Source organism: Mycetohabitans endofungorum, assembly GCF_037477895.1.
Taxonomy (GTDB): domain Bacteria; phylum Pseudomonadota; class Gammaproteobacteria; order Burkholderiales; family Burkholderiaceae; genus Mycetohabitans.
The window spans coordinates 1-57,671 of record NZ_CP132744.1 but is presented as its reverse complement, the minus strand read 5'-3'; the positions used below and the strand labels follow the sequence as shown (position 1 = coordinate 57,671).

40 protein-coding genes and 2 pseudogenes (1 of these 42 running past the window's edge) are annotated in these 57,671 nt (G+C 53.4%); 29 read left to right on the top strand and 13 right to left on the bottom strand.

Going from position 1 to position 57,671, the window contains the following annotated elements; translation table 11 throughout:
• The 4 genes from RA167_RS00215 to RA167_RS00200 all read left to right on the top strand — a co-directional run.
• Nucleotides 1-28: the final stretch of a hypothetical protein gene (locus RA167_RS00215; protein WP_175972419.1), read on the top strand. The gene continues 245 nt to the left of window position 1, outside the view; the window shows 28 of its 273 coding nt (coding positions 246-273); its start codon lies beyond the left edge, outside the window; the stop codon is at nt 26-28.
• 97 nt (nt 29-125) lie between these two features.
• Entirely contained in the window at nt 126-395 is a 270-nt protein-coding gene (locus RA167_RS00210) for a helix-turn-helix domain-containing protein (RefSeq protein WP_076785809.1), read from the top strand.
• Between the two features lies 1 nt (nt 396).
• Nucleotides 397-1,746, top strand: coding sequence for a type II toxin-antitoxin system HipA family toxin (locus RA167_RS00205; protein ID WP_076785808.1), 1,350 nt, complete (start codon nt 397-399; stop codon nt 1,744-1,746).
• Nucleotides 1,747-2,125: 379 nt separating this feature from the next.
• A complete protein-coding gene (locus tag RA167_RS00200) occupies nt 2,126-8,056 on the top strand; it encodes a DUF3320 domain-containing protein (protein WP_076785807.1) in 5,931 nt (1,976 codons plus the stop codon).
• Between the two features lie 184 nt (nt 8,057-8,240).
• Here RA167_RS00200 and RA167_RS00195 read toward each other — a convergent pair whose 3' ends face one another.
• The 5 genes and pseudogenes from RA167_RS00195 to RA167_RS00175 form a co-directional block, all read right to left on the bottom strand.
• The gene (locus RA167_RS00195; protein WP_076785806.1) at nt 8,241-8,681 is read right to left on the bottom strand and encodes a CesT family type III secretion system chaperone; all 441 of its coding nucleotides are present in this window, start codon (nt 8,679-8,681) and stop codon (nt 8,241-8,243) included.
• Nucleotides 8,682-9,295: 614 nt separating this feature from the next.
• Entirely contained in the window at nt 9,296-10,903 is a 1,608-nt protein-coding gene (locus RA167_RS00190; protein ID WP_139337029.1) for a hypothetical protein, read from the bottom strand.
• Between the two features lie 218 nt (nt 10,904-11,121).
• Nucleotides 11,122-11,938: pseudogene (locus RA167_RS00185) on the bottom strand (IS5 family transposase).
• Nucleotides 11,939-12,290: 352 nt separating this feature from the next.
• Nucleotides 12,291-12,440, bottom strand: coding sequence for a hypothetical protein (locus tag RA167_RS00180; RefSeq protein ID WP_237574188.1), 150 nt, complete (start codon nt 12,438-12,440; stop codon nt 12,291-12,293).
• Between the two features lie 173 nt (nt 12,441-12,613).
• Nucleotides 12,614-12,772: pseudogene (locus tag RA167_RS00175) on the bottom strand (IS3 family transposase); the annotation flags it as partial.
• A 284-nt stretch (nt 12,773-13,056) separates the two neighbouring features.
• Here RA167_RS00175 and RA167_RS00170 point away from each other — a divergent pair.
• From RA167_RS00170 to RA167_RS00075, 20 genes are all read left to right on the top strand, one after another.
• Nucleotides 13,057-13,248, top strand: coding sequence for a type II toxin-antitoxin system VapC family toxin (locus RA167_RS00170; protein WP_139337028.1), 192 nt, complete (start codon nt 13,057-13,059; stop codon nt 13,246-13,248).
• An 80-nt stretch (nt 13,249-13,328) separates the two neighbouring features.
• Nucleotides 13,329-13,745, top strand: coding sequence for a hypothetical protein (locus RA167_RS00165; protein ID WP_076785803.1), 417 nt, complete (start codon nt 13,329-13,331; stop codon nt 13,743-13,745).
• A gap of 303 nt (nt 13,746-14,048) precedes the next feature.
• Entirely contained in the window at nt 14,049-14,522 is a 474-nt protein-coding gene (locus RA167_RS00160) for a transposase (protein ID WP_076785802.1), read from the top strand.
• Between the two features lie 326 nt (nt 14,523-14,848).
• Entirely contained in the window at nt 14,849-15,091 is a 243-nt protein-coding gene (locus RA167_RS00155; protein ID WP_083706001.1) for a hypothetical protein, read from the top strand.
• A 602-nt stretch (nt 15,092-15,693) separates the two neighbouring features.
• Nucleotides 15,694-16,143 carry a phage tail protein gene (locus RA167_RS00150; RefSeq protein ID WP_076785801.1) on the top strand — a complete coding sequence of 150 codons (450 nt, stop codon included), beginning with the start codon at nt 15,694-15,696 and terminating at the stop codon, nt 16,141-16,143.
• Nucleotides 16,144-16,197: 54 nt separating this feature from the next.
• Nucleotides 16,198-17,427, top strand: a complete 1,230-nt coding sequence (locus tag RA167_RS00145) for a phage tail sheath family protein (protein WP_076785800.1) — start codon at nt 16,198-16,200, stop codon at nt 17,425-17,427.
• A 67-nt stretch (nt 17,428-17,494) separates the two neighbouring features.
• Nucleotides 17,495-18,913, top strand: coding sequence for a phage tail sheath family protein (locus tag RA167_RS00140; protein WP_076785799.1), 1,419 nt, complete (start codon nt 17,495-17,497; stop codon nt 18,911-18,913).
• Nucleotides 18,914-18,991: 78 nt separating this feature from the next.
• Complete coding sequence (locus tag RA167_RS00135) at nt 18,992-20,368, top strand: phage tail sheath family protein (RefSeq protein WP_076785798.1); 1,377 nt, start codon at nt 18,992-18,994, stop codon at nt 20,366-20,368.
• The gene (locus RA167_RS00130; protein WP_083706000.1) at nt 20,365-20,907 is read left to right on the top strand and encodes a phage tail protein; all 543 of its coding nucleotides are present in this window, start codon (nt 20,365-20,367) and stop codon (nt 20,905-20,907) included. Before RA167_RS00135 ends, RA167_RS00130 begins: the two co-directional genes overlap by 4 nt.
• Nucleotides 20,904-21,116 (top strand): DUF5908 family protein, encoded by a 213-nt coding sequence (locus RA167_RS00125; RefSeq protein ID WP_076785797.1) that lies wholly within the window; start codon nt 20,904-20,906, stop codon nt 21,114-21,116. The genes RA167_RS00130 and RA167_RS00125 overlap by 4 nt, the downstream gene beginning before the upstream one ends.
• Nucleotides 21,113-21,874, top strand: coding sequence for a hypothetical protein (locus RA167_RS00120; RefSeq protein ID WP_076785796.1), 762 nt, complete (start codon nt 21,113-21,115; stop codon nt 21,872-21,874). Before RA167_RS00125 ends, RA167_RS00120 begins: the two co-directional genes overlap by 4 nt.
• Complete coding sequence (locus RA167_RS00115; protein ID WP_076785795.1) at nt 21,874-23,634, top strand: phage baseplate assembly protein V; 1,761 nt, start codon at nt 21,874-21,876, stop codon at nt 23,632-23,634. Before RA167_RS00120 ends, RA167_RS00115 begins: the two co-directional genes overlap by 1 nt.
• 23 nt (nt 23,635-23,657) lie before the next feature.
• Nucleotides 23,658-24,095 carry a GPW/gp25 family protein gene (locus RA167_RS00110; RefSeq protein WP_237574185.1) on the top strand — a complete coding sequence of 146 codons (438 nt, stop codon included), beginning with the start codon at nt 23,658-23,660 and terminating at the stop codon, nt 24,093-24,095.
• A gap of 145 nt (nt 24,096-24,240) precedes the next feature.
• Complete coding sequence (locus RA167_RS00105; RefSeq protein ID WP_076785793.1) at nt 24,241-29,103, top strand: hypothetical protein; 4,863 nt, start codon at nt 24,241-24,243, stop codon at nt 29,101-29,103.
• Between the two features lie 75 nt (nt 29,104-29,178).
• The gene (locus RA167_RS00100; RefSeq protein ID WP_076785792.1) at nt 29,179-32,055 is read left to right on the top strand and encodes a hypothetical protein; all 2,877 of its coding nucleotides are present in this window, start codon (nt 29,179-29,181) and stop codon (nt 32,053-32,055) included.
• Between the two features lie 52 nt (nt 32,056-32,107).
• Complete coding sequence (locus RA167_RS00095; RefSeq protein WP_076785791.1) at nt 32,108-33,796, top strand: hypothetical protein; 1,689 nt, start codon at nt 32,108-32,110, stop codon at nt 33,794-33,796.
• A complete protein-coding gene (locus tag RA167_RS00090) occupies nt 33,793-34,659 on the top strand; it encodes a hypothetical protein (RefSeq protein WP_076785790.1) in 867 nt (288 codons plus the stop codon). Before RA167_RS00095 ends, RA167_RS00090 begins: the two co-directional genes overlap by 4 nt.
• Nucleotides 34,660-34,835: 176 nt before the next feature.
• Nucleotides 34,836-36,608, top strand: a complete 1,773-nt coding sequence (locus RA167_RS00085; protein ID WP_139337026.1) for a hypothetical protein — start codon at nt 34,836-34,838, stop codon at nt 36,606-36,608.
• A gap of 89 nt (nt 36,609-36,697) precedes the next feature.
• Complete coding sequence (locus RA167_RS00080) at nt 36,698-38,437, top strand: methyltransferase regulatory domain-containing protein (protein WP_139337025.1); 1,740 nt, start codon at nt 36,698-36,700, stop codon at nt 38,435-38,437.
• A gap of 13 nt (nt 38,438-38,450) precedes the next feature.
• Entirely contained in the window at nt 38,451-40,799 is a 2,349-nt protein-coding gene (locus tag RA167_RS00075; RefSeq protein ID WP_076785786.1) for a contractile injection system tape measure protein, read from the top strand.
• A 56-nt stretch (nt 40,800-40,855) separates the two neighbouring features.
• Here RA167_RS00075 and RA167_RS00070 read toward each other — a convergent pair whose 3' ends face one another.
• The 4 genes from RA167_RS00070 to RA167_RS00055 form a co-directional block, all read right to left on the bottom strand.
• The gene (locus RA167_RS00070; RefSeq protein ID WP_286132986.1) at nt 40,856-41,560 is read right to left on the bottom strand and encodes a hypothetical protein; all 705 of its coding nucleotides are present in this window, start codon (nt 41,558-41,560) and stop codon (nt 40,856-40,858) included.
• 115 nt (nt 41,561-41,675) lie between these two features.
• On the bottom strand, nt 41,676-42,446 hold the full coding sequence (locus RA167_RS00065; RefSeq protein ID WP_076785785.1) for a hypothetical protein: 771 nt from the start codon (nt 42,444-42,446) through the stop codon (nt 41,676-41,678).
• 41 nt (nt 42,447-42,487) lie between these two features.
• On the bottom strand, nt 42,488-43,891 hold the full coding sequence (locus tag RA167_RS00060; RefSeq protein ID WP_076785784.1) for a hypothetical protein: 1,404 nt from the start codon (nt 43,889-43,891) through the stop codon (nt 42,488-42,490).
• A 124-nt stretch (nt 43,892-44,015) separates the two neighbouring features.
• Nucleotides 44,016-44,759, bottom strand: a complete 744-nt coding sequence (locus RA167_RS00055; protein WP_139337410.1) for a hypothetical protein — start codon at nt 44,757-44,759, stop codon at nt 44,016-44,018.
• 718 nt (nt 44,760-45,477) lie between these two features.
• Here RA167_RS00055 and RA167_RS00050 point away from each other — a divergent pair.
• The 4 genes from RA167_RS00050 to RA167_RS00035 all read left to right on the top strand — a co-directional run bounded on the left by RA167_RS00050 (nt 45,478) and on the right by RA167_RS00035 (nt 50,240).
• Nucleotides 45,478-45,633: a contractile injection system tape measure protein gene (locus tag RA167_RS00050; RefSeq protein WP_175972418.1), complete on the top strand. Its 156-nt coding sequence runs from the start codon at nt 45,478-45,480 to the stop codon at nt 45,631-45,633.
• The gene (locus RA167_RS00045) at nt 45,630-47,816 is read left to right on the top strand and encodes an ATP-binding protein (protein WP_255710646.1); all 2,187 of its coding nucleotides are present in this window, start codon (nt 45,630-45,632) and stop codon (nt 47,814-47,816) included. The genes RA167_RS00050 and RA167_RS00045 overlap by 4 nt, the downstream gene beginning before the upstream one ends.
• Nucleotides 47,817-47,925: 109 nt before the next feature.
• A complete protein-coding gene (locus tag RA167_RS00040) occupies nt 47,926-48,807 on the top strand; it encodes a DUF4255 domain-containing protein (protein WP_237574183.1) in 882 nt (293 codons plus the stop codon).
• 332 nt (nt 48,808-49,139) lie between these two features.
• Nucleotides 49,140-50,240 carry a hypothetical protein gene (locus tag RA167_RS00035; RefSeq protein ID WP_139337024.1) on the top strand — a complete coding sequence of 367 codons (1,101 nt, stop codon included), beginning with the start codon at nt 49,140-49,142 and terminating at the stop codon, nt 50,238-50,240.
• A 236-nt stretch (nt 50,241-50,476) separates the two neighbouring features.
• Here RA167_RS00035 and RA167_RS00025 read toward each other — a convergent pair whose 3' ends face one another.
• Nucleotides 50,477-50,740, bottom strand: a complete 264-nt coding sequence (locus RA167_RS00025; RefSeq protein WP_076785779.1) for a type II toxin-antitoxin system RelB/DinJ family antitoxin — start codon at nt 50,738-50,740, stop codon at nt 50,477-50,479.
• Between the two features lie 168 nt (nt 50,741-50,908).
• Here RA167_RS00025 and RA167_RS00020 point away from each other — a divergent pair, with 168 nt between their 5' ends.
• Nucleotides 50,909-51,835: a DUF6216 family protein gene (locus RA167_RS00020; RefSeq protein WP_139337023.1), complete on the top strand. Its 927-nt coding sequence runs from the start codon at nt 50,909-50,911 to the stop codon at nt 51,833-51,835.
• Between the two features lie 162 nt (nt 51,836-51,997).
• Here the strand turns inward: RA167_RS00020 and gyrB are convergent, their stop codons facing one another.
• From gyrB to dnaA, 3 genes are all read right to left on the bottom strand, one after another.
• A complete protein-coding gene (gene gyrB, locus RA167_RS00015) occupies nt 51,998-54,481 on the bottom strand; it encodes a DNA topoisomerase (ATP-hydrolyzing) subunit B (RefSeq protein ID WP_076785777.1) in 2,484 nt (827 codons plus the stop codon).
• Nucleotides 54,482-54,580: 99 nt separating this feature from the next.
• Complete coding sequence (dnaN, locus tag RA167_RS00010) at nt 54,581-55,687, bottom strand: DNA polymerase III subunit beta (RefSeq protein WP_076785776.1); 1,107 nt, start codon at nt 55,685-55,687, stop codon at nt 54,581-54,583.
• Nucleotides 55,688-56,078: 391 nt separating this feature from the next.
• Nucleotides 56,079-57,632 carry a chromosomal replication initiator protein DnaA gene (gene dnaA / locus RA167_RS00005; protein ID WP_217697090.1) on the bottom strand — a complete coding sequence of 518 codons (1,554 nt, stop codon included), beginning with the start codon at nt 57,630-57,632 and terminating at the stop codon, nt 56,079-56,081.
• Nucleotides 57,633-57,671: the final 39 nt, after the last annotated feature.

Here is a 57,671-nt window from a genome sequence, read left to right as displayed (position 1 = left end):
GCGTGCTGAAGGGCTCAATTTTATCTGAATTTCAGATATTTTTTAGGTTATCCGTTTTTCGGATATATTGCAAATATCCGGATTGCAGCTAAAATTAAAATAGCTGATTTTCGGGTACAAATCGTATGTCTCACACCCCGCCGTTCCAACTGCTTGTGACTGCTTTGCAGCTAGGTCAACTGCTGAAGGCGGCTCGCAAGCGTAGCAAGCTGACACAGGCCGAGGTGGCGGCCCGATTGGGGCTGAGCCAGAACCGCGTTTCCTATCTGGAACAACATCCGGACCAACTGAGTTTCAAGCAGTTGCTGGGCTGGTGCGCGGCCGTCGGCCTGGAACTGCGGCTGGGCGAGCGCGAGCGCGAGCGCCTCGAATCGACCAACAAGACGCAGTGGTGAGATGGGGCGGCGCTCGCACAGTCAAACCCTGACGCTTTGGGCCAACGGCGACTACGTAGGCCGCTGGACTATCACGGCCCGCGGCGACATGGAGCTGCAATACGATGGGGGCTGGCTTGCCTCTGCGCATGGACGGCCAATATCTTTGTCGCTGCCCTTTAACCTCAACAACGAGCCGTTGAAAGGCGAGCGCGTTGCCCATTACTTCGAAGGCCTGCTGCCTGATAGCGATGCCATCCGCAAGCGCGTTGCAGCCCGCTTCAAGACGGGGTCTACCGAAGCCTTCAACCTGTTGGCCGCCATCGGACGCGATTGCGTAGGCGCACTACAACTCCTGCCGGAAGGCGAGACACCTTCTGGTGTTGACCGTATCGACGGCGTTGTCGTGGACGACGAAGCCATCGAACGCCATCTGCTCGAAGTCGTAACCCCGGACCGCTTCGCCGGTGCGAGGGACCCTGACGACGACTTCCGGTTCTCGCTAGCCGGCGCTCAGGAGAAGGATGCTTTCCTGTGGTGGGATGACAAGTGGATGAAGCCGCGCGGCGCAACGCCCACCACGCACATCTTTAAGCTGCCGCTTGGCCTGGTCGGTGGTCGGCAGGCCGACTTCAGCACCTCCGTGGACAACGAGTGGCTGTGTCTTCGCTTGTTCAAGGCGTATGGCCTATCCACGGCAAAAGCTCACATCGCCACATTCGGCAAGCGGCGGGTACTCGTTGTCGAGCGATTCGACCGCGTGGTGTCGTCCGACGGCACGCGGTTGTTCCGGCTCATACAGGAAGATTTTTGCCAAGCCACTGGAACATCGCCGCTCGTAAAGTACGAGAACGAAGGCGGGCCAGGCCTCAAGCAACTGTTCCCCCTCGTGCAGCAGTCGCTGGATGCCGAGCGTGACCTGCGCGCCCTCATGGCTTCGCAAATCCTGTTCTGGATGCTGCGCGCGCCGGACGGGCATGCCAAGAACTTCAGCATCCAACTACAGGCCGGGACAGCTGGACGGTTCCGGCTCACGCCGATGTATGACGTGATGTCTGCGTATCCGGTCATCGGCGAAGGACCGAACCAGTGGGCCGAGCAGGACCTTAAGCTTGCTATGGCGCTGCTAGGCAAGAACCGGCACTATCGTATGCACGCCATCCAGCGCCGGCACTTCAATAGCACGGCCCAAAAGCTCGGCTATGGAGGAAACGCCGAGCCATTGCTTCAGGAACTGGTCGCTCGGACGCCAGAGGTAGTCGCGCAAGTGCAAGCGGAGCTGCCGCAAGGCTTTTCGCAGCAAGTGGCCGACAAGGTACTGGGCGGGCTATTGGATGCCGCCCGGGCGCTCGAAGGGATGCCGCCAGTGTGACGCCCGCGGCAGTCGTAGCAACGGGTAAGGACAGGCGACAACCACGCGAATTACCTTGTCGTGAAAGCTCCTTACGCCACCGGCCGCACTTCTGCCGCGAGACGAAAGAAGCGATGCCGCCAACGCTGGTCTCAGCACTTGCAAGCCCGCCGGAACAATGATGCGAAACTGACTATGATCGCCATGTTCATCCGTACGGTGACGCATGTCGCTTCCAGGTTGCCGTTCTTGATCAAGGGGACAAATTTCCGCGCACCCGGCATTGGCGAGGAGAGAATAAAATCTTTGCGAAAGACTCGCAGGTTATCGCGCAATCAAGGTCCAATCTAGCGCCTGCAATAATGAGAACTCGGTTGAACACAGTAGGGGGAACGGGGTGATGATGCAGGAACAGGCAGACAATGCTAAGGATCTGACGACCGATACCGATGTGAAGCTACCTGACGTTCAGGTGATTGCCAACCTGACGATAGGGTATGCGGCGATTCAAAACAATGTTCCGGTCATCCGTGAAATTCGGGTCACAAATGAGGGTGAAACAACGCTCTCTGATATTGAACTAATGGTCAAATGTGTGCCGGCTTTTGCTGAAAGTGCCCGTTTCCGTTTCGACGCATTGATGCCTGGAGAGAGCCGTCGCCTTGCACCGGTCGACCTACGCCCTGATCATCAGTATTTCAGCCAGCTCGACGAATCTGAGCGAGCGGTCATCACAGCAACGCTGCATGCTCGGAAAACGGCACTCGTAACGGCAACGCACAACATTGATGTGCTCGCCTACGACCAGTGGGCCGGCACACGGTCGCTACCCGAACTGCTTGCCGCGTTTTGCATGCCGAACTCGCGGGTCGTAGACAAGCTTCTCGCACGAGTATCCGGGTTGTTGCGCCAGACGTCGGCCGACCTGTCCATGGACGGATACCAGTCCAAGAATCGTGAGAAGGTCTGGAAACAGGTGTCGGCTATCTACAGCACGATAGTTGCTGAGGATATCCAATATTCCAACCCGCCGGCGTCGTTCGGCAATGACGGTCAGAAAATCCGGACGCCGGAACGCATTCTGGATGGCAAGCTCGCGACGTGCCTAGACCTCGCCATGCTGTTTGCGTCTTGCTTGGAGCAGGCGGGCCTGCATCCCGTTGTGCTGTTCAAGGAAGGTCACGCCTGGATCGGTGTCTGGCTGATAGAGACCAGTTTCCCGACCGCATTGGTAGACGACGTTCAGGCTGTTCGCAAGCGGGTGAAATCCGGCGAGTTCATGGTTTTTGAGACCACCAGCGTAGCAGGCGGACATAAACCGTCCCTTCGCTGGGCCTGCGCTCGTGGTCAGGAACACCTGAATGATGAGGACGAGTTCGTGTATGCAGTAGATATTCGGCGCGCACGTGAAGTCCAGCTTCGTCCCCTGCCATCGCGCTCATCGCAGGTCGATGCGTCTGCTGTCCCGATTGGCAAGACCGAAACGCCCATCATCGAGGACATGCCGCAATTGCCGCCGCTGGACCCGGTCGTCGTTCCACTGCACGATAATGTTACATTCGATACACCCGAAGGCCGACTGGCGAAATGGAAGAGCAAGCTGCTCGACCTGACGCTCCGAAACAAGCTTCTGAATTTCAAGCCGACCAAGTCGACGCTGCGCGTCATCTGCCCTAACCTGGGTGCGCTAGAAGACCGGCTGGCAGGCGGAAACGCATTCCGCGTTCGTGCGAAACCGAAGATGATGTCCGGTTCGGATGGTCGCGATGCCGATGTGTACACCGGGCGGAACGGTACGGCTGCAATGGATGACCTAGCGACCGACGCGCTTGGTCGCAACGAAATCGTCACAGACATCGACGAGGAAGCGCTGGAAAGCAGGCTTCTCGAGATATTTCGAACGGCCAGCACGGGCATGGAAGAAGGCGGGGCCAATACGCTGTTTCTGGCTTTTGGAATGTTGGAGTGGCAAGAGAGCCAGGATGCCGAATCCAGCCACCTAGCTCCTATTTTGCTCATCCCGGTCACGTTGTTCCGCCAATCCGTCCGGAGTGGTTTCCGCCTGGCCCGTCACGACGACGACGCGCTCGTGAATCCGACGCTGCTACAAAAGTTGCGGCAAGATTTCAGCCTGAGTCTGCCGTCATTCGACGTTTTACTGACTGATGATCGTGGTATCGACGTCAACCGGATTCTGCAGATCTTCCGGCTGCATGTGGGCGAAATGAAGGGATGGGAAGTCAAGGAGCAGGTGCATCTAGGTATCTTTTCGTTCACGAAGTATCTGATGTGGAAGGACCTCCAGGACCGCCAAAAGCAGCTTCAGAAAAACAGCGTTGTCGCTCATTTAATTAACCATCCCGGCAAGGCATTTGCTGACAGTGCGACTGGATTCGAGCCCAGTACCCTGGATGAGAAGTTCCGACCTCAAGACCTATTTACGCCGTTGCTATCGGATTCGTCGCAGTTGCGTGCCGTTTGCGTCGCTGCCGAAGGCAAGAATCTTGTCATCGAGGGTCCGCCAGGTACGGGTAAGAGCCAGACCATCTCGAACCTGATTGCGCACTTGTTGGCGACTGGGAAGACCGTGCTGTTTGTCTCGGAGAAGATGGCCGCGCTGGAGGTAGTACATCGTCGGCTCAGCAGCCTCGGTTTGGGGCCATTTTGTCTTGAGCTGCATTCGTCCAAGGCTAAAAAAGGGGAGGTTCTGAAGCAGCTTGGCGTCGCGCTTGATGCTGCCAGCACACGTACGGTGAAGGATTGGGAGCGGGAGTCAGAACGGCTTCTAACGCTTCGTGCAGACCTCAATGGTGTCGCGCGTGCACTACATCACATCCATCCGAACGACCTGGCCATTTACGAGGCCATCGGAACCAGCCTGCAGTATGCGCAGTGGCGGCCTGGCGCAATGCCGTGGGCGGATGCAGATGTACATGATCGTGTCCGGCTCGAGGCACTGCGTGAGAGCTGTCGCCAGATGGGCGCTCTGGCTGGCCAGCTGACCGGTTTGCAGAACCATCCTCTGGCAGCCGTCCACAAAACCGAATGGATGGCGTCCTGGCAGCAAGAGTTTCTCGACGCGGTTTCGGCGTTTGAAGCCCAAATCAAGAAGCTGGATGAGGCTGCATCGAACCTGCTGGATCAATTGGGCCTTCCTAAAATTGCTTTTTCCCTGAATGGGCTGGGCCAATTGGATGTACTGGCCGACGTGCTCTCTGCCGCGCCCACCGTTCCTATCGAGGTTGCCCGGTCGGCGCATGACGAATCCACGCGCAACCGACTTGCCAACCTGCGGCGCCATGGCCTCGCGCGCAATCAGGCATGGGAGCCGCTGAGCAAACACTACGTGGAAGACGTTGCCACCCTAAATGCGTCGGAGCTGAAACTGCAGTGGGCGGCGGCGACCCATACCTGGTGGCCGAAACGCCTATTTGCCCGGCGTGCGGTTACCGGACGATTGCGACTGTATCGACAGGACCAGCGTCGCCCACCAGGTGGCGATGTTCCGTCCATCATTACGGCATTGACCGCTGTCAATGCCGAGGACAAGATCATCGAGTCTATGTCTCATGACGCGTTGCAATTGCTGCATGAAGCGTTCGCTGCGTCGAAGACGGACTGGAACGCCGTCGAGTCGGCCGAGCGGTGGGCGACGTCATTTGCGGACGCGGTAGCGGCAATCGCGGACAACGACATCGAGCTGGCCCAGACGCTCCGCGCAAAGCTGCAGCCGTTTGTTTCCGACAACCGGGGCATGCTGAAGGCAGGCATGCCTCTCGGCTCCAGTTTGTTGGCGTACCGCGATTGCTATCGGGACGTCATGACTAAACTCCGCCAGGTCATTGAGCTTGGACACTGTCAGGCTGACTTCGGACTCGATCCAACTGCCGCCAGTGTGATTCCTCGGCTGTTGAACTTGCTTCAAAGATGGCAATCTGCTTCGCGGCAACTGCAGCCGTGGTGCCTGTGGCGGAAATCCCGCGCCAATGCAATCAACAGCGGGTTGCAGGGTATTGTGGATGCACTGGAGGCTGGCGAGGTGCCATTGTCCGCTGTGGCGACGTTCTTCGAATACAGCTACCAGAGCTGGTGGCTGCGCAAAGCGATTGACCGCGAGCCGGTGCTCTGCAACTTCTCGAGTGCCGAGCATAACCGCAAGATTGCTGAGTTCAACGAGGCTGACGAGCGGTTTCAGAAGCTGACCCAGCAATATATTGTGGCCAAACTTGCGGGCCAGATTCCGGCGAGCCTCGAGGTTGTGCCCGGTGCTGATTCTGAACTGGGGAAGCTACGGCGCGAATTACAGAAGCAGCGCAAGCACATGCCGATTCGGCAGCTGGTGCAAAACCTGCCGACTCTGATGACCCGGCTGAAGCCATGCCTGCTGATGTCACCCTTGTCAGTCGCCCAGTATCTGGACGCGTCGCACGCTCAGTTTGATGTGGTCATCTTCGACGAGGCCTCTCAGATTCCGGTGTGGGACGCCGTCGGTGCAATGGCGCGCGGCAAGCAGCTCGTCTGCGTCGGCGACCCGAAGCAACTGCCGCCGACCCGCTTCTTCTGCCGGTCAGATGACTCGGAAGTCGGGGCGGATAGCGACGATGTTCAGGACCTTGAGAGCATCTTGGACGAGTGTCTCAGTATCGGCCTGCCTGAACTGCGGTTGAAATGGCACTACCGAAGCAAGCATGAAGGGCTGATTACCTTCAGCAATGTCACGTACTACAATAACGAATTGGTCACGTTCCCGTCGCCGATGACAAATGACCAGAGCGTGCGCTTTGAACGCGTACTGGGTGTCTATGATCGCGGCGGTTCGCGAACTAATCGGGCGGAAGCCGATGCCATCGTCAGGGCAATTGAGCGGCACTATCTGGACTCGGCAAAGCGGCATCTGACGCTCGGCGTAGTGACCTTCAATCAGGCACAGCAAAGCCTGATTGAGCGGATGCTGGAGGAGCGCCGTCGAGCGTCTCAGCAACTAGACCAGGCTATTGCACAGGCGGCGCAGGAGCCGCTGTTCATCAAGAACCTGGAAAACGTCCAAGGTGATGAGCGGGACATCATCTTCTTCTCCATTACCTACGGCCCCGATGCATCGGGCAAGATCAGCCTCAACTTTGGGCCGTTGAATCTAGAGAGCGGCCATCGGCGTCTCAACGTGGCCGTATCACGTGCTCGTGTCGGTGTTGTGATTTTTAGCACATTGCTTCCCGAGCAGATTGACCTGTCGCGTGTCCGGGCTGCCGGCGTACGAGACCTGAAGAACTACCTGGAGTTCGCCATTCGAGGCCCACGCGCCCTGGTGGAGCAAAATGTGCCGACTGGACGGGAGCCCGATAGCCCGTTCGAGCAGCAGGTGATTTCCGCACTTCGTGAGAAAGGTTGGACTGTCCACCCGCAGGTCGGCGTGTCCGGATACCGGGTTGATATTGGCGTGGTCGACCCGCGTGCGCCGGGACGCTATCTGCTGGGCGTCGAATGCGATGGCGCCATGTATCACTCCGGCGCCACTGCGCGCGACCGTGACCGGCTCCGCCAGCATGTCCTTGAAGGGCTGGGTTGGGAACTGTATCGTATATGGTCCACGGACTGGTGGTTGAATCCGCAAGAGCCGATACGAAAGCTTGTGGCCCGACTGGAAGAGTTGGTAGCGACGGTGCCGACCGAGAGCGAACCGCCCGTTGAGCTGCCGGAAGAGGAGAAGGATGAAGAAGCGCCGCATGCTTTGTATGCCCGGGCCGGATCGGTCGTCGAGTCGATTGCGCCTGCGACTCAGTTGCTCGAATACGAACTGACCCGCTTGGACAGGGGCAACCCCCACCTCTTCTACGAGAGCCGCTCAATGCCGACTTTGGTCGAGCAGTTACTTAAGGTAATCGAAACGGAAGGACCGGTATCGCAGGCGATAGTGTTCAAGCGTGTGACGCGGGCTTGGGGGTTGTCTAGGGTGGGTAGTCGCATCGAGGCTCATTTGATTGCAGTGGTGCCCAAGCAGGTGACCCGTACGACGGACAACGACATCACTTTTTATTGGCCTGGGCATGCTAACCCAAGCACCTGGGAAGGTATCCGGGTACCAGGCGGTGACCCCGAAACGCGCCGCAGTATCGACGAGATTAGCCTCGAAGAATTGGGCAATGCGGCTATGTATATCTTGATGCAACAGGGTGGTACGTCGCAAGAGGGATTGGTAAAAGCGGTTTGCCGACTACTCGGTGTGGCTAGGACAACGGCCGATGCCGGCATACGGATTTCTCGGGCGCTGACCCACGGGCGAGTCCAGGCAACAGTGGCTATGGAGGGTGGTTCTGTTCGGTTGCGGAACTGAGTTAGCGTAGGGTAGGCGTTGTTTCAGGGCCGCGTTGATGTTCAGAATTGGGTCCACTCGCCGAATAGGCGGCTGGTTACTGGGTCGAGGAATGGCCGCGCCGGCTTCCAGCTGCTTCGTATTCACAGTCTTATGCCTACCCGCTATTGTAAGTGGCAGAGTGTGTCCGGACTTTCAAAGGACGTCAAAGTTGCCGGATTTGTCGAAACCGTTGAGCGAGGCGCTGGCGTTCTTCGATAAATTTTTCGATTGCTTGCTCAAGCGCATCGGGCTTAAGCGTCTCGGCAGGCAAACCGAGATGATAGACGAATGCGTCCATCGGCTCAGAAACTGAAATTACACCGCCACGCGTGCCTACCTCCAAACAATTCAAACGCAACATATCGGCAAGAATTTGCCCATCCTGAGCATCATTCAACGGAGCAAAGGGTGCATATATATACAGTTTGTTTGATTCAGCATTGAACCTTAGGTACAAACGCTCCCCCCACGCTAGCTCGATCCCTGCCTCGTCATTGGCATCCAATGTCAAGCCGGTGATACGATGACGTTGACCAAGTGCTTCAAGACACCTGCGCACGCGTTCTTTAGCTTGAAATTGCATGACTGCAAAAAAATGATTCATAGTATTTTTACTGTCAATAGATGCAATAGCACATGACCGCTCAAAGAGTGAAGTGCTGTTTTAAAAATATAGAAAAAACCTTTTTTGGATATTTGGCCATAATTTGCGAAAATTTCATCAAGACAGATAGTTTATGTTGGAAAGCTTGCTTTATTTAAGTATTTTTCTGAAAAAATTAATTTTACGGCATGTAAACGTTAATTTAATTTCCGTGGATTAATCGGTGATCATGTACATAATTTCTGTGCTGCTCAGAATAACAAAACGTAAAAATGTGTGAATTTTATTGGTGACTGGTTGCGCTGCTTAATAGCCGGCAGTCGTGCAAAAAATATTGTTTAAATATTTGTCAAAAATAAACGCTCAGATAGCTCACGGCATAAATGTCGATGTGCATTCTCTCAGTAGCCCACTTACACCCGTGCGGCCTCACTTGTTTATGCGTTTTGTCCTATAATTTATTCCATGTTAAATATAAGTTTTAGTATTTACCTGCGCGGCCGAAACCTTTTGTCAAACTTAATGCGGTTGTGGCATTTTGCTCTAATCCAAAAAACGTTTTTGTTGGATTATGCGCGCTGAAAGCGCAGTTTAAAATTTAGTCAAATCATTGTTTATTCCGAATAATAGCGAGAGCGCCCAGAAACGCGGAGGCGCTCGGATTTTTGAAGAGCCGATAGTGGTGAACTAATTGGGTCGGACTTTGAAACTGCTGATGGAGCTTTGGTTGAAGTCGCTCCTTCAAGGGGGCTCTTGGTCCAAGTATTAAAAATTGTATTAGATTGATTGTCGTAGGATTTTTGCTTATGATAATCTAATATAATGCGCTCTATAATACATGCTGCGACGTTGTGTGATTCCGGGCTTGGGTGTTGCTCAATATATCCTTGATCTTTAAAATGCTCCACGAGTTTATTTAAGCTCATGGTTTTCCCGTCAAATTCAACTTGGGTATCCTTTTCTGCTTCAAAAAGCTTCTTAAGGGTTTCGGGGCGCATTTTTTTCCAATAGTGATTAAGTTCATCCTCCTGGCCCTTGAGTTCCTTCTTCACAATTTTTCCTTCCATTAAAGCGATATTTTTGACAATAGGTCGACCGTATTTTTGTTTAAATTTTTGGATTAAGCCTTGCTGTATTCCCATAAGCATGTCTTCTCCGCCTGCAACCATATACGCAGCATAGATTCCATCTTCCCCTTTTTTGCGAAATGGAGATTTTATAGAAACGTATTGTTGTGCTGGCGATAGAACTGGTCGCTCGTTTGCGGCTTTCGGTTTTTTGGGTGAATATTCATTTTTTTTGAATCCAAAGTGTTTTGGAGGATCTTCGCGTGTAGGATAACCAACTCCAAGTCCGATGATAGATTTTTGAGTATTTTTATGTTTATTGTTCAATTGAGTTTTTATACCAGGATTGGTGTGTCTAGTATTTTCGGTTAGAGCAACGTCCTGATCCATCATTATAATTTGCTGAGGACGATATGGCAGTGTATCTGCAAACGCCAAGGCTGCAGCGCGCGCAGCGCCGAAACCGGTCAAGCTACCGCCGTACCACCCGACAAGGTGCAAATTTTTATATTGCTCCATCATTTCGTTAAGAGCAGCCTCATAGCATTTGAACTCTGTCTCATGAACAAGCAAATAAACTGATTCATCTCGCATATATTTTGGATGCCATGCGAGGCTACCGCCTGTTTTGCTTTTAAGGTCGCCTGCAATTTTGTTGGCGCTCCCGCCGCTTATAACAATAATTGGCACTTTATTTGACTGCAGATCATATTCTTGCCCGTTATGTTCTTGTGTGCCCTCTCTTTTTCTGAATGAGAGCCAGTCAGCTGGATTATCTTTATAATTGCCTTGAGAAGCGAGTTCTTTACATGTGGCAATTCTTTTTTCTAACACTTCTTTCATGTATTCAAAATTTTTATTTTTATCACTTGATACGGTGACGGGAGCATATTTGCAGCTTGGTCGCGTTTTTTTGTCAGCCCATCGAGGGTTTAAATCTATCTTAATTGCAGGTTTCCCTGCAGGCGCAGTGCCAGAATTATTTTTTATATCAGGAGCGCTACGATCTCCAGTAAGATGAAGTTTAGGGGTATAGTATCTTGAATTTTTTAAAGAACTTTGGTGACCTTTCGAAACAGAAGCGTGTGCTTCCGCCGATCTGGACGACCTAGAAGGATTTGTAGAATTATTTTTTAGCTCTTTGCGGCCAAGCATAATTTTCCCTCTATTTTAATTAATTAAAATTATTGAAGTATAGCTATATCCAAATTATCGAAAAACAAACTTCTTCCTTATTGGCATCTTTCTTTGCGCAATGCACAGAGCATTTGGACTGTCAATCAACGGTCAAACCCTCAATGTAGAATAATTTGGGTGATCTCTATTTATTTTGGCGGCGATCGACTAGGTTATGTCTGATGGATCAAAATTATCTAGAGCGTGTTATGTACTTTGCGAGATAGGCGCGGCATGAACGAGCATGAGCATGGCAAAGCGGCGAAATGCAAGCCGACGAGCGTTTCGGGCAAACGCTCGTCGTCACGAGCGAGTCTTCGAAAGCGATTAAGCCATCCAAGACTGCGCTCGATGACCCATCGGCGCGGCAGCAGGATAAAGCCCTTCGTTGCCTCTGACCGTTTGATAACCTGCAATTCGATGCCTTCATCTTACGCGGCTTGCGCAGGCTCTTCTCCTGTATAACCTTGGTCGGCAAAGGCAAGCTTCACGCGCTGCCTGCTCACATGTTGTACCTCTTGTGCCAACACCTGAACCTGTGCGCGTGCTTGCTCATTGGCCGGCGTGACATGGACCGCCAGCCAATGCCCGGGCGTATCGACGGCCCTATGCACCTTGCTTGCCCGTTTGCGCTTGTCGCCGTCGTAGCTTGCGCGTGGGCCACTCTCGCAGCTCGAGTGCAACGTACGCCCGTCCAGAACCACCGCACTGGGCTGGGCTTGCCGGCCCTGCGCAACACGCAGCACCGAACGCAAATCTTGAACCATCGCTTTGAAGCTACCCGCTCGCAGCCAGCGTTGAGTTTGCTGATGCACCACGCCTCCCATGGCGGAAAGTTCGCCGGCAGCATGCGCCATGCAGCGCCTGCACGAGCCAGCCAACTCAGCGCGTTGCACAACTCGCGCAATTCATACCATCTTGCGGTGCGTCTGGCTCCATCAACGTCAAATACGGAGCAGCGAAGCGCCATGCTTCGTCTGTCACGCCGCTCGGATAGGGTCTGCGTTTCTCCATCTCGATTCGATTCTGAACCTCGCTGAAAGTGCATAACACGCTTTAAGTCCGCAAGAGCCTGGCTTGCCACTCGTTATGGCATACGGTGTCAGCAATGATGAAGAGCGCAATATGCGCGTCCCATGCGTCCCAGTGCGCAACCTGCCAGAAGGTTGTAAATTGCCAGGGCCTTCTACACAATGGGAGCGACGTAGATGGGACCGCAGTGTGCTATATCCAAAGGGAAGGATACCGACCAACACATAGAAGTTCTGTCGCATTAATGTGGCGATGCCGCCAGTTGCCGGGACAAGTCGATCATGGACTCGGCGAGAATCATCCTGTGTGGCATGGGGCCCTCCAGCCCTCCGGCTCACTGGGCCGCGGCGCGTCTGCCCACCGGGACAGTGCGATAGCAGATATACGCATAGAGCGTGCTCTTGGGAATGTGCGGCTGTTGCGCAATCTGCTCAACGCTGAGCGGCCCCTCGCGGTACAAGGTCTCGGCGATATATGCTGTCACGCAGCAGCCCGCGCGTTTTGGAATGCAATCACCTCCCACAGGCAACAGTTACTCTTCGCCAACGTCTGGTGTACCCGGTGTCGCGACGTAACGACGATCGTCGATTTTAGTGGTCGGACTGAACGCGGGGATTTCGTGCTGCAGGGGCGCTGCAAAATCTGCGGCGGTGAAGTCGCACGCTCCTGCAACTGCCCCTTCCATTCCGTGACCTGATTCGGGCGCACATTGAATGGGTGCGCCAATCCTGCCAGCGCTCGCTCACCCTTGACCGCTGCCATTGCCAGCTTTGCCTTGACCGCCGATGAGTGCTTCCGTCTCGTTCTCTTCGTCATTTCCTGGGATCCTTTGCCTGCATTATCGCCGGCTCAGGGCTCGGACATTTCACTTATCAGGATGTCCGATTGCAAGGCTGCCTACGCTAACTTGGACCCTAAACGTCACACGATATGTGAGAGCCAGCTTTTAAAAAGCGTTGACTGGGCGAGTTAGGATGGACTAGTATGAACTTAAAGTGTGTTATGCACTTTCAGCGAGACTCGACGCAGACGATGTTTTGTCAGCAGCGCGAGTATTCGCGGCCAATCTAGGCAAGCTTGATGCTAACGTGAGTCCGCTCGTGTCAGAAATTGAGGCTGGCGGCTTTTTAGAACTGTCGGTAGCTTACGCTGCAATGGCTCGCCATCTACCGGCTATCCATCATGACCTGTTCGATTGGCTTCTTGCTGCACAGGCGTTGTTCGAATCGTTGCGCGTATTGATATCCGATGGCCATTTACCGAAATACGCTGATTTTGTGATTTCCCTATAGGGAAAAGGATTTATTTTAGATTTCGCAAGGGCTTGGTAATGGAACGGTCGATTTTTAGCTGAAGGCAATGGAGATCATCAATGGGCAAGCTGATCGTCGTGACGGGTGCCATGCTGGTTTTTCCGGTTCAGATTCAGGATGTACTATTCGTGCCCCCGATTCCTCCACGGCCCCTGTCGGGAAGCGGCTTTGCCAAGGTAAAAGGGCGGCCGGTTTGTCAGCTGGGCGATGAAAAGAAAATCATCGTGACAACTAGCTATCAGACGGCTTCGGCTTCCATTCCAGGCGTCGCTATTTTGACGGTCACGCAGGCTGAAACCGCCAAGCGAACAAAGAGCCCGCTGCCTGTCATTATTGCGCCCAGTTGGGACATATTATGTACCATCACGGTTCCGGCACAAATACCGGGTACGCCCCCTGTTCCACAACCCCATCCACCCGTTTCAGGCAAGGCTACCGTGATGGCCAATCCCAATATCAATGTGATAGCGAACTAGGGCATAGGTTGCTCATCTATCTAAAAAACACTTCCCACACCATTTTCTCCTTAAGCATCATGAGGACTTCGTCTGAATCAAAGCAAGCATCCATTCAGGTTTGCAACATGCGCGAAACAGCTGGCACAATCGCATGCACTCCCTTGATAATCCTTATGGGGAAAATAAGACTTTAATGTGGTATGTTTTTTTCTATAAAAATGAATCGATCTTTATTTCGATAGCAGTTAGCATCTGATAGGATATGCGATTGTGTGCCGCAATTCATTTTCTCATGCTGTTCAACGATAGGAATAACATGACGTGAGGAACCATAAGCTCAATGCGACTGAAATCATAGCGGTGTTACAAGCACTTCGTGAGGGTGAGACGGTGCCTCAGGTTTGTTGCCGATGGGGTATCAGTGCAACGACGCTTTATCAATTAAAAAGAAGTTATGACGGTCTGAGTGCACCTGTATTTGAACGTATCACCGCACTGACGCGGGAAAACGCACGGTTGCGCCAGCGTGTGAAATCGCTTGAACGCGATAGTGAAGTACTGAGCGAGGCGCTTCGAGCGCAGAGTCTCAGCACACACAAGCGTCGCAGGTTAATCGATCACTTAAGGCAGCATTTCACCGTGAGTCTGGCGCGTGTGTGCCGCTTAGTGGGGATGTCGCGCACCCTTTATTATTATGAACGTGGCGAACTAGGAGGAGAACAAGATGGCCCGGGCTTTGACCGAAGCTCGGTAAAATCGTCCGGAGATGGCCTTACTCAATCGGACAGACTTTGAAGAAATGAGCAAGAAGGCAAGAGAATTTTTAAGAAATGCCTTGCGCAGGTTGCGGTGAGACGCCGAATTCCGCCGCTCGCCGATGTCATTGTTTGATGACTCGCTCCCTGTAGCACCGTCCGTAACGGTCTGCTCCGGGGGGCGTGGACGTCATGCCGAAACGCATCGCGTTGTAGCGCAGCACTGCAATCTTCCGGGCGGTGGCTGTTAATGTCTTTGCTTTACCGATACGCGCTGTTAAACGACGATAAACGCCCGAACGCCGTATTGGACTTGTTCACCGTGACGGCAGCCAGCACAAGGTCTGGCCGTATCTGCTGCGGAGCATGAAGATCGAGCGGGCCAACCAGTTGTGGGCGCTGGGTACAACCTATGTTCCGATGATGCATGGCTTCGTGTATCTGACGGCGGTGGTGGACTGGGTTAGCTGCAAGGTACTCGCGCACCGGGTCGCCATCACGCTGGAAGCAACGCACGCTGTCGAAGCGCTCGAGGACGAGTACGCACGCTACGGCAGCCCAAACCCGCGAACACAAACCAAGGCAGCTCACAGCGAACGCGTTCATTGAGGCCGTGCCGTGCTGGGCCGGAGCATTCGAGTGTTAATAATGGGCAAAAGAAGTTGGCGCGACAATGTATTTGTTGAACGAATGTGGCGAAAAATCACTAAAATTGTCCGAATAACTGAGGCCAACTCCGTCATCTACTACAAGAATAGATTGTACTAAACTATTTTTCACACTGGACTAAACTTTTAGCCACGGCGATACACTGCCGACTGAGAACGAAGCATCACTCGGGCGGTGCTGGCGCAGCAACCGAGTCAGAGAGGTGAAGGTCCAGCGCGAATCGGGTGAATTGTCAAAATCACGAAGCATAAAAAGGATACGAAGATGACAGCACTGAGTTAGCCTTTATCGCTTGTTCAGCCGCGGGCGGGTGTCGATATTCGAAGCGTTGAAGCTCGACTAGCTTAGCCGGTCAATCCATTCTCTCAATGAAGCGACGTATAACCGTCGATGAGTTGGGCGCGTCTGTCAGTGGACCAAAATATCGCTGAACGGCACGGTAAACGTCGTGTCCACTGTACGTAATATGTGCTAGTCAAACGGCACGGGCTCATGATGCAATCGGGACGCAAGGTTTCCTAATACACAATAAAGGAGAAGTTATGGCAACCACGGCAGATCAAATCGCAACAACCTACCCGATTCCGGTTTACCGGTTCAAAGTGATGATGGGCAAAGACGAGATGGCATTTAGCAATGTCTCGGGGTTGGATTTGGGATTTGAGACGATTACCTATAAAGATGGAGCGGGACATGTGTACCGGATGCCCGGGCAGGCCAGTGAGTTAAACATCACATTGCGGCGGGGCGTGATTAAGGGTAAAAGCGAGCTGTATGACTGGATTAGCAAGATATCGAAGAACTTGATTGACAAACGAGACCTCTCAATTAGCCTGACTGATGAGGCGGGCACCGCGTTGCTGGTGACGTGGAATGTGACGGATGCATTCCCGAGCAAATTGTCGGGGCCAAGCTTTGATGCGACAAGCAATGAGGTGTCGATCGAGGAGTTGACGCTTGTAGCCGATCGATTGACGATAACATTCCACTGAAAGCGCGATCAGCGGCGCATGCCGCCAGTGCCCTATCCCGATTGAGGTAAGAACATGGCTTACGATTGGCCGGGTGTCTATGTCGAAGAAGATAAAGGTCTGTCCTTGGCGATTACCAGCGGGGCGACCGCGGTGCCGGTGATTGCGTACGACCTTGGCGATGCTAAAGATAAAACTAAAGCGAGTAATCAAGAATTAATCTCAGCGCCGACCCGTATCGATTCATGGATGGCGTTCGTAAATTTGCCCAATGTTCAGACCGTGGCCGAGAACGAGGCAAAAGATCCAAAAAATCCTCTTACAAAGCATCTGGTCGATTACTCACTCTATGTTGCGTTAAAAACCTATTTCGACAATGGCGGTGGCTATTGCTATGTGTGTCCAACGAACGGAAAAGGTGATACTACCGACACCTTAATCAAGACTGTACCCGAGCTGGATGACGTGACGTTAATTGTTCAAGCGGGGGGGCCTAAGTTGGCAGACGCGGTCTTTATGCCAGGTACAGGTTTATGTGCAGAGGGCAAATCGCGCTTTGCGATCCTGGATGGTCCATCCATCAAGCTTGCCACGGATCCCAGTCAGAGCATGACAAAGGATTATCCTAATAGCTCATATGCTGCTGCTTACTATCCCCCTTTGCAGGCAAACTGGGCAACGTATGTCACGACGGATAAAGGTACAGGGAAGGATGCGCAGGTCATAAAGGATATCCCGGTGAGTGCGGCGGTTGCTGGCGCATACTGTGCTGTTGACCGTGACCGCGGCGTGTGGAAGGCGCCAGCCAATGTTCCGTTACAAGGCGGGGTCGTGCCAAAGTTTGTTGTATCCGATGCCACCCAGGGGATCTACAATCAATATACCAAACCCCTGAACATCATTCGCTGCTTTCAGACAGACGTGCCATTGGTGTGGGGTGCGCGCACGCTGGCAGGCGACAGCGAGAAGGAGCGTTGGCGATACGTGCCGGTGCGGCGGCTATTCGGTGCGGCGGAAAAAGATATCAAACGGGCGATGGCGTTTGCGGTGTTCGAACCGAATAACCAGCCGACGTGGGAGAAGGTGCGGGCGGCAATCGATGCATATCTGTACGGTATCTGGAAGGCGGGCGGGCTCATGGGTACGAAGCCGGAGGAGGCGTACTTTGTGCGGTTAGGGCTGGGGGTGACAATGACGCAGGACGACATCGATGAAGGCAAAATGATTGTCCAAATTGGCATGGCGCCCGTGTTTCCTGCGGAGTTCATTATTTTGCGCTTCACTCAGGACATGCACACCGCGTAATGCGGATGGGTGATCGAGCGGATAGGCTGTACTAAAAATTAAGAATGTAGAAATAGTGAGGATAGTCATGGGTGGACCTTATAAAGTTCCCGGCGTTTATATTGAAGAAGACCATTCGTTGTCGCTGAGTGTGCTGTCTGGTGCAACGGCCATTCCAGTGTTTGTTGGACAGTTTTTTAAACCCGGGGCGAACCAAGGGGATGATCCAATACTAGTGACTACAGACCCTGTAGTCTGCATCAGAGTGAATAACTGGGCTGAATTTACTAAGCAGTTTGTTAGCGCGCTTGATTTAAAGGAAGCCCAGCTCACCGTGAATAACGATATCATTCAAGGTAATTGTAAAGTTGTACCCGACTCCGCCAGCGCCGTATCGATACAGGCGTATTTCGAAAATGGCGGCGGGCCATGTTATATTTTATCAATTCAGCAATTAACATCACAAGCCGATATTGAAAGTGCAATTCTGGCCTACCCTGACATCTCACTGCTGTGTTATTGTGGAAATCAACCGTCGGAGCCGGAAAACGTTAAAATTACCTTCAAAAACTTGATTGATCCGCAGAAAAATCTTGGCTATTTTGTGTTGACGGACAGCGATCTTGATAATGTAAAGAATATCGATTTCGGTAATAAGGAGCAGGTTGCGATTTACTATCCGGCATTGCAGATGAACTACCAGATGACAATACCTGATGATAATAAGATTACATTAAAAGGAAGTTTTAAAAGTTTTTCATCTTCCGGTACACCCTTGCCGTCAACACTTAAATTGCTGATTGATTATAAGCCAAAAAATGATGCGGAACAGAGGGATAAAGATGAACTGATTGGAAAGATTAGGTCGTTGTCAGCCATTCCCCTGCGTGCAAGTGGAGTCATGGCGGGAGTCTATGCGCGTACCGATGCATTGCGTGGAGTATGGAAGGCCCCGGCAAATGTGACTTTGTCGTCGGTAAAAGGGACGGTGTGGCCTTGCCCAACACCGCAGGGAGTAATCCAGAAAGCACCTCAGCCGGTGACGGTTACCGATGAGATTCAGGAGAAACTAAATCCAGTAGGCATCAATGCAATCCGATATTTCACGAATCAACAAGCTTATGTAGTCTGGGGAGCCCGGACGCAGAACGGTACCGACGACAATCCTGATAAGCGTTGGCGGTATATCCCAGTGCGGCGATTATTTAATGCGGCTGAACGGGATATCAAGGCCGCGATGAGGCAAGTCGTGTTCGAGCCAAACAGTCAGCCGACATGGGAAAAAGTTCGTGCGGCTATTGATGCTTACCTACACGCGATATGGAGTAAGGGCGGCTTGCAGGGCACAAAACCGGAAGAGGCGTATTTCGTGCAGGTGGGCAAGAATGTGACGATGACCGATGCCGATATTCGCGCGGGCAAACTGATTGTTAAGGTTGGAATGGCTGCGGTGCGCCCGGCCGAATTTATTATCTTGCAGTTTTCACAGAAACAACAAGACGAGTGAGCACTTGAGTTTGGCACACCGAGTGCCGGTTGGAGGCATTAAGATGCGTTGAGATTGACGAATCTTGGAGTTCGAACAGTGCGTCATGAGCAACCTGGTGTCAGTTTTAATTTTCAAGATGAAGCCCGTACGACAACACCGGCCGATACGACGGTGCCGTTATTTGCTGGCTATACAGAAAAAGATCCGGAATCACAAGATCTAGCATCAAAGTGCCCGAAGTCCCCCGTCTTGCTGAATACGTTTGAAGATTTTACGCAGGTTTTTGGTGGTTTTCCGTCATCTAATCCACGGGTTCCGTTGACGCAGGAAGCCGCTTTCTATTACACCGTGAGACATTATTTCGATAACGGTGGTAGTGCGTGCTATGGTGTTTCATTGGGAAGCTATGCGAATTTTCCAGAAGGGGACGACTATTACGCACGGCAAGACATAGCCGATTGCATCACCAGAACTGACTGGAATGATTTTCTTGAGCAGGCGCTAGATGCAACGCTGCTGGCGGTGCCCGATATGGTGATGCTATCAGCGCCCCAGTACTATCAGGCAAACGGCAGCGATCAGTTGAGCGATCAGCAGGTACCGCAGGAAGATGCGGGGCTTTGGACGTCGGTGTGGAAGAAGTTATTAGAAACAACCGAATCTCATCGGCAAGTTTTTGTAGTACTCGATGCGCCGGACAATCCGAAGCTTGTGCGCCAGTGTCTGGATGGGCTGGAGAAGTCAACGGATGAAGCACTGCGCGCGCGCGGTGCGGTGTATTGGCCGCGTCTGCAAACGAACTATTACGTTGATTATGATGACGGCCGTCAGCGTATTCGACGCCAAATCGTCGTTCCACCTTCAGGCGCTGTGGTTGCAGCGATCGGTAAAACCGACCGCGATCGTGGTATTTGGAAGGCCCCGGCCAATGTCGAATTAACCCAAGTGACCCGGCCTAACTATCGGAGCTGGCGCGATGTATTGCTTTCTGAGCCGCCGTTATTCGATGAAAATAAAATCAGCATTAATCTGATTCGAAGCTTCGTTGGGCGCGGGGTGCGTGTATGGGGCTGCCGCACGTTGGTTGCCCCACCGTTGCCGGACCGGTGGCGCTACATTCAGGTACGGCGCACGCTGACCTATATCGAGACCACTTTAACGAACATTGGCCGTTATACGATGTTCGAGCCGAATACCGCGATTACGTGGACGACGCTCAAAAGCTTAGCGCGTGCTTGGCTACGCGATCTATGGCTCGCGGGAGGACTGGTTGGAGCACAGGAAGGCGATGCATTCCAGGTCTTGTTAGGACTTGGCGAGAGCATGACGACAGAAGATATTCGATCGGGCCGGTTAATTCTGATCGCGAAGCTTGCGATGCAATATCCGGCGGAATTTATCGAGCTGCGCGTGTTGTTTCAAACGGGCAGCGATGCTGTGCTAACGGAATCGACGGAGAAAGCGACATCATGAGCAGTGCAATTTTATCAACCGCCGAGGCGATGGCTAAGGCGCCGATCACCGGTGATTTTTACGCGCATAGCCACCGGTTTCTAGTCCAAATCTTTGCTAAGAAGAATTGGGGATTCACGGGTAATCTGCAAGCGCTCAATGTACTGCCAACGGTCGTTGATTTTCGTTTTCAACGCATTAGTGGACTGGGCCGGACGATCCAAACACAGAAGTTTCATCAAGGCGGTGATCCTATTAACCAGATTCACTTACCGAAGGAACTTATACAGGAGAACATTGTTTTGGAGCGCGGGGTCACGACATTATCGCCGTTGACGACAATGTTCATCGACACGATGCGTCAATTCAAAAGCCGGTACCTGGTGGTGGTTATCTTGTTGCTTGATTCATCGTCGTTGCCGCTGTGCAGTTGGATCTGCATGGATGCTTTACCTGTGAAGCTGCAATGGGGTGAACTTGATGCCAATAGCAACACCGTCTTGCTTAATACGATGGAGCTTGCTTGCCGGGATGTGCAGTGGATGGGGTTGGTGGCATGATTGAAATTCATGAATTGATCATCGAGGCGCGCATCGGTACGCCAGGGACATGGAGCGTGCCGGCGACCGCTCTGAGTACGGCTACGTCGCCCATACCCTCTCAGGAAGCAACGCAGTGTGAGGCGCGTTGGGTGGATGCGATTGTGCGGCAGGTCATTGAACGGCTGCGTGATGAATGGCGTAGTGATGTCCACGGAGGTAGCGTATGAGCGGGAACAATCAGTCGCTGCAGAAATTGAAAATGACACCCTATTCGCTGGACAAGGGGGGCGCGCTCAAAAACTTGGCCGGGCCCTTCGAAGTTTTGTACAACCCCGAATCATTGACGATTGGGTATGGTGCGGATTTTCGGAAAGAGTCGCTGGCCGATAGCTCCAATACCCGCGTCAAATTCGGCGCGGTGACACCTAGCACGTTGGCGGTGGAGTTGATCCTAGACAGCAGTTTGCCAGACAGCAAAACAAGCGTCGATGAGCAGTTGTCTAGTCTGTACATCACGTTTTTTAGGATCAATGGTGCGGTGCGTACACCCAACATTGTTAAGGTCGAATGGGGCCATTTTGGCTGGGCGGGGCAAATGAAGTTTACCGGTTGGATGACGAACATGACGGTGACATGTTCGCTCTTTGACCGCAGTGGCGCGCCTCAACGTGCCAACCTCTCAGTCAACTTCCTTGAAGAGTTGGAACTAGATATGGGAGGCAAGGGGGGCAGCGGCGGTAACGTGTCGCAGGGAGGTGGCCAAGGCGGTAGCGGTGGTAGTACGCGGCAAGCCAGCATGTTGTACGAGGGAGGGACCGTTCCAGATGGTGCCGCATTGGCTCATATTGCCGAGGGGGCGTGGTCTGTGCCGAGCCAAACGACGGCGAGCGATTACCTCTCGTACGCCCGTGTAAATGATCTGGATAGCCTGGACGCCTTGACACCTGGCCAATTTTTGCGTGTGCCTGGCTCTAGGGAGGCGTGATGGCGCTTCCCTTTGCGAGTAAAAGATTTGACATCCAGGTGCAAGGCCAGCCGCTGTCTAAGCTTGGTTTAACGGTGATTGAAGCGCAAGTTCAGTATGCAGTTAACCGGATTCCAATGGCCCGGTTAACGTGCCTGGTGGATATAGAAGATCCAGCTAACAGCTGGGCATCGTTAAGCCAGATAGATAAGGCATGGCAGCCAGCTCATCCCGTCAAAATCAGTTATACGGATGAAACAGGCACGCGTGTCCCGATTTTTGATGGGATGGTCGCCAGGCCACTGAACCCAAGCTATGCGCAACGGCAACTAACGTGCCAGCTCGAGGTGGTCCATGAGCTGCAGAAAATGGCCAACAGCCACCGCAGTCAGGTGTTGACCCAAAAAGGCGAAAAACTCACCGATGCTCAGGCTCTGCAAAAGCTGTTCAAGGAGCACGGCATCAAGGTGAAAAAAATGGATGGCATGACGGTTTCTCACGCACAGCTGATTCAATGGTCTTGCTCGGACTGGGCCTGGTTGATGAGCCGAATTAGCGCGTATCCGGTCTGGTTGATCGGTGCTCCCGAACAATCGGTGTCGATTCTCAAACCGGATATTGGGCAAGCGCCACAAGGCCTCGTCTTGAAAGCGGCGAAGCAGAATGCTGGGATCGAGTTGCGTGATATGAAGTACCGGCGTGATAGCCGAAGACTACCGAGCCAATTGAGCGTAAATTACTGGGATGTCGCGCAGCAGAAAAGTCGGTCTGTGAAGGCAAAACCTCCGGCAGTCGGATCGGGCGTGTTCAAGCCGCTCACCTATGCTGCGTCCGATGCGATGCACTGGACACTGAACTCAGGCTTGCCGCTTAGCGAAACGGAAGCGCAATCTTTCGCGGATGCCCGCTTGGTAGGTTGCCAACTGGCCGGTACCCAGGCGGAGTTCACAGTGGATTGGAGTGAAGCAACGGCTAAACTGGCACCTGGACAAACCCTAGAGTTGTCGGGCTATGGCACTTTCGATGGCAAGGGGCTGATTGCCGAAGTGCGGCACCAATGGTTCGGTGCTGGCCTAGGTAAGACGATCGTGACGACAGGCCGGCCTAACGCCGTGATCGGCCTTCAAATACCGGAGATCGATGCGCCCTTGATGCCAAGGGTCCAAGGTATGGCACCCGGTGTGGTTGTGAAGCCTGGTCGCGAAAAGGACCCGACTGGTTGGGGATGTATGGCGGTGCGCGTGCCGGGTCTGGGAGGCAAGCCAGGACAGGAGCCGTCGGTCTGGGTGCGGCCCGGCATGGCCTATGCCAGCAAGGGCAGCGGCTTATGCTTGTATCCGGAGGCCGATGACGAGGTGATGCTGGCGTTTCTGAGTGACGATCCGCGCTTTCCAGTGATCGTCAGCGCCGTGCATAACCCGAAAAACAAGGCACCGTTCGAACCGAGCGAGAAAAACGAGCAAAAGGGCTTGGTTTTGGCGAAAGACGGCAAGACGCAGTTCCAGTGGCTTTTTGATGTCAAGGACGGTGGCACGCTTACGTTGGAAGCGCAGAAGACGGCGCTGGTACTGTCCAAGACAAGCCTGCGCTTGCATGGCGAAGAAGCGTTCGCGCTTGATGCGAAAAAAATCACCGTAGAAGCCAAAGAAGGTCTCACCCTCAAAAATGGTCAATCCGAGATGAAGATGGGAGGGACCTCCCTAAGCGCCAAATCGCAAACGCTTTCGCTGCAGGGCTCAGCCAAAGCTGACCTCAAAGGCGGCCAGGTCAACTTGGGTTAATCGTATGAATGGAGGACAGGATGGTGAACGGACCTCAGGATCAGCTTGGATGCGGCTGGAAGTTTCCAGTGCAGTTCGAATGTGTCTCCAACAAGCCAAAAGCAGCGCAAGTGACGATGTCACGCGATGCGGACAATATCAGAGAGAGTCTGCAGGTACTGTTTAGTACGCAGCCGTACGAACGGGTGATGCGCGCAGGCTATGGGTGTGATTTGCAGACCTTTGTGTTTGAGAATATCAGCGATGGGCTGCGCACCGCAATTCGCCAGATGATCAGTGACGCGGTTCAAACCTACGAGCCCCGGGGCACGCTAGTCTCAATTGATTTCAGACCGGACAGCAATTCGCCGTGGACGCTCAATATCGATATTGCTTACCGGATTCCCCTGAACAATACGGTGCAACATGTCGGTGGCAAGCTGAATATCAGCAGTCCGCAGGGAGGATGGCTTGCACAATGAATAGCCGGATAAGGCGCCCTTGAGCCAGTGTGATGCAGTAGAGCATGCGTACCACGCGGCGAGCCAATGAGAGCAGTGCTTAGAGAAGGAAGTCCAAGCCGGGTAAATAGAACGTTCTCTTACGATCAGCTTAAAAAAATCTATTATGACAGTGAAGAAGACATTATCGCCTCAAGAGTCGTTCATACTGGATCAACGCGATTTGGCATGGCACTTAAAGGCTTGGCGAGACTATGTAGCTTTGCTGCCATTTGATGACCCGTTTGCCACACCGGGCAGCTTTAATAAAGACGATAAGTCGTGGAAGAAGTTTTTTTTACCGTCCGATGAAGCCGTTGATTCAGTCGACCCCGTCGCGGCCCTACTTAAGGCGGTAGCTCAGCCCAATGGCTTGCTGCCTCCCCAACAAGCCTTTCTGATCGCATTTTTAGCCTCACTCAACGTGCCGCGAGACCTGTTTAACACAATACCGGCTCGGCATCGCGCGCTTTATTACCGGGACGAGCTTGGTGTGCGGGAAAGCCCTGCCGTGCCGGATCAGGTGCTGCTGTCATTCACGCCAAGCCAGCCAACCTTGATGTTGCCGGCCGGTGAACGGTTCAGTGCGGGCCAGGATAGTGCAGGGACACCATTGGAATATCGGCTTGATGAGGATGTGTGGGCGAACCAGGCGATGCTCACGGACGTGTGCTGGTATCAGTCGGAAAACCATAACGATAACCCTCAAATCCAGCATCCTGCCACGAAGCGGGTGGTGCTTGATACGCTTGGTCAGTCTGCCACGGTGTGGCCAAACGAAGGGGTGCGGTTATTTAGTTACGGTCCTCAAAGGGACCAGACCGTGGTGTCCGGGCGCGTGGTGGCTTCGCCGGTGCTGGCTGTTGCGCAAGGGGAGCGCGAGATCGAGGTGACGTTTGATTGTGCCGGCAGCCTGATGAAAGAAGACCAGAATCTTAGTGCATGGATAAGCGGGGAGAAAGGTTGGGCTCCCCTAAAGAGGCTTCCTATCATCGGTATGCCGCCTGATGGCTGGAAGGCGGTGTTTGTATTACAGGCCGATCAAGGCGCCATAGCGGTGCCCGCGGGGTTGGATGGTTTTAACGATTCCGTGCCGTTGCTCAAGATAACGTGTCCATTGACTGATATTCCACGTGTTAAGCAGATTAACGTCACGGTGCGCAACCCCACTCAGGTGATGATGGCGACCGATGACAGTGTGGCAGAAATAGGTAAAAAGAGCACGCCATTCGGTGAATTTCCCACATTGGGCAGTAGCTTGTATTTGATGTCGCCGGACTGGTGCAACAAGCCGGATTGTACGCTGACCATCACACTGAATCCGGCGTGGACGGGATTGCCCACGCAGAATTTCCACGATTGGTACCAATGGGACAGCGTGGGCGGCCAGGGTGGAGAGTCTGGTTACGCCATTTATGGCGGTGGCGTACCCGCGAATAATCAGGCGTTCACGGTCAAAATGACGGTGGCAAATGGCCAATCAGACGGTGAAACGGTCCCGTTATACGACAATCAATCGCCGGAAGACGCTCCGCCGCCGATAGGCGCCTTGCTAGCTTTTAACGAGATTGAGACACTCACTGCCTCTATCATTGAAAGTACCGATCCACACGACTGGACACAATATCTTCGTTTCGAATTGACGGGTCAGGATTTTGGGCATGCTGCTTATCAGAATTCACTTGTCGCGCCGCAATATAAGAAGACGCCTACGATTATTGAACTCCATCCTCCCTATACACCGCGGTGGACATCGTTATCGGTGTTGTACGAGTTATCGACAACGAACCCGCCCATCCGGCACCCACTCCCGTCTGAACCAGGTTGTGCTATTGCTTCGCCGGTGCTGGCTGTTGCGGGCGGCCAGCGTGTGATCGAAGTGACATTTGATGCCTCTATCGGGGCAAGAGAGGACCTGTGTGCATGGGTGAGTGGGGAGAACCAAAGTTGGATTTCCCTGCAGAAGACCGAGAAGATCGATGATGATAAAAAGGCTTCATTTGTATTACAGGCCAGTCAGGGCGCAGTAGTGGCGCCCGCTGGGTTGGATGGCTTTGATGATCTTGTGCCGTTGCTCAAGATGACACATCCATCGGCTGAGGTTCCAGGTGTTACCCAGATCAACGTAACCGTGCACAATTCTCCCCACGTGATCATGGCGACCGATAGTGGTGTGGCGGAAATAGATAACGAAAATAAGCCATTTGGTGATTCCCCAGCATTGGACAACAGCAGCTTTTATTTGATGTCGCCGGACTGGTGCAACAAGCCGGATTGTAAACTGACCATCACGCTGGACCCAAATTGGGTGGGATTGCCCACGCAGAGTTTCCAGCGTTGGTATGAATGGGACAGCGTTGATGGCCAGGATGAGAAGTTTGGCTATGCCATTTATGGCGGTTGCGTACCTGTAAATAATCAGGTTTTCATGGTCGAAATGGCCGTGGCAAAGCGTCAACTGGCGATGGCGGGCAATCCATCAGATGACGGGAAGCTCTCGCTATTCAAAGACAAATCGCCGGGAAACGATTCGTCACCGATTGGCGCTTCGTTAGCCTTTAACGCGATTGATGCACTGACCGCCAAGATCATCGCAAATCCCGATCCGCGCCAGTGGGACCAGTACCTTCGTTTCAAACTGACGGGCCAAGACTTTGAGCATGCCGTTTATCAAAGTTCTCTGAACGCACCGCTCTACAAGAATACGCCTACGATTATCCGGCTTCATCCCCCGTATACGCCGCAGTGGTCATCGTTGTCCGTGTCGTACAAACTATCGACGGCTGCACTCGACACCCAATACCGGCTTACGCCATTTGGTCATTGTGCGGACGATGCGCCAATGGCCCGCGAGTTGAGCCAGCCAGCGCGTCAATTAATGCTGGGTTTCGCGGGGATACAGCCGGGACAAGATTTGACGCTGTACTGGAAAGTGCGAGCAGCCAACCCCGATGTGCTGTTGTCTTGGGACTATCTTTCCCAGGACAAGGATAAGAAGAGCTGCTGGCAAGCGCTGGACATGCAGGTGCATGATAAAACAGGAAAATTGTCAATGTCCGGCTTATGGCGGACAACTTTGCCGCACGATGCGAGTCACCAAGACCCGGCCATGCCCGCAGGGCGCTATTGGGTACGCGCACAGTTCAAACCGCCTGCCCAGCAGAATCAGGATGGGGAGCAGGATGACTTTGCGGTCAGTGACGATGCGGTGCGGCCTTCCGATTTTCCGTGGCTGTTGGGCCTGAATGTCAATTGCATGACGGCTACGCTTGTCAATGTTGAGCATATTGCCGCAGATCATCTGACCACGCCCCTGCCTGCTGATACGGTCACGCGCAGTGTCGAGCCCATCGAGGGTCTGCAAACTATCACACAACCCTGGCCTTCCGAGGGTGGCCAACCCGTGGAAGATACAGAAAGATTTTATCAACGAATTGCCCAGTGCCTGCATCACCGCGGCCGTGCATTGACATGGGGCGATATTCGGCAATTGCTCACGGAGCGTTATACGGAAATTCATGACGTACGAGAGGCCGCCCCCCGAGTGCAAGACAAAGATGATCCGAACGCTCATCCTTTAATTCAGCGCCTGGTTGTCATTCCAAAGCCTGATCAATCCGATAGCGGTGACCGGTTGCGTCCTGCATTCAATGCGTCACGGCTGAAACAGATGAAACAATTCATTCTCGACAAAGCGACGCTATGGCTTAACCTTGAAATCGGCAACCCAGCTTATCGTGATGTCCCGCTCGCTTATACGATCGACTTTACTGCGAGCACGAATCCTGACCAGGGCTATCGGCTGGTGGCCCAGGCGCTCAGCGCTCAGTATATGCCGTGGGCCAATGGCTCCAGCCCGGGTGAAGTTTATACGGGTGCAACGCTCGACTACTATGCGATGCTTGCTTTTATTGAACGCTTGCCGATCGTGATGCGCGTGAAAAGCCTATTGCTCGATGGACAAGCGCGAACCGTTTCAGCAAACGGTCTAGAGGCGTTGGTGCTCACGTTTGGCGAGCGCACGTCAACACTTTTTGGACAACCTCAGCAGGTGAAGCTTCCGGCAGACTATACCCTTGTTGGCAATCGCGTACGCATTAGCCATGACGGCCAGTATCTGGCGGTCGATGCGACTAAGGCGCCTAACACGCCGGCCATTGCCATTTATGGACCAGGCAGCCAATGGCGCCAGATTGACCTAGATGCTGGGCAGGCGGTCATATTTGAGTTGACTGGGCCGCATGCCTGCCCTGGTATTGCCTATCTTCGCGGTACCGCCGTGCAGTTTGATCTGCTCAATAACCAGCCGTTTGGCATCGGCCCAAGCTTCAAGGTGGGAACAAACGAAGGTGCTGTGACGGATCTCAGCGTTGAGGACAACGGGCAGTTCATCGCTGTGGCTCAGAAAGAAGGGTACCTTCGTTTCTGGACACTCACTAACAATACGTATCAGGAAGGGCAGAGGAGCCCGATAACGCTGCCGGATTGGAAAGATCGCCAAATTGACCTCAATGGCGGCGGAACGCTTCCCTTAGTCGCAAGCTGCAAGGACGGTACGGGCGTTTATGTGTACCCGGACGTGATCCATCATCCTGATAAGCCTGTCCAATTGGGAAGTACATCAAGTGCCGTGTCTACTCTCAGCCGGAACGCGCAGGTGATCACATGCGCGTATCAAACGGATATTACTATTGATCAGCTACAAAACGGCATCTGGCAACGTGCCGGTAAGGGAATCTCATTGGCTCAGCCGGTGACTAGTGTGAGTCTGAGCGATACCGGCTATGTTCTGGCTGCCGGCGCTGCTGATGGCAAGCAGGTTGAAATTTGGATTGGTGTGAATGGTCCCGATCCCACCTTGTTGCAAACGCTTGAGGCGGAAACAGAGTTCGGCACAAGTGTAAGCTTAAGCGGCAATGGCTTAATACTGGCGATGGGCGGCGAACAAGACTCAATCCTATTGTTTCACCGGTCAGCAGAGTCAATATGAGTCCACTGTTGATTCGACGGTACACACCGTCTACGCGCCAGGAAACAGACACTTTTATCGACTGGGGCTTATCGCATGGATGACGCTGAGCAGGAGTACGACGCGATTCACTTTGATAGCTTGTGGGCCACGGCGCTGGATACGTTGCGTACGCTCGCCGGCCAACAATGGACCGAGTTTGGTGAGCATGATCCGGGTGTAACGTTTTTGCAGGCGCTCACCTATAACGTGGCCGATCTAGCTTATCGGCACACACATCCGCTAAAAGATTTGCTGACGCTCAGTCCCGAGGATGTGCAGTGGCGTAAAGGAAAAAATCGGACTCGGATTTTTCCATTGACGTTTGGTCCAGATTGGGCACTAACCTGTTCACCGGTCACAGACAACGACTATCGGCGCGCGGTTTTGGATCTTCGCTCGGATGAGCCAACGCAGGTTGCGACCCTATCGCAGGGCTTTTACTTTATGGATGCGCAGCTGGTACGGGAGCCCTTCGATCTCGAACAGATATATAGCTATCGGTACGATAAAGGCAATCGCCGTTTCCGATTCGATTTCGATCGGCTTTCCGGTCACCCGCAGCTTGAGCCCAACCAATTCTGTTTGTTAGGCGGATACCACTTGTATGTGGCGAAGCAGCGTGGCATCGATGAAGAAAAAGCGAAGAAGGCCTTGCAAAGGTGTCTGCGAAACAATCGCAATCTGTGTGAGCAGGTGCGTAGGGTTATCTGGCTCAAGCCCCAAAATGTGGACGTGCAAATCGATATCGAACTCGACGATGAGTGGCAGGATCCGGTCAAGACAATGGCCGCTCTTTATCAGCAGGTGGATGCTTGCATCAGTTCACCGACGAGGCGAGCGGGGGCGCAGCAGCTCGTCGAGCAAGGCATCCCGGCGGAGGCAGTCTACGATGGTCCGCGATTACAGAACGGCTGGATTACCTCAATACCCGACCCCGTTGACTACATGCAGTCCCGTGCCGTCGATATTAGTGGACTTGCTCAATCACTACTGGCGCTTGCCGGGGTCGATAGGCTGATGAAGCTGCAAATTGGCGATATACCATCCTGGACAACGGTGATCGACCTGGCATGCTATCCGGTCGCCTGGGGGGACGATCCGATTGCTTCGTTAACCGGTGATTTACCTAAAGTCCGCTTATTTAAGCGAGGCAAACTACAAACTATTAACCCAAACGCTCTCCAACAAGCGATCCAAGATGCGCAACCCGCCATCGTCACGGACACACCTACGGGTGTGCCGATTGGCCGTTGGCGTGGCGATACCTACGCACCAGCGAGCAATCGCATCCCGCCGTGCTACGGCTTACAGGATGATCTTAAATCTCAAGAGGATAAGGAAAAAGAACGCCTGCAACGCCAATACCAATTCTTTTTGCCGTTCGAGCAGTGGATTGCGAACGGCATAGCGCAAACGGCCAATGTTGCCAAATTATTGGCATTCGACCGGTACACCTTGAAGCAAGCTGCGCCAGGGAACGTATGGGGATTTCAGTGGCCCTATTTGCCGGATTCTCACTTGAATGAATTGTTCGATCACTGGAAAAAGGACCTAACCGATTGTATGGTTGAACGCTCGGAGGATTGGGCCAAAGAACTGGCGATTATCGGCTATCTACTGGGGTATTTTGGGGAAGGTCTAGGCGTGTTGCGTGATGAGGCGCGGCTTCATGAATTTATTCAGGTTCAGCAAGGCTACCTCGAACATTTTTGTACGCTGACCTACAACCGTGCCAATGTACAAATCGGTCAGATCTCCGATCTTCAGAAGCGAATTGCCGCTCGACTGGGCATTGGCGCAGAACTCTTTGCCCTGCCTCGTGGCGGCAAGCTGAATAATCTACCGTTTTACCTGATCGAATATTGGCTATTGTTACCGCCGCAACCCAGAAAATCCATTCAGTTGGGAGCTGCGTTTAAGGCAGTCATTGAATTTTTAGACGAACAGGAAACGGAGAAAAAAGCACTAGCTCTGAGCTTTGTAAAGGGAGCAGACGCTCCCAAAATCGGACAAATTTTCAAAATGACTGTGACAGGTGGTTCTCCACCGCCTGATGTTAGTGCTTATCCTTGGGCGGTTGTTTCGAATGTAAAGGAAGAAGGAAGGTCTATTACGCTATCGTTCGATCTGCAACACAATAACCAGCTGTATGTCGATGCTGAATACATTGTGGATGGTGTATCCAATAAAGCGTGGCAGCTGTCTTGCGAGACATTGAGTGAATGGATGTGGGGCGTCGACTACCCACTCGTCTATGCTGCTGATCAATCTGGCTTACTCGGTAATCAGCGAAAGCGTTGCCAAATTGCCTCCAGCGCGACAGCGATTCAGATCGGAGATACGATCGATATTCCATCTAATCCAAACATTCCGGGTGATCCGATCAACGTGGTGGTTGAACAGGTGAACATATCGCAGGGCACATTTGTAGCGAAATGTGGCAATGGCGCCCAGTGGCCAGGAACCAACGGAGACGGCAAAACACTTCGGCGCTGCTACATCGAGCGTTCGTTACCCTTGATAGACCAGTTTTCATTTAGCATCGGCGTCGTGTTGAATCGCGATAACGATTGGTTCTCTCCGTCTTCTAAACCCAGCGATATTATTGAGTGGGTCGAGCAGGTTGTACGAGATGAAATTCCATGTCATATCCAATCGACTGTCCACTGGTTGAACCGTAGCGCATTCCGTTCCTTTGGACATGCGTACAATGGTTGGCAAAATAGCGGTTGTCCGTTCGGCAATGAGGCATATCAACTGCTCGAGCTCCTGTCACTGAGCCGCTTGCCGGATCAACCGGCTGGCATTGGCACGGTCTCTCTGTATAAAACAGATGGAGATGTAAAGCTCAATCCTGATGGGACTTATCAAGACGAAGAAGCCGTCAAGAAAAACGAAGTGATGTATATATTAACAGATAAACAGTACTAGCCACCATGCGATATTTGAGCGCGACGTTGCTGATATTACCGGCGAGGAGCTTATGACGCTGCAAAAAGCCATGCGCCGAATATTGGATGCTCGTTTGGAAGTTAAGATTGCCGATTTGAAAAAGCGTTTCGGGACCGGCAGAAAACCGAGTGAAGGCGATTATGTCCTCTTGTTTAACGTGCTCGAGGCATTATGTGATGCGCTGGACATGGCGCAGGATCTAACGAAAGTTGTGCCGGGTGATGGACTGCGGTTGAAACAAGACCGTCTCGCGCTAAATCTAGAGGCAAAGGGAGGGTTAAAAATCAATGCATTGGCGCCGTATCTGTTTGCCGATTTCGACGGCAGCACATGTTTAGCGGCCGATGACAACGGTATCTATGTTAAATGCCGCCCCGTGCTTCATGATGGTAAAGGCCCTTTGTCTGTGCAGGCGGGATTTGGCGTGAGAGTCGAAAAGGTCGGTGGTATTGAAAAAGTGGTGCCGCAAGGCGTGAATCAACCCGTGGGCGGTATTCAGGCTACGGAGGACGGCTTAAGGGTGGCGGCAGCCGGTAGCGGGCTTACTATCAAAGAGGGGCTGGCGTTGACGTGCGGCAAAGGCATGAGCGCTGAGCAGGGGCTGCAGATCGTGCTGGCTAACGATACAGCGTTAGCGCTCGATGCCGATGGTCTGCATGTGTGTACAGGCAAAGGCAATGCGCTGCAGATTGACGAGAAGGGTCAATTGACGCTTAATCCAAAAGTCTCGGTTAGCACGTTTGAAAAAATGTCATTCGCCGAGCGTCAAGAGATATGGAAGCTTTTAGAAGCAACTACTCAACCCCCCGCGATCGGTAAACTGCGTATTTTGAGTCAATCTGAAGATGTGCACTTGGGTGGCATCCTCAACGATCAGGAAAAAATTGAACTGGCCAAAATTTATTTTGTGCCAGCTGCTTCAGAGCAACCGGCTCAGGCGGTCACGGGCGATTTAGCATCAGTCATTGTGCAACTCAAGGAGGCTTTTCAGACAGAAAAGTTACCGTGTCCCGAGCATTACGTGTCATGGTTCAATGTGCTCGAAGCGTTGTTTGACGCGCTGGGTATGACGCAGGATCTAACGAAAGTCGTACCGGGTGATGGACTGCGATTGGAGCAAGACCGTCTTGCGCTGAATCTAGATAAGAAAAGCGGGTTGAGTGTCGATCAACAATCGTGCCTCACGGTCCATATTGACGATAGCACATGTTTAGTGGCTGATGACAAAGGGATCGATGTGAAGTGCCACCCCGTGCTCCATGATGGCCAAGGCTGCCTGGCTGTGCAAACGGGGCGCGGCGTGATGGTCGAAAAGGTGGACGGTGTCAAAAAAGTGGTGCCAAGCACTTGGCAAGGCAATAACCAACCCGTGGGCGGTCTTCAGGCCACGGTGCAGGGTTTAAAGGTGGCGGTGGCCAGCAGCGGGCTGACGACCCGCGAGGGGCTGGCAGTGGTCTGTGGTGGCGGTGTGAGTGTCCAAGACGGGCTGCACGTTGCGCTGGCTCAGGACACCGCGTTGGCGCTCGATGCAAACGGGCTCCATGTGCATACCGTCGAAGACAACGCGTTGCGATTGAACGGCAGCGGCCAATTGGCGCTCGATCCGAGCGCTTTGGTTTCAGTTGAAACGTTCGAAAAGATGCCGCTTGCCCAGCGTCAAGAGATATGGCGGATTTTAGTGAAAGCAGGTCAAGAAAAAGAGGAGGATGAGTTGACATGAGTTTAGACGATGAAAACGGCAGGCCGCAGAATACGCTCGTTCGGAATAACCCGCTGAGAGACCGGATTGCAGAGCTAAAAGGATATTTTCAAGCGGGGCAGGTCCCGACTGAAGCTGACTTTTCTGAACTATTGGACCTGTTGCAAGAAGCCTGTCAAGCAGTTGGGGCAGTGGATCTTAATCCGGGAGCTGGTTTGCAGCTGTCTCCGCCGTCGACAGAATTGGACGGTCCGTTGAAGCTGAGCGTTAAGTGTGACGGCCAGACAACTGAGCTAGGCGCGGAGCAAGAAGGGTCAAAGGCACTGAAACTGAAAACGAACCCGGACGGCGCGTTGCAGGTTTCTGATGATGGAAAGCTTCAGCTTGTTTTCAGTTCGGAGTTGGAGGGAAAGGGTTTGCTTCAGATCCAAACGGGGCCGGGACTGGAAATTATAAGGAGCGTGGGGAAAGAAACCCTTGCGATGAAGTTGCAAGAGGATAAAGGTTTGAGGTTTGACAGCACAAAAGGCGACAGCGTGCAAATCCATTGTGGGCCTGCTATCAAGATCGATAAGGGTCCACTTGAGGTTGTGCTGGGTGAGGGATTACAGTGGAATGATCAAGATAAAACTCTCGAAATCAATCTGGCAAAAGATGGTGGTTTGATTTTTAAAGAAAATACTGTCGATTTGTTGCTTAATTCTCAAAAAGGTAACGTGATAGAAAAAGTCGAAGAGAATGGCCAAAATGCTTTGCGCGTAAAGGAAGACACGTTGCTTTGTGATGTTGCCACTTTTAGAAAGCTCGATGAAAAACCAGAGGGCCGCCAGACCTTGAAGGATATTTATCAGCTTCTATGCAAAGCTGCACGGGAGGATTTGTGATGCAACAGAATGAACGAGAGCGCTGCATGTAGTGAAAAAACGGTAGAGTATTACTTTTAATCTTTAATGGAAAATGGGGCGATTCGACGAAAGTTGATGAAAGCGTTAAGTTTAGATAACGGAGTAATTTCTTCGTATCAACGTGGAATCAGCGGGACTCGATCGAATATTGAGTAATGGAATCAAATAAAGATCCCGATACGAAAAAAAATGTCGATGAAGGGGGTTCCTCTACAGAGGGTCCCTGGTCGCTGTCAAAGCTGAAATCGTGCTTTGAAGCCAAACATGTTCCACGACAGGAGCACTTCGAAGCTATTTTGGATGGATTGTCAAAATGTTTTAAGGCTGTTGGTATCGATTCAGAGGGAAAGCCAGAGTTGCCTGCGAATGGGTTGTATTTGAATAAATTACCCAACAATAACTATCAATTATCTGTGTACCTGGATGAAAAACGGTCAATGACCAGCGAGACGGGTAGTGTGGCTGTCAAGGTGGACAAAGATCGAGGAATCGGTTCGGATAGTAACGGTTTAAAATGTATTTTTAGTAACGAGTTGAAAGGCGAAGAAAATGAAAATGGTGTGACAACGCTTGCACTGCAGGCGGGCTATGGGATTGAGGTCACAAAGGGTGGTGAAGGTGGTAAGGGTAAAAAAGTCAAACTGAAAATTAAGAACAAAGATGCATTAGCCTTAGATAAACAAGAAGGTCTGGGATTGAAGTGCAAGGAGAACAGTGGATTCAAGATCGACTCTACCTTGCAGCTCGATATACTTAAGGGAAAGGGGCTAGTCATCCCGGATGAGGGGAGTAATCAAAACGAATTGAGTGTCCAGCTTGATAAGATAAGGGGCGTAGAATTTAATAACGGGTTAAGCTTGAAACTCGATGCCGAGAGTCATTTTGAAAGCCTTTCAGAAGGGCTTTGTTTAAAGCAAGGTGATATATTTTCGAAGGAAGTTTTTGAGGGTCTCGGAAAAGAGTCGTTGAAAAAAATATACAATTTACTTCGTTCTGTTTTTGATGAAAATGGTGTGCCGTTTGGACCTGAAATTAAAGATTTTGTACGGGCTGATGCAGCCTGCAGTCGTTACGATAACTATCGCTCGAATAGCGGGTGGTTTTCTGTTTTGGCTATTAATGAAAATGACGAAAATAAATCATCAATGTTTTTGGATCGGGAGGGGAGAAAGGATATTGAAGGGAAGGTTGGGGGTTCAGTTGTTATTATTGGCAATAAATTGGTTGCCATTGGTGTATGCGAAGAAGAATCTGAAATTCACTGTATAGATGTAAGTACTACACGTTATAGGGATGAAATATTTCAACTTGAACCAAAATCTGGTCCTAAAATTTATTTTAGTGGGCCGCTATGCTTTAGTTCGGATGGAGATCGAATAATCTTGTTGGGTGGCGATAAGGAAAATGTCAATGTATATTATTTTAGTGATGAGGGCGGTGATGAGGGCGGTGACGATGAAGGCGATGGTAGCGTAAAGAAAAAATACGAAAAAAGTAACGATTTTTTCCCTAATGATGCTCTTCCTTTCCATGTTGCTCCAACCTGTGTAACGTTGAGTGGAAACGGAAAATTTGCAGCGGTGGGGGACGAAGAAAAAATATATTTTTTCAAAGAGTCGGGTGAAAAGAATTGGACTAAAGAGCACGAATGTGAGTTGCCTCATTCTGCGCTAGCCATCGGTGAAAATGGAGATTATTTCGCCGCAATAGAGGAAGATGTCATTGGGGTTTATCGAATTAAACGGGAAAATCCCTCTGCTCTTTCTATTGATAAAGTGCAAACGCTTGATTATTCCGCACGGTCCATCTCGATGAAAGTAATTGAAAACTCGGAAGGGCAAAAAGAACAGTATCTTGTTGCAATCAAATCATCCAATAATGAGGCCCCCTTTTTAGGGATGGTATTTAAAGGCTCAGTTATCGTGTGACATCACAGTTTGATGATTGCGTCGCGCGCCTGAAAGGGAGCCTGTATGAGCTGGCTAAATGGCAGGTTGTCTCACATCTCGGAAAGTTTATGTTAGAAACTCAACTACAAACTGATGAAGCCGTTCAAGACACCGTGGCAACAGCGCTTGCGCCCTTTGTCTCGACGTATGACCGTTTGCCGTACACTTCGTATCCGTTCGAGCAGACACACCCAGGAGCACTGGCTGCGCTCGCGGGACTGTTCGGACTTACCGCGCCGCCAGTGCATACCGCGCGGATTCTGGAGCTGGGTTGCGCGGCTGGCGGAAATCTGATTCCGCTCGCCGCTGAATTTCCTGAGTCGGTGTGCGTGGGTATCGATCTGTCGCCGGTCCAAATTGAGGATGGGCAACAACGCATTGCCTACTCGGGTTTGCGCAATGTGCGCCTCGAATGTCGCGACTTGCTCGAGCTTCCTGGCACATTAGGCCTATTCGATTACATTATTTGTCACGGTGTCTACAGCTGGGTGCCGCCTGCGGTGCGTGCGGCGATTATGCAAATCTGCCAACAGCATCTGGCCCCCGACGGAATCGCGCACGTTAGTTATAACGTGCTGCCGGGTTGGCGGCAGCGGCAGGCGATTCGGGATGCGTTGTTGTGGCACATTTCAGCGGATGCGGAGCCCGCTCAGCAGCTCGAGCAGTTGCGAGCAATGCTGAGCTTTTTACGAACGCATGCATCGCCCGATTCGATGTATGGTTCGGCAGTATGTGCCATCATCGACGATTTGATGCAGCGCTCAGATCCGTATTTGATGCATGAATATCTGGCCGCAACCAACGCACCGTGCCTATTCAGCGAATTCGTGCAGGCGGCTAAAGGGCTGGTGTTTCTGTGCGAGGCGCGCTTAACCACCATGCTGCCGGAGTTGAGCGCTCCCGAGCGGGCAGCCGCAATCCGCGCGTGGACGGGCGACCGGTTACTGGCGAACGAGCAGGTGAATGATCTCGTCTCGGGCCGCCCGTTTCGCGAAAGCTTGCTCGTGCATGATCATCAGACGATTGATCGCACATTGCGGGCTATGCATATAGATAAGCTGCACGTCGTTTTGTGTGGGTCTTACCGGTTCGAGTTGGAGAATGACGCTTGGGTGTTGCATGCTCCTCAAGGTCAATACCGGACATCCGATCCCTTTGTGCAGGCGGCTTTGAATACGCTTATCTTACGGTATCCGGCTTCGAGTACGTTGGATGAACTGAGCGTGGCTGCGGTGGGATCTGGCATTTCAGAGCCCGTTCGAGCGACAATACGTGACGCGTTGTTTTACCTCGTGGTGGGCGGGCTCGCGATCGCGCGCACGGAACCGGTGTGCGCACAACCCGCGAGCACACTGGAATGCGCGGTGCTGGAGGATAAACTGGACGTGACATTTTGCTGTGCCAGTGTGCTGGCGCGCAGCGATGCTGCGGCCGGCGCGCGGGCCACGGCGAACCTGCTTCACCGGCCTGTGCAGCTTACAGCCATTGATAACCTTCTGTTACCTCGCTTGACGGGGGACATGTCGATCGCTGCGCTACTCACAGCACTGTCGGGTGCCGTGACCGAAGGGCTGCTGAAGTTTGCTGAGCACGGTGATGTGTCGCTGCGCGAGCTGCTCATTGCACGTTTGCGGCATTATGCGCGGGCGGCATTGCTGGTTGCACAGGCAAAGGACGAACCAGGCGGTAACCGGCAGGATGCCGAGCACGACCAGGTGCAAGCGATGACCTTATCAGGGGAGGTGTCAAGCACAGCCGGGCAATCGATTAATAAAGCGATTGCCTCCTTCAGTTCGCCAAAAAATTGACTGGAGAGCAGCCGTGTCCAAGATTGACCGACTGCGCTTATCGTTCAAGGCTGAGCAGTTTGATGGCCACGCGTTGCTGCGTGAATGCAGCCAGTTGTTTCACCAGCGTGTGCTGGCTGATCTCGATCAGCTCATCCATCGTTTAGCAACGCGAACCTCCCGTCCCAGACTCATCAAACGTCTGGTGATTGATCTGGGTGTGTTGGATGCGTCCGGCTGGAAAGAGCAATGGCGAACGCGTTTGCTGCAGCGATTGGAGCAGGCGCTTATCGAGGAATTGGCACGTGCTGAGCAAAACAGGGCTAATGAGGATTCGATGACACCGCATGATGAGTCCGAGGCTTGGATGCACTGGCTGCACACGGGCGTTGGGACAGCGTCAGCTGCACCGTCTCTTTCCGCGATGAATATGCAGGCACATCCGGCGATGCCGGCAGCACCTGTGACGCAGCTCACCGAGAGCGCTATGCGCACTGTACGAACCCGGCTGCAACAATGGTTGCAAATGAACCCGGTATTGCGCTCAGCAGTGCGTCGCCGGTTGGCGCAGCTGTGTGCGATACCGGCGTTACAAGATATCTGGGCTGCCTATGAGGCTCAGCATCCCGAACAGGCTAAGCTAGATAGCTTAACCCGTGCGGCACAAGGCATTCCACTCACCCCATATTCCCCGGACGCTATTGCAGAGTCCATTCGGCCGGCTTCGGACGCAGTGTCCGCGCAACAAGATGCCATCTGGCCAGACGCATCTGAGCACGCACCGGATATGCCTTATCGGATGAACCCCGCGATCGTGCCAAACGAACTAGCTGGCTTGAGCGCTGGTTTTGGGCTGCTCTGGCCGCTGTTGCCGGGCGTGCTTCGTGCGCTTGAACGCAATAAACCGGCGGCGGATACTGATGATGCATTGCTGTGGACTGCGTTGGAGTCTTTTCAGTCACATCCGGCAATGCCGACAACCTCCGCAATGCAGGTCACCGAGAAGGCCATACATACCGCACGAACCCGTCTGCAACAATGGCTACAAGCGAACCCGGTGTTGCGCCCAGCAGTGCGTCACCGGTTGGCGCAGCTGTGTGCGATACCAGCGCTAAAAGATATCTGGACTGCCTACGAGGCTCAGCACCCCAAACCGGCTAAAGCAGATAGTCTAGCCCGTGCGGCGCAAGACATTCCATTCGCCACACGTCTGCCGGACGCTATTGCAAAGTCCAATCGGACGGCTCCGGAGGCAGTGCCCGCGCAACAAGATGCCATCTGGCCAGACGCATCTGAGCACGCACCGGATATGCCTTATCGGATGAACCCCGCGATCGTGCCAAACGAACTAGCTGGCTTGAGCGCTGGTTTTGGGTTGCTCTGGCCGCTGTTGCCGGGCGTGCTTCGTGCGCTTGAACGCAATAAACCGGCGGCGGATACTGATGATGCATTGCTGTGGACTGCGTTGGAGTCTTTTCAGTCATATCCGGTAATGCCAACGTCCTCCGCAATGCAGGTCACCGAGAAGGCCATACATACCGCACGAACCCGTCTGCAACAATGGCTACAAGCGAACCCGGTGTTGCGCCCAGCGGTGCGTCACCGGTTGGCGCAGCTGTGTGCGATACCAGCGCTAAAAGATATCTGGGCTGCCTACGAGGCTCAGCACCCCGAACCGGCTAAAGCGGATAGCCTAGCCCGTGCGGCGCAAGACATTTCATCCGCCACACGTTTACCGGATGCTATCGCAGGTTCCAATCGGCCAGCTCCAGAGGCGGTGTCCGCACAACGTACCGTTCGGCCAGATGCACCCGTGCTACCAGATACTCCTGATCGTATAAACAGAAGCCGTGACCGGAACGCCGCGTTCATACCGTCCGAGTTTGCCGTCTTAAGCGCGGGTCTCGTACTGCTGTGGCCGATGTTGCCAGGCTTGTTTCGCACGCTTGCGCTACTCGATGATGCCAATCACTTTATCGATGCCAGCGCACCGTTGATTGCTGCGGGTTGGCTTGATGAACTGGCTTGGGGCGATGACACGGTTGCCGAGTGGCGTACACCGGTTAATAAACTACTGTGCGGTGTGGCACTGGACGCTATGTTACCCGATTGGCAGCCTGACCCAACGGTGAGGGCGCAACTGAACGGTTGGCTCGCGGCGTTGCCATCTCGCCTGCCAGGGTTGCACCGCTGCAGTGTGACTGATGTGCGGCAATTGTTTCTGCAACGTCCCGGCATGCTGACGCGTCAGCCCAATAAGCGCTGGACGCTGCAGGTTGAACCGCATGCGGCTGACGTGCTGTTACACATGATTCCGTGGCCACTCGAGCAGGTGTGGTTGCCATGGTGTAACGATTTGTTATGCGTGGAGTGGCGAAGATGAAGAGTAAGTGTTTACCACACTCGTCTTGCTGAAGATGAGCAGGTAGACACTACGGACTACCCGCCCCCTTCCCACTTAAAGGTGGTACTGGCGGCGAGCGTGGTTTGCAAGGGATTTTGCTCGTCATACCCGCTTTTGAAGTAGCCGAGCGTATATTCGATGCCATTCTCAACGTTCTGACCTTCAGGGAGGGCAAACACACCGTTTCCCTTGTTGGTGTGGATTGGCACCGGCGAGAAACATCGAGGTCTTTTGTAGTAAAGCTCAGACACTGTAGAACCTTCCCACAGTCCGATCCAATCGTTGTCGTCCTTTGGATTCATCCCTCTTGGCACGCAGAGCCAGTACGACAAAGATGCCGGTCCGATCTGAGTTACCGAAAACGATAGGCTATCCGTAGGGGAGGATACCGTGAATCGACCGTCGCCCACACCTTCGATGAGCAGCGTGGCGACAATAGCCCTAACGTTGTCATTTACCGCGTAGGCCATTAAGTACGGCTCTTTACTCAACGAAAGCCCCATGAAGTTGGTCGAGGCGTTAGGTTCGTTGCGACTGATGGACTGCGATCTGAAAGGCGTGATTTTGACGAGAACATCCTCTCCCTTCGTTTGCCAGAGATAGACGGTATTTTTGTTAGTCTTCGGCTGGTTCCCTTGCAGTGTGTCATAGCGCAAGGGGATGATTCTCGGCTTGATGTCCTCCGCTTCGACAGTGAACTGAGTGATCGAAGTTGCTTGGGAGGAGGGCTCGTCCATCATTTTTCCCTCTTAGTTTGAGAAAAAGGACCGCATACTTTTGACTGACCTGGCGCCGCTGAACTCAGGCGCGGGCGTCCGCCGGGGTCCCTTCATCCGCCTGGATGCCGCCCGGCGTTTATGGGCCAGTAAAGATGGTAACGGCGGCTAGCGTGGTTTGCAAGGGGTCTTCCTTACTTCCCTCTTCTTGATTGTTCTTCTTAACTTCTTCTTTAACGCTTCCTTCTTTATCGACTTTCTTATCTTTCTTATACCCGGTCTTGAAGTAACCGAGGATGTATTCGATGCCGCTCATGAGGTTTTGGCCTTCAGGCAGCGTTAGTCCACCGTATCCGCTGTTGATGTCACTTAACACAGGCGAGGAGAATAGGGGTTTTTTGTAGTAGAGTTCCGACACCGTAGAACCCTCCCACAGTCCAACCCAATCGCCATCGTCCTTCGGACTCATTCCTCTCGGCACGCAAAAGTAATAGCACAATGATGTCGAGCCGATCTGGGCCACCGAGAATGCCAGCTTATCTTCTGGGAGGGATACGTTAAACCGGCCGTCACCCACACCCGTGATGAGTAGCGTGGTCACAACGGCGTTCACATTATTCGCTACCGCGTAGGCCATCAAATACGAATCTTTAGCCAGCGAAAGCTCGTCAAAGTTGGTGAAGTTATCGGCCCGATTAGAATCGATGAGCATTGATTTTCGCTGCGGGTCTTCATGGAAGGGGATTTCTTCCCCGTTCGTTTGCCAAAGGTAGACGATATTCTTGTTTGCCTTCGGCTGATTCCCAGGCAGCGTGTCATAACGAAAGGGTATGATGGTCGACTTGATGTCTTCCGACTCGACAGTGATTGAAGTGAGCTGAGATTGGAACCTACCTGGGCTTATTATCATATTGCCTCCTAGTTAAGGTCTACCCGGATGCTGCTTGGCGTTTAGGGGCCCTTGAAGCGGACAATGGCGGCAAGCGTGGTCCGCGCGGGTTCATTTGGTTTGTTTTGATCGTATCCGCTCTTGAAGTAGCCGAGCATGTAGCTTTTGCTGCTCACGAATTGTTGGCCGTCAGGAAGGGTCAAACTATCGTCCCCGTGGCTGTCGTCTTTTGATATCGGCTGCAAGCCAATGGGCTTTTGCGTATTATCGTAGAGTTTCGACACCGTAGTACCCTCCCACACCCCGACCCAATCTCCACTGGCTTTCGCGCTCGTCCCCGCCGGTGTACGGAAGCTGTACGACACCATTGTCGTATTAACATGGGTCACCTTCAACGAAAGTGCCTCGTCGCTGGGCGCCGGAATGATCTTGTAGTTCTTGCTGTCCTCTTGGTATTCTAGGCGCTGGGTGGTTACAATAGCATTGACTGTTGGGCCCACAGCGTAGGCGATCAAGTAATTCGCCTGTTTTAATTCAACGTTAAAGTTTTGAAAATCTTTGGCTGAGTCGGAGGTGATTGAATGCTTTTTGTCCGTCGTTGAGGGGACCGTCCAACCTTCTGTCTGCCAGAGGTAGACGGTATTTTGGTATGTCTTCGGCTGGTTCCCGTCCAGCGTTTCATAGCGAAAGCCAATTTTGGTCGCGTCGATGTTACATGGATCGACACTGAACCAGGTGAGGCTAGGCTTTGGGGGGCCCTTGAAGGAGGTAACGGCAGCGAGCGTGGTCCGCAAGGGTGTTTGCGTATTGTACCCGCTCTTGAAGTAGCCGAGCATATAGTTAACGCCGATTTCGAATTGCCGGGCATGGGGAAGGGTAAAAATACAGTTGTCCTCATTGCTGTCGTCGACTTCTATCGGCAAAAAGTGAATAGGCTCGTGTATATTGTCGTAGAGGTCCGACACCTTGGGGGCCTTCCACACTCCGATCCAATCCCCATCGTCCTTCGCGTTCGTCCCACTCGGCATGCGAAAGCTGTATGACACTGTTGTCGGATTAACATCGGTCATCTTAAACGAGAGTGCTTCCTCCTCGGGTGGTGTGATGACCTTGTATTTGCCGCCGCCTAAGGGCTCTAGGCGCTGCGTGGTCACAACGGCATCCTTTTCCTCGTCCACCGCGTAGGCAATTAAATAATTCGCAAGAGTCAACTCAACTTCAAAGATTTGAGAGGAGCTGTGACTGTCGTCTTTAATTAAAGGCTCTTTTATTAGATTCGGGCTCGATGGAGGAACCTCCCAACCGTCTACCTGCCACAGGTAGACAGTATTTTTGTATGTTTTTGGCTGGTTTCCTTCTAGAGTGTCATAGCAAATGGGAATGTTTGTTGCGGTGATATTTTCCTCATCGACATTAAACTCGGTAAGAAAAGAGGGATTGGTGAGAAGCTTAGTTGGCGACACCATCACTTTTCTCCTATTTTGATTTTTTATTTAAAAAATATATTTTTAATTTGCCCCTGGCAGCTGAGCTTAGGGGCAAAAGAGAGGGCGCCCGGGTACCTTTATCTGCCCGGGCGCTGCTCAGTGCTTAGGGACCCTTGAATTTGATAATAGCGGCGAGCGTAGTCCGCTTGGAATCTTCTGGCTTTGTTCGATTGTACCCACTCTTGAAGTAGCCGAGCATGTAGCTGGAGCCACTCACGAATTGCTGGCCATTAGAAAGGACCAACGGAACGGTCCCGGAGGGCTCATCAATTGTTACATTCTTGGAAGTAATGGGCGCTCGCGTTTCGTCGTAGAGGTACGATCCCGTAGACCCCTTCCATACTCCGACCCAATCCCCAGCACCTTCCGCGCCATACCCGGTCGGTATGCGGAAGCGGTACGTTACCGTTGTTCTAGTGATATTGGTCGTCTCAAACAAGAACGCTTCATCCGCTTCCGGCGTAATTACCTTGTATTTACCCCCGCCTTGGGTCTCTAAGCGACATGTGGTCGCAACAGCCTTCGGGTCGTTGCCTACCGCGTAGCCTAACAAGTAATTCGCGTCAGTTAGTCCAACATCAGTAAAGGTTATAGGGCCACTGGCATGGTCGGAGTCGATTGGAAACGTATTGTCAGGCGATCCGTTGACTTCCCAACCATCTGTTTGCCACACAAAAAATTTGTTGTCGTAGGTGTTTGGTTGGTTTCCCTCCAAAGTATTATAGTGAATGGGAATGTTGCTTGAGTTGAGGTTTTCTTCATCGACCACAAACCTGGTGAGGACCGCTGAATCAGTGAGAAGTCTAGCTAAAAACATCATTTTTCCCCTATTTTGCGTTTTTGGCAAAGTGGTTGGCTACTTCTTATTAGGACCACGACGCTTTCTCAACTTCCTGCTTCTTCCCATCCATTGAGAATGGTGCCGCTAAAAGACCGCATACGTCTGACTTGTCCGATGCAGCTGAACTCGTCATCGATGAGGTGACTGTCCCGCCAGCTTGAGTTCCCTGGCCAACCAACAGCGAACTCACACTCACTTTAGTCTATGTTCAAAAATAGTCAATGACTAAATTGCCCCGGACGTTGTGGAGGCTCGTACTCTTGAGAGAATGGAGCCATGAACAACAGGCCAAACAAGTTCCACCGGAAGTCCGAGCGCGCGCAGTGCGCCTGGTGAGTAGGTAGTGGCTACCGGTGCCATGCCGTACAGTTTTACGATCCGTCAAAACTCTGCGCCCGTGCGAAACGCGACGAGATCCTGCAACCGGAAACAAACTGTCCCCTGATACATTCATTGTTGCAATGTTGATGCATTCAATGCAATCCACGTCTTTTGCGGTGGAATTTTATCTTTTTTATTCATAATTCCATTTCGTTCCCTTCACAATACAATGTGACAAAGCTATTTCGTTAGCCTAAATGTAAGGCCAAATAGTGTTGTGAGATTTGCAAGAAACGTGCATATTGACGTGTGAGGACTGCAAATCCTGAAAGGCGTAGACGGGTCCGAGGACACCGGTGAGCGAGGGAGATTGATTCCGCCAAGCGCTGCGCGAGCTGTTCCTATGCGCCCGGGCACGCTGCAGCAAGAAGACGGCAGGCTGCAGTTTAGCGTCGAGCGCGTGGCGATCGACATACTACTCAATGAAGTGCCGTGGCCGCTCACGCAAGTATCGCTGCCGTGGCTGCTGGCCCCAATCAGCGTGATGTGGCTTCAATGAAAACTCTCTCGACTGACGTGTTAGACGCCCTTGCATCGGGCGCTGGGCAACCCGATACGGTTGATTGGGCCAATGCGCCGCCTGCGAATGCAGGCGTGGCCCATGCGTTCGAGGCGCTGGGGCCATGGCTCGAATACGTCGACCAGGCGCTGCAGCACCTGCTGGTGTGGCAGCACCAACGCGAAGACGACCGCTTTAACATAGCGGAGTTGCTGCACACGCAGGAGGCGCTTGAAGCCACACGCACGCAACCGCGCGGCATGCCGCATTGGAGTGCAGCGAGCGGCGACGCTCCCCCGTGGACAACGCTGTGCGCACCCGTGCCGCACGGCCGGCTCGCCAGCGTTATCGACCGATTCGGGCTGACGCATTTTGAAACCCAGGTGCTGGTGCTGTGCTTATTGCCGCTCCTCGAGCCACGCTACCGCGCATTGATTGCTTATTTGCAAGGTGATGAAGGCGCGAGTTGGCCTGGCGTGGAGCTGGCGTTGACGCTATTTAGCGCCACGCCGGTGGAGCGTATCGCACACCGCCACCAGCTTTACTCGAGCGCAGGCAGCCTGTTGCTTAATGAGCTTGTGCATACGGCCGAGCGCAATGGCCGCGCATGCGCGCGCGACGATGCAGCCTACCTGCGCGTGAACGAGACCGTGTTTCGCTATCTCAGTGGGGCGGACGCGATGTCGCTACCCATGGCACTGACGGAACTCGCGCAATGGCATCCAACCTCACATGCTGGCGAGGCGCTGCGTCATGGCGCGTGGGCCGCGTGCGCGGAGCAGATTGCGACGTTCTGTTTCGGGACCGGATCACGCGCCATGCCCACTCCGTTACTACTGCTGCAAGGGGGCAATGGCAGCCAGGCACTTATCGCGCAGCTAGCCAGCGAGGCAGGCCGCCCAACTTTGATCGTCAATCTGCGGGCGTTGCCAGACGATGCGACGGATGCCTGGCCGCTGCTACTGGCGGCGCTGCGTGAGGCGCGCTTGCACGGTGGCATACTGGTATTACAGCACGTCACCGAAGGCCTATCTCGGCACAGACCGCTCCTCGAGGCACTGGAGCCACGACTGGCGCGGCATGGTCAACCCATCGTGTGCCTATTGTCTACGCAGGAAACAGCAGAGGCGTTCGCAAGCCTGCCGAAGCTGCGCCTGACGATGCCGCCGCGCATGCACGAGGATAACGTGCGGTTGCTGCAAGCTGGCCTGGGGACTAGCAGTGATGGGTGGGATCTGGCAGGCTTGCTTAAGCGCACACGGGTGAATCCGGACACCTTGACTTCAACGCTGCAGGAGGCGCAAGGCTATCGGGCACTGCGTGGGGCGCAAGCGCCGCTTGCAGAAGCCGACCTGTGCCAAGCGCTGCGCGTGCGGGGCCAGCAACACTTTGGGCAACTCGCACAGCGCATGCAGCCGCAGCGCACCCTCGACGACCTGATCGTGAACGAGCACCTACGTGAGCAGCTGCACGAGATTCTCGCGGCCATCCGGCAGCGCGACGCGGTGCTGACGCGCGGGTTCGCTCGCAAAGTAGGCTATGGCACTGGCATCAGCGCATTGTTCTATGGCGAATCGGGCACGGGCAAGTCGATGGCCGCAGAGGTACTCGCTGGGGAGTTAGGGCTGGATTTGATCCGAGTGGACCTGTCGACGGTAGTCAACAAGTATGTCGGCGAGACAGAAAAGAATCTGTCGCAGATCTTTGATCTAGCGGTGGCGGACACGGGCGTATTGTTGTTCGACGAGGCGGATGCGCTGTTTGGCAAGCGCAGTGAGGTAAAGGACGCGCAAGACCGGCATGCGAACATTGAAGTGTCGTACTTGTTGCAACGGCTGGAACAGTACCCCGGGCTGGTGGTGCTGACGACGAACAATCGTGCGCACTTGGATGATGCGTTCACACGCCGCTTAACGTTTATTACGCGTTTCGAGACACCCAATGCCGTATTGCGTGAACGCATGTGGCGGGCGATCTGGCCGGAGCAGGTGGCGGTGGATCAGGAAGTGGATTTTGCGCGGTTCTCGGCGGCCACGGAGTTAACGGGAGCGGGCATCCGGAACGTGGCGTTGCTGGCGAGCTGGCTTGCTGCCGAGGAGGACCGAGCGGTAAGTTGGGTTGATATCGCTCGCGCGGTGCGCCGCGAGCTGAGCAAGACGGGGAGGATTATGCCGCAGCTTTAAGTAAAGGCCTTTGCCAATGCAAGGCGGGGGCTGATGAAAACGTCAACTTTAAATGACGGATGCGGTCATCGCAGACTAAATCATGGATAGGGGCGAGGAGTCAGAAAGTATGCAGCCGATCATCACTTTGAATAAAGCGATTGCACTTTCATTGGAAAAATACTTGTCGCGGATCAGCGATGTGCCAATCGATATTCGTTTTGATATTCCGGACAAAACATTGCTACCGGATATGCCAACTGTTTGCGTGTTCCTCTATGACATTCAAGAAGACCTTGAGCTACGCCAAGGGCAATCACGTCAGTATTGTGCAAAGACAGGGACATTTGATGCTAGACAAGTCAACGTGCGTTGTTGTTATCTTGTAACGTATTGGGAGCAACCGAAGAAAGAGGGGATGAAGCCAGACGGTCAACCGATGATAGTAATGAATGCGGTGCTCGATGCACTGCTCAGTGCTGAGCTGGGTACGCTGCTTCGTGACGCAGGTCTGCCGTCATTTGCGCGGGTGATCGCACCATTGGAGCATTTATCGAGTTTGGGGAATTTTTGGCAATCGTTGGGCGATCGGCCACGCCTGTGTCTGAATTTTCAAGTGACGATACCAATTAAAATAGTTCCTGACCAGCCTGTAAAAGCGCCACCCGTGCTTAGTACGGAACTTGAATCGTCAAAATGGGAACAGTATGATAAATCGTTGCCCTTCAAGCGCGCGCTGGTTAAACAAGTTCTGCAGAAGTCCGACGTCAACACAATGCCTGAGGTACGAGCACAGCTCGCACGTTTGGCCATAACATGTGAGTACAAAGAGCCCGATCAGCCTGCGGTTCACGTAAGCGGCCTACTTGACCAAGCGACAAATAATGCAGTAGAAGAAGTGATTAAAGAGTATAACAACCGTTGGAATGAGATAGATGAGGATCTGCCTAATTCTCTATTGGTGATTACTGATTTGACTGTAGTGAACGCTCCCGCTCACGATGCCGATTGATGAATGAAAGCTGACTTGCGTGTCCGCAGTGCCATGAATTTTAAGTATGGGAAAGAGGCTGATGGTGGATTGAGGATTGGCTTGGCTGTGACAGCAGCATAGATGTCGCAATGATATGCCAATTCAAGCTGATATTCTCGCGTAGACGATTTTGAATTTGATGTGTTAAATACGCAAACCTAGCATTGATTGGTTGCCTATAAATAATGTGGTGCCGTTAAGCTTGACGCACTGGTGCAAGCGGGCCAACGTCATCAAAAGTTCGAGTCTGAAACGGGTGATCATTGGCACATTAAAGTTATGAATAAATACAGCTATTCATGAGGTGCACAATGCCAAAGACAAGTTCGTATGATATCCAATCCAAAAAACAAAAGAGAAATCAAGGTGAGCTTGCTACGCCAGACCAGGACGCGATGGACTTACAAGTTATGCCGCTCAGCCGGCGTAACCTGGACCCGGAAAATCCGGATCGACTACCCGAGAATCTGCCACCCTTAGATCACGCAGACCTACCGCCTCAAACACGGTTAACCCAGCTCAACATGCTGGGTTCACACGATGCAGGCACCTATTTGTTTAGTAAAGAAAAAGCGCAAGGCGGCTTTGCGTTGGGAAAAACATTTCCGGGCCCTTTTAAGTGTCAATCCCTGGATTTGGTGGGACAAGCTGAAGCGGGTATCCACTATTTTGATTTGCGAGTAGAACGTGATAAAAGCAATATTTACCGATTTTTTCATAACTTTAGCTCGACAGGCGGGGATGCACTGGAAGAGGTCAAAAAGTTGCTTAGGTATGCGGCCGGAGATGAAAGAAATTTATATATAATGAAGTTGCATTTCAAAAAGAGAGATGCGAGGCACTTCATTCGTCAATTATCAGATTTCGAGCAACGTATTATTCAAAATAACGCATCAGGTTCAGAAAAGCCTCTTGGGAGTTTGACCATTGATAATACGATTGGCCAAAACAGAAATATTTTGCTGCTAGTCAAAAATGCGGAGGGTAGTATTATGGAGGGGTCTTTAAAGAAATATTTCTGGGACTATGATAAAAATACCAATACAAAATGGGCCGATCAGGCCAGTGGCTCAGGAACGGGATCTCATATTCTAAATTTTCATGGTGATCGTAGAGGCGACAGGGAAAATAAATTCAACATTATACAAACAAATATGCCAATGAGGGCTAATCCTATTTCAAAGGATTTTAATTATTTCCTTGGTTTAATGAAATTATTTAGCGTTAAAAATCTGGCTGCGGATCAAAAAGAGCAGGTTACCAATTTTGTTCGTCACCTTGTTTTGCGAGGTGTCAGTCCGGGCATTATTTCGATGGATTACGCGGGAAAGGATGATAGATCTGATACGCGTTTATATAGACAATTGGTTGATGATGAAAATCGTAAATTAACTAACGCCAACAATGCATAATTAAAACTTAACTGGTGAAATATTTGTTGGGTTAGTCTACTGTATTCGCTGATCGAAACCTGAAAGGCAAATCGCGTCGAATCGTATGGCTATCTCATCGCGCTGTTCAGGCCTCTACCACTGGCAAACACTGCCGACGATTACTAGGCCCTGTTGCCGTGACGGCTCTTCGCCTCAACGCACTGACGTATGGCAGACCACCCAGATTAAACCATGTCGTCTACTGAAAGCTTACCTTAATCCTGCGCATGCATGTCTCCCATTAGCGCCTCAACACTATTGAAGCGCTTGAGGTTACCTGCACGTGCCTCACGCATAGCCGCGATAGTCGTTTCATTCGGCACCAGCGGCTCAAATGGAAGGGTTTTTTCGTGGGCGACGCGGGTCAGCATGATGCGGAAAGCGTCGGATACCGTAAGGCCCGTCGCCGCCAGTATGATCGATGCCTCTTCTTTGATACGCTTGTCGATGCGGGCGGGAACAACCGCGTTTGCAGACATGGTGGGGTTTTCTAGCCTATGGGCTACATTATGGCCCATCTATCTGGAATGCGTACCTCGTTCATTGCCTAAACGTCATGACATCCCGCGGATTAGGCGCTTGCATGTGCAGGTTCCTGTCCTCATCGCCGTTCGCTAGACCCATCAAAGCATCCAGGAATCGACAACGTGGAATCCCTTTCAACATTTGTCCAAAGTCCAGCCCTTTCACCACTATCTATCATCTTCGGCGGGCTGATTATGGTCGGCTTATTTTGGTGGCGTGCCGGCTCAATTCACATCGTGCTGGACCGGCTCTGGCGGCTGGTTGCCGGCAAGGCCGACGTGCATGACCCAGTACTGAAAGCGCTCTTGCTTGAAAGCCGCGACATTGAAAAATTTAAATATACCTACCGGTTGAAGGTAGAGACTATGGCTGCAATCCACAGGCTCGACAAATGGAGAAGAACACATGAAATCAGCATGTCTCGGCTTCAAAAAATGCGCTTTTGGATTGATACCACTTCGCACGAGATGGTGCGCCAGCCACCCAGGCACTATGTTTTGATCCATTTAGCGTGGGCTTGCTTGGCACTGTTCCCAATATCCGGGATCAGTCAACTCGTCGGGTCGGGCGACGCTTACCTTCAAACGCGTACGTCCAAAGTGTTGTTCAAGACCGACGCTGTCACGGTCAAGGCACCGCTGGGAGGTTGGTCCTTCGATTCGGCAAAATGCGTGGCCGACAAAGCTGGCCTCGCGCAATTGACCGGCTTCAATGCCTCCGAGATCGACGCAATTTGCAATGCTCTGAAAGACGATAGTTTGAAAGCGCTGGTCAAACAAACCCTGAAAGAGCAAGCATGGGTCGCAATTGCTGTCGTCCTGGTTGCCGTCGTCGTAGCCCTGAGCAATATCTTGGCTGCGCGTGCAGCAAAAGAAGCCCTGCGTCTGAGAAAGCAGCTGTATCCATCCAGTAAAGGTGACGGCAAGGAGGAGGGCCAGGCAGTGCAGCCTGGATCACCAAAGTCCAAATCTTCGCGTTTTAAGAGCCGAATGAAGGCTGTGCCGGATGGCGTGGATGTCGCTCACCCATCCGAACCGCACGGCCAGTGAAGTTCGCCTTCAAGGTTGCCGGGCCGATATCGAACTAAGCAAACGGCGGGTACTCGTTGTCGGTCGATCCGACCGCCTGGTGTCGTCCGGCGGCACGCGGTTGTTCCGGCTCATACTCTTGTCGTTGGCCGACGCGCGGCGCAAACAGATCTACAGCAGGCCTCAAACATCAATATTCCCCGCCCGCAACGCGTTGCTCTCGATAAACGCCCGTCGCGGCTCGACCTCGTCGCCCATCAACGTTGTGAAGATCCCATCGGCGGCAATCGCATCCTCGATCTGCACTCGCAGCAAACGACGCACGGCCGGGTCCATCGTGGTTTCCCACAGCTGTTCCGGGTTCATTTCGCCGAGCCCCTTGTAGCGCTGCTTTGACACGTTGCGCTCCGCATCCGCGAGCAGCCACTTCATTGCGTTCTTGAAGTCTGTCACGGCCATTGTTCGGTCGCCACGCTTGATCATCGCGCCGGCGCCGATCAGCCCCTTGAACGTATGCGCGGTATTCGTCAATTGCTGGAAGTCCGCAGTCAGTAGGAACTCTTCGTCGATAACTGAGACTTTAATATTGCCGTGATGCCGTCGCTCGATGCGCAGCGAACGCAATTCGCGCACGGCGTCATATTGCGGCAACACCGATACGTCCGGCTTGAGCGCGTTATCACGCAGCTTGTCCTCCAGGGCTTGCGCGGATTGCCGCGTCGCGTCCTCGGATGTCAGGTCGATGGGCACGCCGTCCATGACCGCTTCGAGCGAAGCCTCGTCATAGAGCTTGCTGAGCCGGTCCACTACCGCTTGCGCAAGCAGATACGAGCGAGCAAGCTCGCCCAGCGCGTCGCCGACGATCGGCGCTACGCCTTCCGACGGCACCAGCTCCGCGCCATGTAACGCCAGCTTCAGCATGTGCTGGTTCAACTCGTGCTGGTCCTTCAAGTAGCGCTCGTCCTTGCCGGCCTTCAGCTTGAACAGCGGCGGTTGCGCAATGTAGACATATCCGCGTTCGATCATCTCGGGCATCTGCCGATAGAAGAATGTCAGCAGCAGCGTACGGATGTGTGCGCCGTCCACGTCCGCATCGGTCATGATGATGATGCGGTGGTAGCGCAGCTTCTCAAGGTTGTAGTCGTCCTTGCCGATGCCGCAACCGAGAGCGGTAATCAATGTGACGATCTGGTCGGACGACAGCAGTTTGTCGTACCGCGCTTTCTCGACGTTCAACACCTTGCCGCGCAGCGGTAGGATCGCCTGGAACTTACGGTCGCGTCCCTGCTTCGCGGACCCCCCCGCGGAGTCCCCCTCGACGATGTAGATTTCCGATTTCGCCGGGTCTTTTTCCTGGCAATCGGCCAGTTTGCCGGGCAGCCCGACGCCATCTAACACCCCCTTACGGCGCGTCATCTCGCGCGCCTTGCGCGCTGCGTCGCGCGCCCGCGCGGCATCGACGATCTTGCCGCAGATGACCTTCGCATCGTTTGGTGTCTCGAGTAGGTATTCCTCGAGCGCCTTCGCCACGACCTCCTCGACCGGCGCGCGCACTTCCGACGACACCAGTTTGTCCTTCGTCTGCGAGCTGAACTTGGGCTCCGGCACCTTGACGCTGAGTACGCATGACAGCCCTTCGCGCATGTCGTCGCCAGTCGTCTCGATCTTCGCCTTCTTCGCGATCTCGGTGTCGATGATGTACTTGTTGATCACGCGCGTCATCGCCGCGCGCAGTCCGGTCAGGTGTGTGCCGCCGTCCCGCTGTGGAATGTTGTTCGTGAAGCACAGCACGTTTTCGTTGAAGCTGTCGTTCCACTGCATCGCGACCTCGACGCCGACGCCGTCTTTTTCGCCGACGACATGGAAGATGTTCTGGTGCAAGGTCTGCTTGGTCTTGTTGATGTATTCGACGAAACCCTTCACGCCACCCGCAAATGCGAAATCGTCTTCCTTGCCGGTGCGCTGGTCGGTCAGTCGGATCCGTACGCCATTGTTCAGGAACGACAACTCGCGCATGCGCTTGGCGAGGATGTCGTAGTGGTACTCAACCGTGCCAAAGATCGTGTCGTCGGCCAGAAAGTGCACTTCGGTGCCGCGATTCTCGGTGTCCCCAATGATCACCATGGGCGAGACTGGTTCACCGTCGCGTTGCTCGAGCACGCGGTTCTGCACGACGCCGCGATGAAATTCCAGGAAGTGCTTCTTGCCGCCACGGCGCACGGTGAGCCGCAGCCACTTGGAGAGTGCATTGACGCAAGACACGCCGACACCGTGCAACCCGCCGGACACCTTGTAGCTGTTCTGGTCGAACTTGCCGCCGGCGTGTAGCTCGGTCATCACGATTTCGGCAGCGCTGCGCTTCGGTTCGTGCTTATCGTCGCGCTTGATGTCGGTCGGGATCCCTCGGCCGTTGTCGGTCACGGAGATCGAGTTGTCCGCGTGGATAACCACATGGATGTCATTGCAGTGTCCGGCGAGTGCCTCGTCAATCGAGTTGTCGAGTACTTCGAATACGAGATGGTGCAGACCGGTGCCGTCGGAGGTGTCCCCGATATACATGCCTGGACGCTTGCGTACAGCTTCGAGACCTTCGAGGATCTGGATCGACGACTCGCCATAGCTGTTATCCGCGTTCGAATTCGCTTGCAGATTGTGCTGTTCAGTCATGAATTTCTTCCGGTTCTGCGTACTGCTTAAACACCCAATAAACATCAAAGGGGCCGGGATAGTTCCCTAGGCCCCTTGGTCATCGCTCTAATCTGCGGGTCATATCCGCATTGGCATCACCACGTATTTGAATTGTTCATTCTCGGGGATCGTAATCAACGAGCTCGATGTCGCATCGCTACCCAACGCGACCTGGATCATGTCGACTTTCAGGTTCGCAAGCACGTCCAGCAAATACGTGACGTTGAAGCCCACGTCCAGCGTATCGCCTTGGTATGCGATTTCTAGCTCTTCCTGCGCTTCTTCCTGATCGGCATTGGTCGACATGATTTTCAGCTGGCCAGGCGCGACGATGCACCGCACGCCCTTGAACTTGTCCGACGTCAGGATCGCCGCCCGTTGCAACGAATGCTGCAATTCGTCACGACCGATCATGAACGTGTTCTTGTAGCCCTTCGGGATCACGCGCTGAAAGTCCGGGAACTTGCCCTCGACGAGTTTGGACACCAATTCCACCTGGCCGAACGTGAATTTCACCTGTGTGGACGCGATGTCGATCTTTAGCGGGTCGTCGATGTCTTCCAGCAGCCGCTGTAGCTCGAGGATCGTCTTACGCGGGATGATCACTTCCTGGCGCGCGAATGCGCCGTCCGTCTTCATCGACGAGAACGCGAGGCGGTGGCCGTCGGTTGCCACGGCCATCAACTGATCACCGTCGACCACCAGCAGCATGCCGTTTAAATAATAGCGGATGTCCTGCTGCGCCATCGCGAAGTGGACCATCCCGAGCAATTGCTTGAACGTCTTTTGTGGCACCGACAGGCTCGCGCTAAAGTCCTTTGCCTGCGCCAGCGTCGGGAACTCGTCGGCCGCCAGCGTTTGCAGTGCGAACCGGCTCTTACCGGACTGAACGGTCAGCCGTTTGTCGGACAACGTCAGCGTGACGTCGCCGATCGGCATCGCGCGCAGGATGTCGACGAGCTTGCGCGCAGCCACCGTCGTGGCCACCTGCTCGTTGCCGATGCCGAAGTCGGCACGCGTGGTGATCTGCAATTCGAGGTCGGTGGACAGAAACGACACGTCCGGGCCGTTTTTGGAGATCAGCAGATTGGCGAGGATTGGCAGCGTATGGCGGCGTTCGACAATACCACTGACCGTCTGCAACGGACGCAGCAGGGTGTCTCGTTCGGTCTTGACCAATTGCATAGAATTCCTTCGTTGATATGACGGCTCATCCGCCCCACCTCGCCATTGCCGTGCGCAACGCCTGGTGCGGGGCGGCCCCCGTGCCCCGCACCGCAGGGCATGTAGCGGTCGATCAAACAGGCGTTTGAACAAGGCGTTGCGCCCGGCTGTCGGCCCGCCGGCCATAAACCCGTATTGTGCCTGAAAAACGCTCAGATTTGCCCGATTCATAGGGGGTGATCATGCAGTTTTCCAGGCGGTGCCTGTGGCGGTGTAGGGGTCCTGCTGTACGGCACCCCGGTAGGGCGCCGCCGGCGACACATGGCGGGTGAGACCGACGGTGGCCGGCACCGCGACGCGGCACCGTGGCGCATCGTGGGCCGCTGGCACGGATCGCCGCGGCAGTTATTCCTTATCCCTTGAGGGTTTGCTCGAGTACGTGCAACTCGTGGTTTAACTGCGCATCCTTGCCGCGCTCGTCGGAGATCTTGCGCACCGCGTGCAGCACGGTGGTATGGTCGCGACCGCCAAACAGTTCGCCGATTTCAGGCAGGCTCTTCTGCGTGAGTTCCTTGGCCAGGTACATGGCGATCTGGCGCGGCCGCGCAATGTTGGCCGGGCGCTTCTTCGAGTACATGTCGGCGACCTTGATGTTATAGAAGTCGGCGACGGTCTTCTGGATGTTCTCGACCGAGATCTGGCGGTTCTGCACCGTCAACAGATCCTTGAGCGCCTCCTTGGTCAGCTCAATCGTGATTTCGCGTCCGTGGAATTTCGAGTACGCGAGAATCTTGCGCAATGCGCCTTCAAGCTCGCGCACGTTCGAGCGCAGGTGTTTCGCGACGAAGAACGCGACATCCTCGTTCAGCACGACACCCTCGGACTGCGCCTTGCGCATTAAGATCGCGACGCGCATCTCTAGCTCGGGCGGCTCGATCGCCACCGTCAGGCCGGAGTCAAAGCGCGAGATCAATCGGTCATCGATGCCGGAGATCTCCTTCGGGTAGGTATCGCTGGTGATGATCACTTGCGCCTTGTTCGCGACCAGCGCCTCGAACGCGTAGAAGAATTCTTCCTGCGTGCGCGACTTGCCGGAGAAGAACTGGATGTCGTCGATCAACAGCAGGTCCAGCGAATGGTAGTAGCGCTTGAACTCGTCGAACGCCTTGCGCTGGTACGCCTTGACGACATCGGACACGTACTGCTCCGCATGGATGTAGCGGATGCGCGCATTGGCCTTGTCCTGCAGCAGTTGGTTGCCGATCGCGTGGATCAAGTGCGTTTTGCCCAGCCCGACGCCGCCGTACAGGAACAGCGGGTTGTACGATACGCCGGGGTTGTCGGCGACCTGGATCGCCGCGGCGCGCGCAAGTTGGTTCGCCTTGCCGGTGACGAAGTTTTCGAACGTGAGGACCGGATTGAGTTTGGAGCGCTCGTACGCGGAATCGGCCTCGGGCGACGGCGCGGGTGCCCCGGCGCGGAAGTTGCGCCGTGCCGCCGCGGCTTCGTTCGCGTCCAGGTTCGGCAAGTCCAGTTCCGCGTTGCCGTCCGCGGTCGCGGCGCTGGTCGTGCTGAGCGCTTGAGCCATCGTCGGGTGAGGCGGTGAACCATTGGCCAGCGCGGCGGCCGATGTGCCCGAGGCCGCGGCAATGACCGCGTCCACGGCGTTGGCGAGCGGACTGCCGCTGGCGCGCCGCGCCGGCGATGCCTTCATGCCGGCTTTCGGATCGAGGACGAACTGAACGTGCACCGGATGCTGCCAAAAGTCCCGCGCCAGGTCAGTGATGCGCCCGGAGAATTGGCTTTTCACCCAGTCGAGCTTGAAGCGGTTCGGTGCGGCAATGCGCACTGTGTTGGCTTCAGCGTCGAAGTCGACCAGCGAGAGCGGTTTGATCCACGTCACGTACTGCTGAGGCGTCAGTTCACGTGCCAGCAGTGTCGAGCAGTGTTGCCAGAAATCGTTCATGTGGTCTGTTGTGGTGTCGCGACGTCGTATCGGCCGCAT

Bases quoted from the DNA above. Each gene is read 5' to 3' on its own strand.
- RA167_RS00210 (WP_076785809.1), top strand. From the start codon at position 126: ATGTCTCACACCCCGCCGTTCCAACTGCTTGTGACTGCTTTGCAGCTA.
- RA167_RS00205 (WP_076785808.1), top strand. From the start codon at position 397: ATGGGGCGGCGCTCGCACAGTCAAACCCTGACGCTTTGGGCCAACGGC.
- RA167_RS00200 (WP_076785807.1), top strand. From the start codon at position 2,126: ATGATGCAGGAACAGGCAGACAATGCTAAGGATCTGACGACCGATACC.
- RA167_RS00195 (WP_076785806.1), bottom strand. From the start codon at position 8,681: ATGAATCATTTTTTTGCAGTCATGCAATTTCAAGCTAAAGAACGCGTG.
- RA167_RS00190 (WP_139337029.1), bottom strand. From the start codon at position 10,903: ATGCTTGGCCGCAAAGAGCTAAAAAATAATTCTACAAATCCTTCTAGG.
- RA167_RS00165 (WP_076785803.1), top strand. From the start codon at position 13,329: ATGGGCAAGCTGATCGTCGTGACGGGTGCCATGCTGGTTTTTCCGGTT.
- RA167_RS00155 (WP_083706001.1), top strand. From the start codon at position 14,849: ATGAAGATCGAGCGGGCCAACCAGTTGTGGGCGCTGGGTACAACCTAT.
- RA167_RS00150 (WP_076785801.1), top strand. From the start codon at position 15,694: ATGGCAACCACGGCAGATCAAATCGCAACAACCTACCCGATTCCGGTT.
- RA167_RS00145 (WP_076785800.1), top strand. From the start codon at position 16,198: ATGGCTTACGATTGGCCGGGTGTCTATGTCGAAGAAGATAAAGGTCTG.
- RA167_RS00140 (WP_076785799.1), top strand. From the start codon at position 17,495: ATGGGTGGACCTTATAAAGTTCCCGGCGTTTATATTGAAGAAGACCAT.
- RA167_RS00130 (WP_083706000.1), top strand. From the start codon at position 20,365: ATGAGCAGTGCAATTTTATCAACCGCCGAGGCGATGGCTAAGGCGCCG.
- RA167_RS00125 (WP_076785797.1), top strand. From the start codon at position 20,904: ATGATTGAAATTCATGAATTGATCATCGAGGCGCGCATCGGTACGCCA.
- RA167_RS00120 (WP_076785796.1), top strand. From the start codon at position 21,113: ATGAGCGGGAACAATCAGTCGCTGCAGAAATTGAAAATGACACCCTAT.
- RA167_RS00115 (WP_076785795.1), top strand. From the start codon at position 21,874: ATGGCGCTTCCCTTTGCGAGTAAAAGATTTGACATCCAGGTGCAAGGC.
- RA167_RS00105 (WP_076785793.1), top strand. From the start codon at position 24,241: ATGACAGTGAAGAAGACATTATCGCCTCAAGAGTCGTTCATACTGGAT.
- RA167_RS00100 (WP_076785792.1), top strand. From the start codon at position 29,179: ATGGATGACGCTGAGCAGGAGTACGACGCGATTCACTTTGATAGCTTG.
- RA167_RS00095 (WP_076785791.1), top strand. From the start codon at position 32,108: ATGACGCTGCAAAAAGCCATGCGCCGAATATTGGATGCTCGTTTGGAA.
- RA167_RS00090 (WP_076785790.1), top strand. From the start codon at position 33,793: ATGAGTTTAGACGATGAAAACGGCAGGCCGCAGAATACGCTCGTTCGG.
- RA167_RS00085 (WP_139337026.1), top strand. From the start codon at position 34,836: ATGGAATCAAATAAAGATCCCGATACGAAAAAAAATGTCGATGAAGGG.
- RA167_RS00080 (WP_139337025.1), top strand. From the start codon at position 36,698: ATGTTAGAAACTCAACTACAAACTGATGAAGCCGTTCAAGACACCGTG.
- RA167_RS00070 (WP_286132986.1), bottom strand. From the start codon at position 41,560: ATGATGGACGAGCCCTCCTCCCAAGCAACTTCGATCACTCAGTTCACT.
- RA167_RS00065 (WP_076785785.1), bottom strand. From the start codon at position 42,446: ATGATAATAAGCCCAGGTAGGTTCCAATCTCAGCTCACTTCAATCACT.
- RA167_RS00060 (WP_076785784.1), bottom strand. From the start codon at position 43,891: ATGGTGTCGCCAACTAAGCTTCTCACCAATCCCTCTTTTCTTACCGAG.
- RA167_RS00050 (WP_175972418.1), top strand. From the start codon at position 45,478: ATGCGCCCGGGCACGCTGCAGCAAGAAGACGGCAGGCTGCAGTTTAGC.
- RA167_RS00045 (WP_255710646.1), top strand. From the start codon at position 45,630: ATGAAAACTCTCTCGACTGACGTGTTAGACGCCCTTGCATCGGGCGCT.
- RA167_RS00040 (WP_237574183.1), top strand. From the start codon at position 47,926: ATGCAGCCGATCATCACTTTGAATAAAGCGATTGCACTTTCATTGGAA.
- RA167_RS00035 (WP_139337024.1), top strand. From the start codon at position 49,140: ATGCCAAAGACAAGTTCGTATGATATCCAATCCAAAAAACAAAAGAGA.
- RA167_RS00025 (WP_076785779.1), bottom strand. From the start codon at position 50,740: ATGTCTGCAAACGCGGTTGTTCCCGCCCGCATCGACAAGCGTATCAAA.
- gyrB (WP_076785777.1), bottom strand. From the start codon at position 54,481: ATGACTGAACAGCACAATCTGCAAGCGAATTCGAACGCGGATAACAGC.
- dnaN (WP_076785776.1), bottom strand. From the start codon at position 55,687: ATGCAATTGGTCAAGACCGAACGAGACACCCTGCTGCGTCCGTTGCAG.
- dnaA (WP_217697090.1), bottom strand. From the start codon at position 57,632: ATGAACGATTTCTGGCAACACTGCTCGACACTGCTGGCACGTGAACTG.